The sequence below is a fragment of the Kitasatospora sp. NPDC127060 genome (assembly GCF_042724935.1).
Lineage (GTDB): Bacteria > Actinomycetota > Actinomycetes > Streptomycetales > Streptomycetaceae > Kitasatospora.
On sequence record NZ_JBHXEG010000032.1, the window covers coordinates 14,692 to 69,710 of the forward strand.

Sequence of the window (55,019 nt, forward strand, 5' to 3'; positions counted from 1 at the left end):
CCCCGCTGGGCACCGTGCGGACCGGCCGCCTCCGCGGCATCTCCGCCGACATCCTCGTCGCCGTCCGCCCCCGCGTGCTGCCGCCGCCCCCGGCCCCACCGCGCCACCCACCCCGATCCTCTTCCGCTCTCCTCCCGAGCACTTCCTTCCGAAAGGCACCACGATGACCACGACGTCCCGGACCGTCGGCCCGGCCGGCGCCACCCAGCACTCCCAGACCCTGTTCGACCGTGCCAACGCGGTGACCCCCGGCGGCGTCAACTCCCCGGTGCGGGCCTTCGGATCGGTGGGCGGCAACCCGGTGTTCATGGCCTCCGCCAACGGCCCGTACCTCACCGACGTGGACGGCAACGAGTACGTCGACCTGATCTGCTCCTGGGGCCCGATGATCCTGGGCCACCGCCACCCCGCGGTCCTGGAGGCCGTCCAGCAGGCCCTGGCCCACGGCACCTCCTTCGGCACCGCCACCGAGGGGGAGATCGCCCTCGCCGAGGAGATCACCGGCCGGGTGGCGCCGGTGGAGAGCGTGCGCCTGGTCACCTCCGGCACCGAGGCGACCATGTCCGCGATCCGGCTGGCCCGCGGCTTCACCGGCCGCTCCAAGATCGTCAAGTTCGCCGGCTGCTACCACGGCCACGTCGACGCCCTGCTGGTGGCCGCCGGCTCCGGCCTGGCCACCCTCGGCCTGCCCGACACCCCGGGCGTCACCGGCGCCCAGGCCGGCGACACCATCGTGCTGCCGTACAACGACCTGGCCGCAGTCGAGAAGCTCTTCGCCGAGCGCGGCCAGGAGATCGCCTGCGTCATCACCGAGGCCGCCCCCGGCAACATGGGCGCCGTGCCCCCGCTGCCCGGCTTCAACGCCGGCCTGAAGGACCTGTGCCACCGCCACGGCGCCCTCTACATCTCCGACGAGGTGATGACCGGCTTCCGCGCCAGCCGCGCCGGCTGGTACGGCCGCGACGGCGTCGCCCCGGACCTGCTGACCTTCGGCAAGGTCATGGGCGGCGGCTTCCCGGCCGCGGCCTTCGGCGGGCGCGCCGACGTGATGGCCCACCTGGCCCCGGCCGGCCCGGTCTACCAGGCCGGCACACTGGCCGGGAACCCGGTCGCCACCGCCGCCGGCCTGGCCACCCTGCGCAACTGCACCGACGAGGTCTACGCCCGGCTGACCCACGTCGCCGACACCATCGGCGCCGCGGTCTCCGCCGCCCTGGACACCGAGGGCGTGGCCCACCAGCTCCAGTACTCCGGCACCATGTTCTCGGTCTTCTTCGCCGACCGGCCGGTCACCGACTACGACGAGGTCAAGGCCAGCCAGGCGTACCGCTACCGCGCCTTCTTCCACGAGATGCTGCGCCGGGGCGTCTACCTGCCGCCGTCGCCGTTCGAGGCCTGGTTCGTCTCCGCCTCCCACGACGACCGGGCGATCGAGCGGGTGATCGAGGCGCTGCCGTACGCGGCCCGGGCCGCGGCCGCCGCCACCGCCTGAGCCCGCTTGAACCCGCTCGAACCCGCTTGAGCCGGGCCGTCCGGGCCGGTGCCGTCTGAGCCGGCGCCGGCCGGGCCGGCGCCTCCCGGGCCACAACGGCGTGGCCCGGTGGCCGGGCGGGGGTCCTCGGACCCCCGCCCGGCGCCCTCAGGCCCCCGGCACCAGGTCGATCTCCACCCGCACGTTCCCGGTGATCGCCCGCGAGTACGGGCACCGGGCGTGGGCCTGGTCCAGCAACTCCCGTGCGGCGTCCGGCTCCAGGCCGGGCAGTGCCACCAGCAGCCGGACACCGATCCGGTACCCCGACTCGTCCCGCTCCAGGTCCACCCGGGCGGTCACGGTGTCCCCGTCCAGCCGTACCCGGGCCTCGCGCGCGGCCATCCGCATCGCGCTGTGGAAGCACGCCGAGTAGCCGGCCGCGAACAGCTGCTCCGGATTGGTGGCGGTGCCCGGCCCGCCGACCTCCTTCGGCGCGGCGAGCGCGAGGTCCACGATCCCGTCCGACGAACGGACGGTGCCGTTGCGACCGTCTCCGGACGACGTCACCTCGGCGGTGTAAATGACAGCCATCACCCAACTCCCTTTCATATCGGCGTAAATCTCCGGCGGAAAAGCCTCGACGACCATAGGCCCGCCGGAAAAGCACCAGGAATACGGAAACCCGAATACCGGAGCCGGAATTCGGAACCCGGCCGGGAAGCACCGGCCGGAAAGCTCGAAAACCGCCGTCCGCAGCAGAAGGAGAAAACCACCGTGGGACCCTTGGCCGGAATCCGCGTCATCGAACTCGCCAGCACCGCCCCGTGCGCCTTCGCCGCCACCCTGCTCGCCGACCTGGGCGCGGACGTCGTGCGCGTCGAGCGCCCGGCCCGCCCCGGCGCCGCACCCGCACCCGACAGCGACCCGCTGGGCCGCAGCCGCCGCTCCCTGACCGCCGACCTGAAGAACCCGGCCGACCTCGCCACCGTGCGCGCCCTGGCCACCGGGGCCGACGTCCTGCTGGAGGGCTTCCGCCCCGGCGTCTGCGAGCGCCTGGGCCTGGACCCGCAGGGCCTGCTCGCCGACAACCCCCGCCTGGTCATCGGCCGGATCTCCGGCTGGGGGCAGATCGGCCCCTGGGCGCAGCGCCCCGCCCACGACATCGCGCTGCTGGCCGCCTCCGGCGCCCTGGACGCCGACCGCGCCGAGGGGGCCGCGCCCGCCCCGCCGTCCACCTACCTGTCCAGCTTCGCCGGCGGGGGCATGCTCCAGGCCCTGGGCGTGCTGGCCGCGCTGCACGAGCGGGCCGGCTCCGGGCGCGGCCAGGTCGTCGACGCGGCCATGCTGGACGGCGCCGCCGTACTGGACGTGATGATCCGCCAGTGGCGCCAGGTTCCCGGCCAGGTGACCGTCACCGACGCCCCGCACTACACCACCTACCGCTGCCAGGACGGCCAGTACCTGGCGGTCGGCGCCATCGAGGACCGTTACTACGCCGTCCTGCTGGAGCAGCTGGGCCTGGAGGACACCCTGGACCGCCAGGACCAGGCCAACTGGCCGGCCCTGCGCGAGCGCATCGCCGAGCGCTTCGCCACCCAGCCGCGCCACTGGTGGACCAAGGTCTTCGAGGAGCACGAGGCCTGCGTGGTGCCCGTCCTCACCCCCCAGGAGGCCGCCGAACAGCCGGCCCTGCGCGAGCGCGGCACCTACGCGCCCGTCGGCAGCGGCCACCAGCCCGCCCCCGCGCCGCGGTTCAGCCGCACCCCCGCCGCAGCCCCCCGGCCGGCGCCGCAGCCCGGCGAGCACACCGCAGCCGTCCTGCGCGACTGGAGCACCACCCCGAGCGCCTGATCCCCACCGCCCCGGCCGACCCGGCCCCCACCGCCCCCACGGAGGACCCCATGCTGAACCCGGCGACCGCCTTCCACCGCCCCGACCCCGCGATCGGCGCCCACCTCACCGAGCAGCTGCTCACCGCCCAGGACGTCCGCGAGCTCAACGACACCTTCCCCGCCGACGACCGGTTCCAGAAGGTCGTCGTCGCCACCGAGGTCAAGCGCTTCCAGCTCGGCTCGCTCTGGCTGCACCGCGACGGCGAGCACCTGCCCGCCCTCAAGGAGTTGGACCCGGCCTGGACCAGACTGCTCGACCAGCTCGCCGGCCCGCAGTTCCTGGCCCGGCTGAGCGCCGAGGTCGACATGGACCTCGCCGCCCTGCCGCGCGACATCGGCCTGTTCACCCACGCCGAGGGGGAGTTCATCTCCCCGCACCACGACGAGCCGGAGAAGGCCATCACCGCGGTCCTCTACTTCAACGAGGACTGGCCCGCCGACGGCGGCGGCCACTTCGAGGTCCGCGGCTCCCACCACACCGGCCGCCCGCCGGTGCGCTCGCTGCCGCCCACGGCCGGCTCCCTGATCGCCTTCGACTCCTCGGTGTGGCACGCCACCTCCACCGTCACCGCCCCGCGCACGCTGCGGGCGGCCGTCCTGGAGTTCTGGCGGGTGCGCCCGCGCCGCGCCGAGTGACCTCCGCCCACCTCCCGCCCCGCCGTCCCCTTCGCCCCGCTGACGAGACGAATCGAGAACCCCCGTGCCCCTGGTCGACATCACCGCCCCCGCCGGCTCCATCGCCCCCGACCGCCTGGAAGGCCTCCAGCAGCAGGTCGCCGACACGGTGCTCCGGTGGATGGAGCTGCCGCTGACCGCCTTCTTCCGCTCCGCCACCTGGGTCTACGTCCACGAGGCGCCGGAGAAGACCTCGGCCACCGGCGCCGCCGGAACCGCCCCCGGCTTCATCGTCAAGGTCACCGCCCTGGAGGACTTCCTGACCCCCGAGCGCACCGAGCAGCTCTCCGTCGAGCTCACCCGCCTGATCCAGTCGACGGCCACCCCGGCCACCGAGGCCGAGTCCACGGTCTGGGTCATCGTCCAGGAGGTCCCCGAGGGCTACTGGAGCGTCAACGGCGGCCTCACCCGCCGCGCCAAGATCGACGAGTTCATCGCCCAGGGCACCGCCACCTCCTGACCCGCCCACCCGTCCCGCCCCTCCCGTCCCCTCGTGAGCCCCCGGCCGGGCCCTCGGCGCCACCCCCACGCCGAGGGCCCGGCCGGACCCGTTCACACCGGGGCCCGGCCACCGCCCGCCCCGCCGCGTCGACCGGATTCCCGACCCCGACGGATTGTCAGTGCCCGCCCCTAGAGTGGAAACCACGCTGAAGGGAACGCCGAAAGGCCCCGATCAACGCACCGCGAAAAGCATCGCGAAATCAGCGTGTCAACACCGCGAAAAGACGCCGGAACCAGGGGAGAGCCATGTCCGTGAACAGGATCAAGCACAAGGTCAACCACGTCTCGCTGGTGGTCGACAAGTCCGGTTCGATGCGTCCGCACCAGGCTCAGCTCATCCGCGTCGTCGACGAATTCGTGAAGGGCCTGCAGGAGGAATCCGACCGCCTCGGCCACGAGACCCGCATCAGCCTCTACGCCTTCGACCACGAGGTGCAGAACCTCGTCTGGGACATGGACGTCAAGCACCTGCCCTCCCTGCGCGGCCTCTACCAGGTCGACAACGGCGCCACCGCCCTGATCGAGGCCGCCGTGAAGTCCGTCGACGACCTCAAGAACATCTGGGAGGGCTACGGCGAGCACTCCTTCCTCCAGGTCGTCGTCACCGACGGCGAGGAGAACGCCTCCGGCTGCTCCCAGAACGGCCGGATGCACACCCGCATGGGCGGCGGCAAGGGAACCGCCGTCCTGCGCAGCTGGATCGAGCGCATCCACGGCGCCATGGACGACCTCCCCGAGCACTGGACCTCGGCGATCCTGGTCCCCAACTCCCTGGCCAAGCGCACCGCCCAGGAGTACGGCTTCCCGGCCGGCAACATCGCGATCTGGGACGCCGACTCCAGCCAGGGCGTCGAGGAGGCCATCGGCACCGTCAAGTCCGCCGCCACCAGTTTCCTGCGCGGCCGCGAACAGGGCGTCCGCGGCACCAAGAACCTCTTCGCCATGGGCCAGGACCTCAACACCGCCGACGTCAACGCCACGTTGGACGCCCTGGACACCGGCAAGTACATCCTGGTCCCGGTCGACGAGCAGAGCCCCATCCGCGACTTCGTCACCAGCGCCGGCCACCCCTACAAGACCGGCTGCGCCTTCTACGAGCTCTCCAAGCGCGAGAAGATCCAGGGCAGCAAGCAACTCGCCGTCGCCGAGAAGGACCCGGCCACCGGCCGGATGACCGGCCGGGTCTTCTCCGGCCCCGCCGCCCGCCGACTCCTCGGCCTGCCCACGACCGAGGCCACCGTCAAGCCCGGCGAGAACCCGGCCTACACCGTCTTCGTCCAGTCCACCTCCGTCAACCGCAAGCTCGTCCCCGGCACCAAGCTGCTGGTCATGCTCTGACCGGGCGCCGGCCCCGCCGCGACGGCCGACTGCTGAACTCCCGTCAACTCCCGGGATCCCGACGACCGTTACGCAACGGTGACGTTCCGCACACAACCAGTGGCACCCGGTGGGTCGTCCTCAGGAAAGACAGCACCCGAACGGCACCGACCGTGCCGTCGGGCGAAACGACCACCTCCCCCTGAAAGGGGTGCACCCGTGATCGTCTCCAAGCGGAACTCCCTGCGCCTGGCCGCCGTCGCCACCCTCAGCGCGCTGCTCATCGGAACGGCCGGCACCGCCATGGCGGCCGCCCCGGCCGCCGCGCCGGTGGCCGCCGCCGCGCCCGCCGCCGCCTCCTCCTCCATCACCGCCAAGTCCTCGGTCGACTCCGTCGGGGCCTGGCAGCTGTTCCGGGTCACCGGCACCACCACCGGCCTCAAGGCCGGCAGCACGGTGACCCTCCAGCAGAAGCAGCACGGCACGTGGGTCACCCTGCCCGCCTCCGTGCACACCACCCGCACCGGCTCCTACTCCCTCGGCGTCAAGCTCGGCATCAAGGGCCTGAACGAGCTGCGCATCGTCAGCGGCAACGCCGCCTCGCCCGTCTTCACCGTCACCGTGCGCTGACGCCCACGCCCCGGCAGCCCGTCCCGTCCCCGACGGTGACGGGCTGCCGCACGACCACCCCCGGCAACCGCCGGCCCCCTCGACGGACCGTCCCCGTACGCAGCGCCCGGTGGCCACCGTCCGGTCGCCCGAACGCCGACCGGACGGTCACGCGCATCGGCTAGCCTGCCCCCGGCACCGCAGCACGCGGTGCGGAAGGGGGAGTTGATGTCCGGCATCCGTTCGGGGGCGACGCGTCGGGCCGCCACCGCCCACCTCGGCCGCGCCCGCCCGTCACACCACCCGGCCACGCCGTAACCCTGGACAGCCGTACGGGAGTCGGCCAGTCTTCACCACCATGGACCACCCGCTCCCCGCGTCCCGGCCCGCCCCCGCGCGCACCGCGCTCCTCGAAGCGGTGAGCGCGGTCGGCGACGAGGCCCCCGCCCACCTGGCGATGGCCAACGAGCTGATGGCCGCCCTGGCCGCCGGCGAGCGGCGCCCGTACGGGGACGGCACCCCCGCCTCGCTGGCCGCCGCCAACGCCGACACCCGGCCCTGACACCCGGCCCTGACCCGAGCACCCCAGCCGGCACGCCATCGCAGCCGGCGCCGCCCGCCCCCGGTGACCGCCCGACAGAACCGGTGCGGGCTCTGTCGGGTGCCCGCCACCGCCAAGGCCGCACGATGGAGGCATGGACGACACGACCCTGGTATCCCGGTTCCTGCGCGACGGCTTCGTGAAGCTGGAGGGCGCCGTCGCCCCGCGCGTGGCCGCGGACTGCGCGCGGCTGCTGTGGCAGGAGACGGGCTGCGACCCCGACGACCCGTCGACCTGGACGCAGCCCGTGCACTGGGTCGCCGGCATGGCCCAGGGCCCGTTCGCCGCCGCCCCCAACTCCCCGGCCCTGCACCACGCGTACGACCTCCTGGCCGGCGAGGGGCGCTGGGAGCCGCGCTACTCGCTGGGCACCTTCCCGCTGCGCTTCCCGCACGAGCAGGAGCCGGACGACGCGGGCTGGCACATCGAGGGGAGCTACCTGCCGGCGGGCGAGAGCTGGTACTTCGCGAACCTGTACTCCCGGGGCCGGGCCCTGCTGATGCTGTTCCTGTTCAGCGAGGTCGGCGAGCAGGACGCCCCGACCCGGATCCGGGTCGGCTCCCACCTGGACGTGCCGAAGGTGCTGGAGAAGTACGGGCCGGGCGGGGCGAGCGGGCTGACCCTGGCGCCCGACCTGGTGGCGGCCTCCGACCACCGGCCGATCGCCCTCGCCACCGGCTCCCCGGGCGACGTCTTCCTGTGCCACCCGTTCCTGGTGCACGCGGCGCAGCCGCACCACGGCACGCGCCCGCGCTTCCTGGCCCAGCCGCCGCTGATGCCGGCCGCCCCGTACGAGCTGGAGCGGGCCGACGGCGCGTACTCACCCGTGGAGATCGCGATCCGCCGGGGCCTGGGACACCCCACCCCCGGCCCGGACGGCGACGGCCCCGGCCCCGGCCCCGGAACCGGCCACAGCACCGGCCACAGCACCGGGACGGACCCGATGCCGGGCGACCAGGCCCCCTGACCGCACGGCGGCGGGCAGGCGCCCTGTTGGCGGCCCCCACGCGGGGAAGCGAAAATCGAGGTGAAGCCGCTCCGGCGGCCGGCCGGTGCCGCCGTGCGCCCCGGGCCGAAGGCCGCGGACACCGGGGCCGTCCGAGCCCCGCGCACCGGGCGATGAGGAGCAGGAGCCCGATCATGGCAACTGTCGACGTTCTCGTGGTGGGGGCGGGCCCGGTGGGCCTGACCGCGGCGGCCGAACTGCGACGCCACGGCGTCCAGTGCCGGATCGTCGACGCGCTGCCCGCACCGTTGCGGTACGCCAAGGCCGTCGGCGTCCAGCCGCGCACGCTGGAGGTCTGGGACACCATGGGCCTGGTCCGCGAGGCGCTGGACGAAGCCGGGCCGCTGTACGGCCAGTTGGTGTTCGCCGACGGCAGGCCCGTGTCGCGGCTCGAGATGCGGCTGCCGGCCGACATCCCGTACGGCTTCGCCGCGCTCCCGCAGTACACCACCGAGCGCCTGCTCACCGAGCACCTGGCGCGCTTCGGCTCGGTGGTGGAGCGCGGGACCAGACTCGAGAAGGTGGAGCAGCACCCGGACTCGGTCGAGGCCACGCTCACGGGCCGGGGCGGGGCCGAGCAGGTGCACGCCCGGTACCTGGTGGGCTGCGACGGCGCGCACAGCCTGGTCCGCAAGGCCGCCGGGTGCACCTTCGAGGGCGATGCCTTCCCCGAGCAGTACATGCTCGGGGACGTCGAGGTCGACTGGGGGCTGCCGCCCGGCTACGCCGTGCGCTCGACCCACCTGGACGGGAGCGGCGCGGTGGACGACCTGCTCGTGTGCATCCCGCTGCCGGGGGAGCGCCGCTACCGGATGTCCATGCTGGTGCCGGAGACACTCCCCGGCCAGGACGCCGGCGCGCACTCCGCGGACGCGGTGGCGCACGGGCTGACGGGCGGGCGCGGACCGGACCTGGCGCAGATCCAGGCCGTGCTCGACCGCCTGTCCCCGGAGCCCGTGACCGCCTCCGCCCTGCGCTGGTCGTCCGTCTTCCGGATCGGCCACCGGCTGGTGGACCGGTACCGCAACGGCCGCCTGTTCGTCGCCGGGGACGCCGCGCACATCCACCCGCCCACCGGCGCGCAGGGCATGAACACCGGGATCCAGGACGCCTACAACCTCGCCTGGAAGCTGGCCCTGACGGTCCGCGGCCTCGCCGCCGACGACCTGCTGGACAGCTACCACGCCGAACGCCACCCGGTGGGCGAGGAGGTCGTCGGCCGCACCGTCCGCCACGCCCGCGCCGGATACGAGGACGACAGCACGGACACCCTCCTCCTGCGGGAGGCCCAACTGCTCGTGGGCTACCCGGCCGGCCCGCTGACCGGCCCGCCGACCGACCCGCGGACACCCCGGAGCCCGGCAGCCCCGGGGGAGCGGGCACCGGACTGCCGGGGCCTGGTCCGCGACCTCGCCCGGTACCCCCAGCGGCTCTTCGACCTGCTCCGCAGCCCCCGGCACACGCTCCTGCTCTACGCCGGGCCCGACCACGCCGACGGCCCCGGGGCCCAACGGCTCCAGGACTGCGTCACGGCGGCCGACCGCGCCGCCCACGGCCTCCTCGACGCCTACCTGCTGCTCGCCGCCGACGTCCCCGACGACGCCCGCCCACCGGGACCGCGCCCGCCCCGGGTCCGGGACCACGCCGGCGACTTCGCGCGCGCCTACGCCCCGCGCGACGGCGAGGCCATCCTCATCCGCCCCGACGGCTACCTCTCCGGCCGGTTCCACCCGGCCGATCCGCACCGGCTCGCCGCCCACCTGCGGCGCACCTTCGCCTGAGCGGAGGCGACCGCCGGGGACCAGACGGCCCAGCCCAGCCCAGTCGCACCGTCACGCGAAGCGCGAGCTCCGCACCGGCCCGGCGGAGCGGACGCCGTCCCGAGGGCCCTCGGCGGGCCAGCCGGCCGCGCGGACGGCGAAGGCCGTGAGGGCGTCGTCCGGGTCGGGCGGGGTCCGGCCGTCGCCCTCCGGAGCGGCCGGGTCGGCGGCCAGGATCGCGTCGGCGAGTTCCTCGGCCGAGCGCCGGTCGGGCTCGTCCTCCTGCGGCTCGCCGTCCTCGCCGAACCGCAGCCCGGGCTCCCAGGGGGCGTTCACGATCTGCCCCAGCAGCGTGGAGACGTCCGCCGTCACGGCGGGCGGGTCGGTCCAGCAGGTGGCGTGCTCGAAGAGCAGCTCGCCCCGCGCCCGCTCACGCAGCTGCGCCACCACGGCGGGATCGCACTCGTTCAGGTCGTACGCGACCACCAGCACACCCGCCGTACCCGGCCGGTACGGCGCCGCCGGCACGTCGAGCAGCCGCGCCGCCGCCAGTCCGAGCGCCCGGCTGCCCCGGTCGGCCAGCAGGGCGACCGAGTCGGGCCGGCGGCCGGTGGCGGCCAGCACGGCGCGCAGCCGCTCCAGGCCGTGGCGGCAGTTCCCGAAGTCGTCCTGCAGGTAGGCCCAGCGGCCGGTCATGCCCTGGTCGAACCCGTGCGGGGAGAGGGTGGTGAGCAGGCCGCCGGTGAGCACGTAGTGCCAGCCGCGCAGGTCCCGGTCGTCGGCCGGCGGCAGGGCCGTGGCCCGCTCCAGCATCCGCCCGACCCGCTGCCCCGGGCCCACCCAGACCCCCTCGGGAGCCGACAGCGCCCCGTACACCTGCCGGGCCAGCGGGATCTGGCCGCTCATCAGCGCGTTGTAGACCGTCAGGTACCGGTCCGGCCAGTCGCCGAGCCGGGCGTCGTGCTCACGCAGCACCGCCAGTGCCTCGGCGTGCCGCTCGCAGCCCTCCAGGGCCGACACCAGCTCCAGCAGCACCTTGCGCGGGCCGGGCTGCGGGCCGGGCTGCGGGCCGGGCTGTCGGACGGCCTGCGGCTTGGGCTTGCGGCGGAACAGTCCGGTGCGCGCCGTGGCGGGGGCCGGCGTCCGGACGACCAGCCGCAGCGCCTCCCGCAGCGCGGGGACGGCCACCGCGTCGATGCCGCGCTCGACGCAGGCGTAGCCGTAGGTGTAGAGCCGGCCGGCCTCCCCGGGCCCGGCCGCCAGCGCTGTCGAAGCCTCTGCCAGGTCATCGAAACCGGCACCCTTGGCCAACTCGGCCACCAGCGGCGCGATTTCGGCGGGCGGTAGCCGGTCGGCGGCGGAGCGCAGCATCCGCATCGCTCCCTGCGAGTCGCCGGACTCGAAGAGCTCCCAGGCTTCGGACAGTTCGGTGGCCATGTGTCTCCGGGGGTCGGGGGGTGTCAGGATCCCAGGATGATCCTCGACCGCCCGCCGTCCGGGCAACCCGGTTTCCACCGGCGGCCCGGCCCACCGCGACCGCGACGACCCGCCGGGACGTCCCCGGCGGGTCGACCTCGCCGGAATGACCGACGCCCCGCCCGTCAGTCGAGCGCCTGGGCCGGAAAGCCCCGCAGCCTGCGGACGTCGCCGGCCACGATCAGCGGCAGACAGGACAGGAGCCCGATGCCCGCGATCGCCCACAGCGTAGGACGGGTCCCGAGAACGGACCCGAGGAAGCCGCCGGCCAGCGCCCCGACCGGCCGCGCACCCCAGACGGCGAACCGGATCGAGGCGTTCATCCGGCCCTGCATCCCGGTGGGCGTGATCGTCTGCCGCAAACTCACCTGACCGATGTTGTAGACCGTGATGCCACAGGCCATGATGCCGGTGGCGACGACCAGCGTGGGAACGGCGCGAGCCGGGGCCGCCGTCGCCAGGACGATCACCGCGATCCCCGACATGGACTTGGCCGCGATCAGGACCGGGCCCAGCCCCACCAGCCTGATCACCCGGTTGCTGAGCGCGGCACCCAGCAGCGCACCACCGTTCCCCACGGTCAACGCCAGCCCCAGCCCGCCCGGCGACAACCCCAGCTCACGCAACGCGTACGCGGTCAGCACGGCCCCCAGCGCGCCACCCAGCCCGACCAGGTTGCTGACACCCGTCGCCAGGACCAGGGACCGCAGGGTCCGGTGACGGAAGACGAACCGCAGCCCCTCCGCGATCCGCGCCCCCATCCCGACCCCGGCCCCGCGCTGCACCGCCCGCGCCCGGGGCGTCCGGATGAGCCCGAGCAGCACCGCGGACACCAGATAGCTCACCGAGTTCAGCACGAGGGCCAGCGGCGCCACGACCGTCTGCAGCAGCAGCCCGCCGATACTGGGGCCCGCCAGCTCCGCCGCCGACCGGGAGAACTCCAGACGGCTGTTGCCCTCCGGAGTCTGCTCCCGCGCCACGACGGTCGGCAGGAACGCCTGGTCGGCGATGTCGAAGAACACCGTGAACAGCCCCACCGCGAACCCGACCCCACCGAGCAGTGGCACGCTCAACAGCCCGGCGAGATACCCGACGGGCAGCAGGGCGATCGCCACGGCCCGCCCGACGTCCGCCACGACCATCACACGCCTGCGGTCCCACCGGTCGAGCAACGCACCCGCCGGCAGCCCGACCAACAGGAACGGCAGCGTCTCCAACGCCGAGATGACGCCGAGCTGACCGGTCGACACCGACAGGGTCGTCAGCGCGAACACCGGGATGACGAAGAACGTCACCTGGGTCCCGAACTCACTGACGGTGTGCGCCGACCACAGCACCCGGAAGTTCCGCTGCCGCCACACGCTGACCGGCCCGGCGGCCGGGGCCGCCAGGCCGGGATCGGAGCAGACGCTCGCCAACTCCACCCTCCCTCGCTCCGCGTTCCCCGAACCTCGGACAGTAACAACGGCACGACGGGAGAGGGCGCCGCCGACCCGGAGCGGGCGGCCGGGTACGGCCGTACGGGCGAAGGCCGCCGCCAGGCCCTACCCGGGCGACGGGCGGGCGGGGCGCCGGCCCGGCCGCCTCACAGGTACAACGGGTGCGGCCGCCCGGAGCCCGCGACATTGTGGCGCTCCCCGTGACTGGCCCGGGCGAAGGCGGAGACCAGCCGCCCGTCCACCGCACCGAGCGCCACGTCGTGCCGGGGCGCCGGGCCGGCCACCACACCGCGCAGATGAGGACTGGTCACGTACTCCTGCACCAGCCACCCCTCGGCCGCCGCCAGCTCCACGGCCGCCTCCCAGGCAGGCCCGTCGGCCACCTCCCTGCCGATCACCACCCCGTGGCCGCGCGTGTCCAACGGCCGCTTCAGGACGTACCGCTCACGATCGCGGACCACGGCGCGCAGCGTCGCGCCGTCACAGCGCGCGAGGTTGCGCGACCACGGGATCGCCGGCCGCACCCGACGGTAGTCCGCCGCGTCGAAGAGGTGGGCGAAACGCGGGTCCGACAGCACGGCCAGACACAGCTTGTTGTCGCCGATCAAACGCCCGCGCAACCCGTTCTGCACGAACAACCCGCCCTCGCGCACGGCCTCCAGGTACGGCGCCGCATCATCGCCCATCCGCAGCAGATCCTGGATGCCGACCTTCGCGAACCCGTGCCGCACCCGCTCCCCACGCACGGTGACACCATGACGCCCGTCGACCGAGACCTCGCGCGGATCCGCGTGCAGAACACGCACCCCCAAGGCCGTCAGAGCGGTGTCGTAGTCACGCGTATCGGCCCGGTACTTGCCGTCCGGGCAGAACAGCGCGACGACCTCCGGACGACTACCGGTCTGCTGCTCCGCCAGGCGCAGCAGCCAACTCCCCGGCCAGAGCGCGTCATCGGCCGGCAGCGGAGCCGGAAGACCGATACCGTGCCCGGCCAGCAGCGGCCGCCAGGCCGAACGGCCCCGCCCCGCCCCCGGCAGCCCCCCAGGACAGTTGGCATTGGTCTCCAACACCCGCAACGTGCCATCGGGTTGCGGCAGCAGATCGATCCGCAGCAGATGCACCCGGGTGTCGCGGGCACCGGCCACCAGCTCACCCAGCACCCGGGGGAGCGTCAACACCTCACGCAGTCCACGATCATGCTCCCAGGCAGCCACGACCGTCTCGATCACCCGGTGGTACGAGGCGACGAACGCGTCCAACTCGCCCCGCAGGTGCGGGCGCACCCGCAACGGCAGCCCCTGCGCCTGCGGCTGCGCCCGGACGATCTCGAAGACCTGGGACTCGGCCACCTCCCGTCCCTCGGCCTTGCGCGCGATCGCGGCGACCGCCCGGGTGAAGTCCTCGTCCAGCCCGGCCCACGTGTACCCGGGCCCGTCGGCCACCTCCTCCTCCGAAGGGGGAGCGACGGGGTGGGACGGCATGACGGTGGTCGTGCTGGTCGCCCTGGCAGCGGAAGCCCGCTCGCTGCCGGGGCCACCGGGGCCGGGAACCGGGTGCATGGTCGAAGTCCTTCCGGGAACGGGAGGCGTGCGGCAGCCCTGGAACGCCCTCGGCGGACCCGCACGTGATCCTGGAGTATCCAGCCACCCGCCAGCGACTCGACGCACGCAACGCGCGGTTCGCCGGAACGGGTGAGCCTGCCGAACACACGCGGCAATCGCACCCACCCGACCGTCCCCGCCCCCGCCCCGCGCGCGGAAGTACGCAGCTGCCGTGAACGACCCGCGCAACGCCCGGATCCGGGGCATGGAGATCGTCACCGACGACCCCGACCTCCTGCGGCCCGCTCCTCGATCGTTCTTCTCCTCCCGCCCTACCGTCGACGCGGCACGAGTCCGGCCTCGAAGGCGGTGATCGCCAGGTGGACGCGGTCCCGAGCTTCGAGCTTGGCGAACAGACGCGCGACATGGGTCTTCGCCGTCGCCGCGCTGATCACCAGCCGCTCGGCGATCTCGGCGTTCGACAGTCCCTGTCCGACCAGTGCCAGCACCTCGCGCTCCCGGTCGGTGATCCCCGCGATGAGACGTGGGTCCGCGGCGGGCCCGGCGTCCGGTTCGGGGGCGGCGGGGCCGGACGTTCCGGCGAAGTCCGCTATCAGCCGTCGGGTCACGCTCGGCGCGATCAACGCGTCGCCCGCCGCCACCACGCGGATCGCGTCCAGGATCGCGTCCAGGGCCATGCTCTTGAGCAGGAATCCGCTGGCCCCGGCGCGCAGTGCGCCGTAGACGTACTCGTCGTCGTCGAAGGTCGTCAGCACCAGCACCTTGGGCGGGTCCGGCTCGGCGGTCGCCTGCCGGGTAGCCTCGATCCCGTCCATGCCCGGCATCCGGATGTCCATCACCACGACGTCCGGCCGCAGCTCACGCACCAGGCGCACCGCCTCGCGGCCGTCGCCGGCCTGGCCGACCACCTCCAGGTCGTCGGTGTCGCCGATCAGGATCGCGAACCCGACCAGCATCAGCGGCTGGTCGTCGACCAGCAGCACCCGCACGCTCATGCCGGGAGCCTCGCAGCCACCCGGAATCCGCCCTCCGGACGCCGGCCCGCGCTGAACTGGCCGGACAGCAGCGTCACCCGCTCGCGCATGCCGAGCAGGCCGAAGCCGCTCCCGCCGGCCACTGCCGAGAGCTTCGGACGGCCGGGCCCGCCGGGACCGTCGTCCCCGTCGTCGACCACCTCGATCGTCACTCCGGTCGGCTCGTAGCCGACCGCGACCCGGCAGCTCCGCGCACCGGAATGCCGCACCACGTTCGTCACCGACTCCTGGACGATCCGGAACGCCGACAGCTCGATCTCCGGCGGCAGCGGACGCTGCTCGCCCCGCCAGGTCAGGTGGACCCGCACCCCGGCGTCGGCCGTGCGTTCGGCGAGCTGCGGGACGTCGGCCAGGCTGCCGGCCGGCGCCAGCGGAGCGGCCAGCGGCATGGCGTCGTCGGGCTCGGCGCGGCGCAGTGCTCCGAGCATGCGCTGCAGCCCGAGCAGCGTCTCCCGGCTGGTGGTCTCGATGCCGGTCAGCGCCTGCCGCGTCTGCTCGGGCTTGGTCGCCACGACCCGCGCCGCCGCTCCCGACAGCACCGTGATGATCCCGATGCTGTGCGCGACGCTGTCGTGCAGTTCGCGGGCGATCCGCAGCCGCTCGGCCATGACGGCGCGGGCCTCGGTCTGCTCGTGCAGGGCTCCGAGGTACTCACGGCGTTTGCGGTACACCCCGCCGAAGACCCAGGCGACCGCGAACAAGAACGCGAGCTGCCCGGCCCCCTGGGCCGAGTGGCCGACGGATATCGCGGGGGAGACGAGGGCGTCCTCGACGAACGCGGTCGCGACGGCCGCGACGGAGCCGACGGCGGCAGCCGCCGGCCGCCGGGCGGCGAGGTGCCCGGCCAAGGCCGGGAGCAGGAGGAGCAGGATCCAGGGCCGCGCGCCGAAGAAGTCGCCGAGGGCTGCTTCGCCCAGGACCGCCGCGAAGACCGCCGCAGGCAGCCGGCGCACCAGCAGGATCGGCAGGGCGAGCACGAGGCAGAGGCCGATCATCTGCTCGGGCCCGAGGTCGGGGAACCGGAACGGGCCGCCGTAGTGCCGGACCTGACCGAGCGGCATCGTCCAGAAGAGCATCAGCGCGTAGAAGCAGGCGGTGGCCAGCACCACGGCCTGTGCCGTCAGCCAGGTCACGGGTGCCGATGTCGAGAAACGCCGGAGCAGCTCTTCCATGCGGAGATCGTATGGACCGGCGTCGGCTCCGCGCGTCGCCCCGGGGATGTACGCGGAGTACGCCACCGGGCCGATGCCCCGGGGGAGAGGTGACATCCGCCGGCTGCTGCTGGAGCTGAACGCCGAGGGTCGGACCATCCTGCTGGTGACCCACGACATCCACCTGGCCGCGAACACCGCGCGACGCACGATCGAGCTGGTGGACGTTCCGTGGTCCGGGAAGTGCAGTTCCTCGTCATGGCCCTGACGACGTTCGCGGCCGTCACCTCCACGGTGCTCTCGCTCGGCCGGGGTGGTCTGTCTGCCGCTACAGGCAGCTTCTCCGGCTTGGAGGCCGGGGGCCGGGGCTCACTGCGCCGCGAGGCGGGCCGCGACCTCCTCGGCGGGACGGCCGGCGTGCAGGCCGAGCACGTCGGCGATCAGCGCGTCGAGCGGCGGCCAGGGCAGCTCGCCGTGGTCGTTGTAGAGCACGACCAGGCCGTGCAGTGCCGTCCAGAGCAGCAACCCGTCCTGCCACTGCCGGGCAGGGGCGGACCGCTCGCCGCCGTGCTGCCGGACGGCGGCGAGGGAGGCGATGACGGAGCCCAGCAGGGCCTCGCCGGCGCCGTGGTCCTGGAGGAGGGCGGGGTCGGCGGGCATCCGGCCACCGAAGAGCGTGCGGTACTCGCCGGGGTGCTCGACACCCCAGCGCACGTAGGCGGCGCAGCGGCCGGCCAGGTCGTCGAGGGGGTCGGCGGCCGGTGCCGCGGCCTCGTCCATCAGGCGGGCGAGTTCGGCGTAGCGCAGGCGCAGTACGTGCTGGACCAGCGAGCCGAGGTCGGGGAAGTGGCTGTAGATGCTGGCGGGCGCGACCCCGACCTCGCGGGCGACCTGCCGCAGGGTCAGCGTCTCCGGCTGGTCGAGGGTGGCCAGCAGGTGGGCGGCGGCCGCGACGAGCTCGGCCCTGAGCACCTGCCCCTGCCCACGGGGGTTGCGTCGGCGGCGCGGGGCCTCCTCACCGCCCATTCCCGGATCCTCCCTGTCGGCGACGGAAGATCACTTTACCTTTCGGCGTCGCGCGGCCGTCCCGGTCCGGCGCGGCCGCCCCGCTCCGGCGCGGCGGACCGCGGTCGAGCGCGGCGCAGTGCCGTGGAGCGCCCGGGCCGGCCTTGACAACCCTTAACCAACACCTGTTCACTCAAGTAACCAACACCTGTTCAGTTACGGAGTCGTCATGCGCATCGCAGTCCTCGGCGCGACCGGGCGGGTCGGCCGCCTGGTGGTGGAACAAGCACTCGACCGGGGCCACCAGGTCGTCGCCCTCGTCCGCAGTCCGCAGCAGTACGACCCGCCCGCGCGCGGCGGGGTCGAGGTCCGGCGGGCGGACGTGACCAGGCCGCAGGAGTTCCCGGAGCTCGGCGACGTGGACGTGCTCGTCTCCGCGCTCGGCATCAGCAAGGGCGACGGCCCGGGCACCCTGCTCGCCGGCGCGCGGCTGCTGGCGGGCCTGCCGGTCCGCACGCTCTGGCTCGGGGCGCTCGGCTCGGGCGCCTCGACCGGTGCCGGCGGCGGGATCTACCAGGGCGTGATGAGGATGTTCGTCGGTAAGGAGCTGGCGGAGAAGGGCGAGGCCGACACGATCGTGCTGGCCGGCGGCGCCACCGTCTTCCACGCGCCCGACCTGTGGGTCGGCGAGCTCAGCGCGACCCGCCGCAACGTTCCCCTGGCGCAGTACCCCAAGCCGCTGCTGCCGCCGCACGCCTCCCGCGCCACCGTCGCCGCGCTCATGCTGGACGAGGCCGAGCTGCCCACCGCCGGAGCCGGCATCCTCGTCCCGACGGCGGGCGCGTGATGGCGGGCTACATCGCGATCGAGGAGGCCATCGCGATCCCGGGCCTCGCCGAGCGCCGCCCCCCGTTCCCGGTGCCGGACGGCGTGGACCCCGCCTTCGTCGCCGACGTGACCCGGCGGCTGCCCGACGTCACCGAACTGCGGCTGCCCGACATGGACGCCAACGGCATCGCCGTGCAGGTCCTGTCGCTGACCGTCCCCGGAATCGAGGCGGACCCGGACCCGGCGCGCGCGGTGGCCAACGCCCGCTACGTCAACGACTCCTTGGCCGCGATCGTCGCGGCGCACCCCGACCGGTTCGCCGCCTTCGCGGCCCTCCCGCTGCAGGACCCGGCCGCCGCGGTCGCCGAACTCCGGCGCGCGGTCGGGGAACTCGGCTTCAAGGGCGCCCTGGTCAACGACCACGTCCAGGGCAGGTACCTCGACGACCCCGCCTTCGACGCCCTCTGGACCGCCCTGGTCGAACTCGGCGTCCCGCTCTACCTGCACCCGGGCATGCCACCCGCCGACTCCTGGCACGTGCTGTCCGGGCACCCCGAGATGAACGGCGCGCTGTGGAGCTGGCAGGCGACGACAGGCGGGCACGCCATGCGGATCGTGCTCTCCGGGGTCTTCGACCGCCACCCGGAGGCCCGGATGATCCTCGGCCACGCGGGGGAGTTCCTGCCGTTCCAGCTGTCCCGGTTCGACTCCCGGTACGCCACGCTGAGCGTCCCGACGCCGCTGCTGCGCAGCCCGTCCCAGTACTTCGGCAGCAACGTGCTGGCCACCACCAGCGGCGTGCTCTCGCCGGCCGCGGTCGAGGCCCTGGTGCACGTACTCGGCCCGGAGGCAGTGCTCTTCGCCGTCGACTACCCCTACGAGAAGACCGGGGCCGCAGTAGCCGCCCTGGAACGGACCACCCTCCCGCCGGAGGTCAGGCACCGCATCGGATCGGCGAACGCCCGCGCCCTGCTGCGCCTCTGACCCACGGGGCCGGCGGGTCGTGGCGCATCGCCTCGCGGGTGCGGGTGCGGGTGCGCCAGGCGTCGACGGCCTCGGTGACCCTGGCGGGAACGGGCCCGTTCCAGTGGAGGTCGAGGTAGTGCTCATCGCCGTGGAACACGACCGAGGCGAAGCCGCCGCCGTCGACCTGCCCGGTGTCGACGAGCCCGGTGTCGACGAGAAGCCCGCGACAGTCGGACCCGCGTGCTGGGACCGGCAGGGGGACACCCCCTGACACCGCCCGTACCAACCCGGACGGCACCGCGGTGCCCGCCCGCACACAGTGGACGGGCCGGTCCGCGCCCGGACCCCGAGCGGGCAGCGGACCGGCCCGAGGTGTCGGTGCCAGGTCACTTCGATGTGCTGCGCCAGGAACAGCGAGGGCGGCGACGAACACTCCTGGACTTCGTCCGCGGCCTCCCGCAGCGGTCGTATCCCGCGCACCGGTACGCGTAGGCCTCCCACCGCCGGCACGGCCACCCGGCGATCCCGGCGACCGCGAACCGTGCCCCAGGGGGCAGGGGAACCCCACGGAATCGACGTCGGCCCGCCGTCGCGCCGGTCAGCCGGTCAGCCCTGGGCGACTCGAAGCGCCCACAGGATCAGCGGTGCCTGCAACGGTAGGCGGGCGAGGGCGGCGGCGCGCTGCGGTGCGGGCCGGGTGCGCCAGTCGCAAGCCATCTTCACGTTGGCGGGGAAGACCGCGGCGAACAGCGTCGCTGCACCGAGCGCGCCGGCGCGCCGGGTGCGCGGGCAGGCCACGGCCGCGCCGACCGCCAGCTCCGCCAGCCCGCTGAGGTGCGTCCAGGTCCGCGGATCGCCGGGAAGGGCGCGCGGGACGATGGCGTCGAACGAACGGGGCGCCGCGAAGTGCGCCGCTCCCGCTCCCAGCAGCAGCGCGCTGAGCAGGCGGGCGGATCGGTCGGCGGACAAGGCTTCTCCTCGGGCTGTCGTCGGCCGCCGGCTCGCGGCCCGGCCATGGGCTACCGCAGGGTATCTCCCGGGACGTCACAACCCGGCGCCCCCGCGGATGACGGAAACGGCTCAGTACGAACCGCGTTGTCCCGGCCGGCGGGGGGCCCGGCCGGGACAACGGCTGGGATCAGGTGAAGTGCAGCAGCATGACCGGCGCCGTGGTGGGGTGCGCTGAGCCGCCCGCCGGTTCGACGGTCACCCCGATACCGCTCGCGCCGTCCAGCGCTCCGGTGAGCAGCAGGACGCCGTCACCCGTGGGCAGCAACCCGGCCGGGCGCATCGTTCCGGCATCGTTGAACCACAGTTCGTAGGTGGTGCCGGCGGCGGGTGCGGGCATTCCGGAGGCGAGGAACCCGGCCTGGCCACGGCTGTGTGACCACACCACCGTGCCCACGCCGCCCCCGCCGACGGCGGCCGCACTGGCAGTGCGGGCGTCGGGTGCGGTCAGCAGCCCGGCGAAGCGGCCCTGCTGCTGCTGGAGCGCAGCGACACGGGCCCGGGCCTGCTCCGCCTCCCGTCGCTGCTGCACGGCCACACCGCCGGCGCCGACCGCCAGTGCCAGGCAGGCCGCGAGGGCGAGTTTCGCCCAGCCCTTGGCGAGCCGACCGCTACGGCGCCCCTGAGCGGGTGCGGTGCGCGGCGGGTCCTGGCGCAGAGCGGGCAGCGCCGCCATCACCCGGGCCTTGAGAGCCGGCGGCGGAAGCACGGCCTCGGTCCCGCCGAGCCGTGCCAGGGTCGCGGCGAACTCCGTGACCTCCTGGGCGCAGGCCGCACAACTGGCCAGGTGCCGTTCGAACTCGGCGCTCTCGTCCGGATCGAGGGCGTGCGCGGCGTAGGCACCGGTCAGGGTGTGCAGATCGGCGGCGCTCATGCTCCCACCCCCAGGCAGTCGCGCAGACGGATCAGTGCGTCGCGCATACGGGTCTTGATCGTGCCCAGCGGTGCGCCGAGGACATCGGCGACCTGCGGGTAGGTGTAACCGCGGTAGTAGGCCAGTGTCAACGCCTCGCGCTGTAGCTCGGTGAGCGTCTTCATGCACCTGCGGACCTGTTCGCGCTCGAGCCGGCCTTCCACCTGTTCGGCGACCTCGTCGAACGCCGGAGTGTGGGACGCCGCGGCCGCGCGCTGGTCGCGGTCGGCGGCGGCCTGAGCGGAGCGCACGCGGTCCACCGCTCGACGGTGGGCGATGGTCAGCACCCAGGGCATCACCTCACCGCGATCAGCCCGGTAGCGGGCGGCGGTGCGCCACACCTCCAGCAGCACCTCCTGCGCGACTTCCTCGGACTGCGCCGGGTCGCGCAGGACCCGGCGCACCAAGCCGAGCACCGGCGCGGCGACGGAGTCGTAGAGCCGGGAGAAGGCCTCCCGGTCGCCGCGGGCCACCTGGGTGAGGAGTTCCTTCAAGTCAGGGCCCGGCCGCCCGGGACCGGACAGGCGGACGACGGCGCTCATCCCGCCACGCCGGCGATACGGCGGGCGGGCGAGGAACCCAGCGGGCGGACGGCGGACATCACATGCCTCCATGGCCATGACCGGAGCGGCGCCCCAGCGAAGTGGACGAAGCTGGCTGACACGTCTTGTTCGGAGCGCGCGGGGGGCCGGATTGGTCCCGCCCGCTGCCCGGTCCCGCCGGGCCCGGCGCCCGTCGTGCCGAACAGTGACGACCCCGCCCGGATCACCGTGAACCCCGGCGGGCTGCTCAACGGTGTTCCGCACGTCACGCACATTCACATCAAGGGCAGCGGCGAGTGCCCCGCCGCCGACGCCGCCACCTTCCACCACGGCGATCGGGCCGTCAGCACCGCCGACGGCCTGCCCGCCCACGGTCCGATCGGCACCTCCCTGACCACCGGAGGAGACACCGGCCCGGCCCTGTGCGGTCCTCCCGACCGACCGTCAGAACCGGTGCCCGTCCGCACCGGCGGCGCACGGGCACCGGCACGCGGTGCCGCCGGGCCGTACGGCGGCACCGCTCGACCTCCGGCGCCACCCGGCCGGGGTTCGTGACACCCGAGCGCAGGCGGGTTGCCGCCCGGGCGGAGAGCCCGTCGAATTCGTGCGGCACCCGGCCCGAGGGGAACGACCATGACGGCGTCGAACCCTCACTCCCCACGTCTTCGGACCGGTCGGCCACGGTCGGCCGGAGGGTGGCGGCCTGCCGGGTGCAGTCCGGCCCGGCGCTTTTGTGCGGCACATCGACATCCGCCGAACCGCCACCCATCCGGGACCGCAGGTGTGCCGAATGCGGGGTGTGAGCAACGATGCAACCCAGCCCCCCGGACGTTCCGGCGCCGGCCCGGACCGGCTGATGCGGGCCGGCGCGGCCGCCGCGACCGGGTGGGCGGCAGCCGCAGCCGCGCTGGGCGCCGGGGAACTGGTCGCCGTCTTCACCGGTCCGGACACCGCGCCGGTCATCGCGGTCGGCTCCGCGGCCATCGACCTGACGCCTACTCCGCTCAAGGAGTACGCCGTCCGCACGTTCGGCACCGATGACAAACCGGTGCTGCTCGGCGGGATCTACCTGACGATGGTCCTGCTCGCCGCGCTCGCCGGCCTGCTGGCAGGACGCCGCCCGCTCCTCGGCGCGGGCGTTTTCCCAGCCTTCGGCCTCCTCGGTGCCTGGGCCGCCCTCTCCCGTCCCGCCTCCGGCCCCGCGGACGCCGCGCCCGCCCTGGTCGCAGGCCTGGCAGGCGCCTTCGCCGTGCACACCCTCGCGCACCTGCTGCGATCCGCCCACACGGCGGCGACGCATCCGGCCGCAGCCGGTGAGGCACCGGAGCAGGACCCCGGGGCTGGAGAGCAGGCCGCCGAGCCGAGGGGCACGAGCCGACGAGCCGTCTTGGTCGCCACCGGCGGGACGATCGCCTTCGGAGCCCTCGCCGGTGTCGTCGGCCGCAGGCTGTCCGATGACCGGTACGACATCGGCGCCACCCGGGCCGCCGTCCGCATCCCCCCGGCCGTCCAGCCACTGCCACCGCTGCCCACCGCGGTCCACCCGCACGCGCCGGGCCTGTCCCCGTTCGTCACCCCCAACGCGGACTTCTACCGCGTCGACACCGCCCTCACCCTGCCCCGTATCGACCCCCGGCGCTGGACCCTGCGCATCCGGGGCCTGGTCGACCACCCCCTTCTGATCACCTTCGACGACCTGCTGCGCGAACCGCTGGAGGAGCTGGACCACACACTGTCCTGCGTGTCCAACGAGGTGGGCGGCCCCTACGTCGGCACCACCCGCTGGCTCGGCGCCTCCCTGCCCGCCCTGCTGCGCCGAGCCGGCGTGCGCCCCGGCGCGGACCAGCTCGTCGGACGCTCCCAGGACGGCATGACCATCGGCACTCCACTGGAATCCGTGCTCGACGGACGCCGCGCACTGCTCGCCGTCGCGATGAACGGCGAAGCGCTTCCCGTCGCCCACGGCTTCCCCTGCCGCAGCGTCATCCCCGGCTTCTACGGCTACACCTCCGCCACCAAGTGGCTCGTCGACCTGGACGTCACCACATTCGCCGCCTACGACCCGTACTGGGTCCGCCGCGGCTGGGACCGCACCGGCACCGTGCGCACCGCCTCACGCATCGAGATTCCGGCGCCGTTCGCCCGCGTCGCGGCCGGGGATGTCACCCTGGCCGGCACCGCGTGGGCGACCCACCGCGGTATCGCCGCTGTCGAGGTCCGCGTCGACGGCGGCCCCTGGCAGGAGACGTTGCTCGCCGCCGACGCCGGACCCGATCTGTGGCGGCAGTGGTCCCACACCTGGACCGGGGCCGCCCCCGGCACCCACCGCATCGAGGTCCGCGCCACCGACGCCACCGGCGCCGCCCAGACCGAGAACCGCGCCGCCCCCTACCCGGCGGGCGCCACCGGCTGGCACAGCACCGTCGTCACCGTCACCTGAACCCCTCATCCACCCCCAACGCCGGGCAAAGCGCCCGGCGCGGCCCGCCCACGAGGGCGGCCGGCTCACCTCACAAGGAGATCCCTTCCCATGTCCGTCACCACCCGCCGCCGCAACACCGTCGCCGCGCTCCTCACCGCCACCGCGCTCGCGGTCAGCCTGGCCGCCTGCAGCAGCAGCGGCTCCACGACGTCCTCCGCTTCCAAGGCCCCCGCCACCACCGCCACCCCCGCGACCTCCGCGACCTCCGCGTCCGCCGGCGACGGCGCGGCTTCCGGCGCCGCCGTGAGCGACCAGCCGTTCGGCACCGCCTGCGCCGCCGTGCCCAAGGACGGCGCGGGCTCCTTCGCGGGCATGGCCAAGGACCCTGTCGCCACCGCCGCCTCCAACAACCCGCTGCTGTCCACCCTGGTGACCGCCGTCAAGCAGGCAGGCCTCGTCGACACCCTCAACTCCGCGCAGAACATCACCGTCTTCGCGCCCACCAACGACGCCTTCGCCAAGATCCCGAAGAAGGACCTCGACGCCGTCCTCGCCGACAAGGACAAGCTCACCAAGATCCTCACCTACCACGTCGTTCCCCAGCGCCTGGCCCCCACCGCCCTCACCGGCGCCCACAGGACACTTGAGACCAGCGACCTCACCGTCACCGGCACCGCCCCCGACTTCACCGTCAACTCCAACGCCAAGGTGCTGTGCGGCAACGTCCAGACCGCCAACGCCACCGTGTACATCGTCGACACCGTCCTGATGCCCACCAGCTGACCCGCACCGCCCCGCGCGAGCGACCGGGGCCCGCCCCTGGGCGAGCCCCGGTCGCTCGCGCGACCCCTGACCGGGGAGCAGGCCGCCGCTCCGGCCCCAGCGCAGGACGAGGACGAGGTACGGCGGATGATCGGCGAGGCGCTCGCCGACCACTTCAACGGGCGGCCCCTACGGCGGCTTTGGACCGACCGGACGACTTCGAGTGGGACGAGAACGACTTCGACGTCAGCTGAACAAGGGGGTTGCGGTCGGGTAGCCGGATCACGTTGCCGTGACCCGGCCACCCGACCGCAGGGAGTCCCGTGTCGGCTGAACGCCTGCGCACCGCCGCCCGCTGCTCCTGCCCGCGCCGTGCAGCCCCGCCGGCGGCCACCACGAACTCGCCCTGTTTACGGGTGGTACTTCTCGGCGACGGTCTGGGCGACGCCCAACGAGGAGTCCAAGGTGACGCGGACGGTGACGGCGCCGGTCTTCGCGGCCGTCTCCAACTGGTCGGCGGTGCACCTCGTGGTGCCGTAGCCCTGGCCGTCCATGGTCACGGTGCTGCCGTCGCGGGAGCAGATCGCGGCCGCGCCGAGGACCTTGGTGGCGTTGCTGACCATGAACGCCTGATCGGTGCCGCCGCTGTCGGGCTTGACCATCAGCTTGCCGGGCGCGAGGTAGCTCAACTTGCCCACGAGCGTCTTCTGGTGGCCGTCGTCGGACCCGCCGCTCCCACCGGAAGCCGAGGAGGAACCCTGACCGCTCGTCACGGACGCGGTGGCGGTGGGCTTGCCGCTGGCGTGCGCGGAACTCGTGGCAACCGGCGCGCTGGTGGCGGAGGGTGTGTCCGAGGAGGTCACGTCTTCGGGTCCGCACGCCGTCAGCGCCAGCCCCGCGACGACGAGCACCGCAGCAGAAAGTCCCCAACGAGCGTTCTTGATAAGCATGTTGTTCCTCTTTCACTCGCGACGCCGTCTCACCGGAACGGTGGCGGCGCGGGCGGCCCCGCCCCTTCCCGAGGCGGCCTCCCGCTGACACGGCGATCCTCGCACCGGCCGTCCGCACACGTCAGCGCCTGTTACAGGCCCGTGGCGCAACCCGCACACGCCATGACAATCCATACAGGGGCGTCGCCGCCGAGCCGACCCGCACCGGCCCGGCAGCCCCAGGGCGGTCGCGCGCATCGCCACGGCACGTGGGCTTCCGCATCAGCAGCCCTACGGGTCAGCGGAGCATCGGCTGCCGACTCAGATGGGACGGGACAGCGTCCCCGGGATGCAGGTGGGCGTCCCGGGACGGGCGGGGACGTGCAGCCGGTGACACGGACGGGCCCCGGACGCGACACTCTGCGTCGCGGATCCCGCACGACGTTTCCCCGAAGGAGTCCCTCCATGCGCCTGACGACCCGCCGTATCGCGAGCACCGGTGCCGCCATGGCCATAGCCGTGACCGGCCTGCTGCTGGGCGCGGGCGCCTCGCCCGCGTTCGCCGCGACGAGCTGCTACGCCAGCAGCTGCAGCGGGCTCAACCCCGCCGCCACGACCTGCGCCGACGACGCCCGGACGATCCAGACCTCGTCGTTCGGCGTCGAACTGCGCTACAGCCCCTCCTGCCGGGCCGCCTGGGCCCGCCGTGCGTCCGGCATGAACGGGGTGGGCGACACCATCTCGATCTGGAACGACTCCTCTTCCGCTCCCGACTTCAACGCTCTGCACGTTCCGGCCAATGGCTCCGGGCCGTACTACACGCGCATGGTGAACGACGCCGACATCAAGTCCCGGGCATGCGACGTCGTGGACAGCTACGGCGGCGTCTCCTGCACGGACTGGTTCTGACCCCGCCCCGCCCGCGGGCGCCAGGTCGAGCGGGCCCGCGGCCGGGCGATCGGCATGTCAGTCCCGGCGGCCCGTGCCGGGCACGCGGTCTAGTTCACGCCCGCGGTGAACTCGTCGTACAGCCGCTTGGCCGTCGGCGAGTCGAGCAGGCGCTCCAGGTCCGCCCGGGCGATCCGTCGGCGGAACTCGCCCTCGTACGAGGTGTCCCCGGCGTTGTGCATCATCTCGGTGAGCCAGACCGCGAAGGCCTGGTAGTTCCAGACGTGGCGCAGGCAGGTCCGCGAGTAGTCGGCGAGCGCGGCCGGGTCGCCGTCCCGGTAGCGGCGGATGACGGCGCGGGCGAACACCTCGGTGTCGTGGAGGGGCCAGGTTGATGCCCTTCGCGCTCATCGGCGGGACGATGTGCACCGCGTCCCCGAGCAGGTGCAGCCGGCCGTACTGCATGGGGCTGTACACCACGCTCCGCAGCGGCAGGAGCCGCTTGTCGCGGCCGTAGGCCGAGTGACCGAGAGGTTCCGGTGGCCGACGGCAGCCGGGAACCGCGATGCCCACCGACCCGGCCCGCCGGCTGAGCCCGTTCGAGCGGTGGGAGGTGTCGACACCCTCCTGGACAGCGCGATCTGACGGTCCGTCCGCTCACTCTGCTGTGTGGCATCGGCGACACTACGTGGAGGTAGCGCATGAGGAGAAACCGTCGGATCAGCAGGCGGCTCACCGCCGTGGCCGTCAGCGCGGCCGCGGCGGCGGTCGTCGTCTCTCCGGCCGGGGCGGGTGACGCCCTGGCGGCGGCCCGGGCCTGCTTCGACCGGGCCAAGTCGCCCTACACCTCGGTGGTCGACAGCCACCTGCACTTCCGTCCGTTCGGAGGTCGGGCGATCCCCTTCGAGGAGGTCACCGACTACCTGCACAAGAGTGGCGTCCACTACGCGAACATCTTCGGCATCGGGCAGGTCCTGCCGGCCGACTCCGACTGCGCGTACTACCTCGACTGCCCCGGCACGCCCGTACGGCCACGGCTGCGCAACGACTTCGTCAACGCCGAGAGCCTCCGGGAGAACCGGCCCGAGGATCCGAATCTCACCCTCTCCATGACCTTCATGGACCTGCACCACCCGGAGACCGTGCCCGACGGGGTCGCGCTCCTTGACCACGAGTTCCCGGGGATGTTCCGGTGGGCCGGCGAGGTCAACGTCGTCAAGCAGGCCCTGTTCCCGAACCTGGCCGAGCCCGCCACCAGTGAGGACATCCCGAACTGGGCCCCGTTCATGAACGTGTACCGTGAGCGCGGGCTCCCGATCACCTTCCACTCGGACCTCGGCAACGACGCGGAGCCGACCAAGTACCTCCACCTGATGGAGGAGATCCTCGCGCAGTACCCCGACAACAAGATCGTATGGGCGCACATGGGGCTCTCGAAGGAACTGGCCCACATGGACCCCGACGAGCACATCCGCATCCTGGAGCGGCTGCTCGACGCCCACCCCAACCTGACCGTGGACCTGAGCTGGCGCGTCCTGGAGGACCTGTACTTCAGCCAGCCCGGCTACCGGGAGAAGTACGCGGCCTTCCTCGACCGGCACCCGACCCGGGCGATCACCGGGACGGACTTCGTGGCGTCGCGGGCCAAGGACTACTCGGTGTACGAGCAGGAGTTGGAGGTCACCAGCCGGATCAACCGGTCGCTTGGTGACGAGGCCTTCCGGGACATCGCGCTGGGACAGAACTACTTCAGGCTGCTGGGGATGAAGGACGCGGCCCCCCGGGTCTGCCGCTCCCGGGCGCACCCGCACGTCGCGGTGGAGCAGGCCTCCGCCGGGGCGGTTCCGGCGGCGATCGGCACGGACGTCGACGAGGACTGAGCGGACGCGTCCCTCGGGCACCGGGCACCTCTCCCCGCCGGGCAACGGCTCGGGGGGAGAAGCCAAGGAGCTCGCCTCCCCGCAGGGGGACGAGCTCATCGGTCGGACTATCCGTTGTGTCCTTCGAGCTCGGACCTCAGCGTCGGTCGGGGGACCGCCCACAATGCCAGGAGCGCCAGATTGTCAGCGGTCGGCGTGCCCGCCGCTGCGGTGTAGACGGTGAGGTGCAGGCCGGGTTCGGCGGGTAGTTCCAGGGACTCGACGTCCAGGTCGAGCCGGCCCACGACCGGGTGGTTCACCCGCTTGCGTCCGGACCGGTGCAGCCGCACGTCCTGAGACGCCCACCGCTGCCGGAACAGCTCACTGCGCGTTGACAGTTCGCCGACGAGGGCGATCAGCTCCTCGTCGTGCGGATTGCGGCCGGCTTCCATGCGTAGCTTCGCGGCCGCGTCACCGGCAACTTGGTTGTAGTCGACGAAGAAGTCCCTGGCCGCCGCGGAGTCCAGATAGACGAACCGCGCCGTGTTCGCCGGCCGTCGCGGGTCGGCGAGCACCGGCGAGAACAGCGCGCGGGCTAGTTGATTCGCGGCGAGCACGTCATAACGGCCGTTACAGATCCAGGCCGGCGCATTTGAGATCGCATCGAGAACCTGCTGCAGTGTCGAGCGCACCGTCAAGGCCGACCTGCGTCGGCGTGGGCCGCTGGGCGCCCCGGATCGGCGCGCGAGGTGGAACAGGTGGTCGTGCTCGGCCTCGTCGAGTTGCAAGGCAGAGGCCAATGCGTCGAGCACGCCGTCGGAGGCACCGGCGAGGCTGCCGCGCTCCATGCGCACGTAGTAGTCGACCGACACCCCCGCCAGTAGCGCCACCTCCTCGCGGCGCAGACCTTTCACCCGACGGTTGCCGCCGTAAGCGGGCAGGCCCGCCTGCTCGGGTGCGATGCGGGCGCGACGCGAGCTGAGAAACTCCCGAATCTCGGTGCGTAGATCCATCGTGGCCATTCCCTCACCGTAAGCCCGTCCCGCAGCTCAGGGGGTACCCGTCGCGGTCGTCGCGATGCCGCCGTCCACCGGGATGACGGTGCCCGTGAGGTAGGACCCGGCCCGGCTGGCGAGGAACACGGCGATACCCGCCATGTCGTCGTCGCGGCCGAGCCGGCGCAGAGGGGCCGCCGCCGCGATCGTGTCGCCGATGGCATCGAGCGTGGACGCCGTCATCCGTGAGGGGAACACTCCCGGTGCTACCGCGTTCACCGTGACGTGCTGGGGGCCCAGCTCCCTGGCAAGCACCCGGGTGAGTTGATGGAGTGCCGCTTTGCTGCTTGCGTACGAGTAGTTGGGCGACTCGGCGACGTGGATGGCGGCGATACTGCCGATGTTGATGATCCGCGCGGGATCATCGGCGGTGCCCGCCCTGCGAAGTGCGGGAAGCAGCGCCTGCACCAGCCAGAACGGCGACTTGAGGTTGAGGTCGATCACTGTGTCCCAGGCCTCGTCCGGGAACGTCGCCAGCGGCTCGCGCCACATCGCCCCCGCGTTGTTGACAAGGATGTCCAGGCGTTTCGAGTCGACCTTGACGAGATCAGCGAGGCGCTGACATTCGTCGTGCCTGGACAGGTCGGCGGGAATTGCCTGAACGTCGCCGAATCCGGACAGTAGATGCTGTGCCTCCGCGCACGCGTCTGCCTTGCGTGAGCTGATGACGACGCGGGCGCCCGCCTGGAGAAGGCCGCGCGCGATCATCATCCCGATGCCCTTGGTGCCGCCAGTGACAAGGGCACACTTCCCACTCAGATCGAAAAGTCCTGCGCGAGTGGTGAATTGGGCGTTCGCCATTGATCTCCGTCCCTTCCGCCGTGCAACCGTGCGCCGACACGGCCGCACTCCGGCGCAGCTGATGAGACTGATGGGGTAGAGCCGCAGTGCGTGTCCAGGGAGTTTCGTCGGCGCTTTCGACTCAACTCGACCAGGTTGACAGGCGTTTTCGACGTCTGGGAGACCCTGGTGATACAGGCACCGGCAGAACCCCCCTGCCTGTGCGCTGAGTCGGGATCCACCGGCTTGATGCCCGTGGATGGCGCGTTGCGGACCGCCTTCCTCGCACTGCTGCCCGGCCCGTACATCCCCCACGGTTCCGGGCGGCCCAGGCACCGCCCCCTTCGGGTCGGCCGGCACGGACAGCCGCCCGGCCGACCCGCCCCAGGGCTTGCCCCACCTGCCCGAGGGCTTGCCCATCCCTTGCCGGGACCACCGGGCACGGCCCCGGCCACGGCACCGCTGCGCCTTCGCGCGGCAAGGCGGGTTGTCGCGGGTCCCCGTGTCGTGGCGCGCATGGCCGTGGCGTGCGGGGGGGCAAGCTGTCGCCCATGGCGACACGAGGTGTCCGCCCGTAGCCGGAGGCTGTCCCCGGTCCTCCCGGGTGCGGTCCCTGACAGTCCCAGCCCGGGAGGACCCGGCTCCGTTGCCGCATCAGCGCAGTAGGGTCTGTGCATGCTCTTGTGGATCAACGGCCCTTTCGGCGGTGGCAAGACGCAGACCGCGCACGAGATCCAACGGCGGCTTGCTGGCAGTGTCATCTGCGACCCCGAGCACGTAGGTTTCGGTCTTCATCGGATGACGCCCCCGCCACTGCGCGGGGACTTCCAGGACCTTCCCGCTTGGCGGCAGGGTGTTTACGAGGTGCTGGACCGTGCTCTCGCCGAGCACGACGGTGTGGTGATCGCGCCGATGACGGTCGTGGAGCCGGCGTACTTCCGCGAGACCGTCGGTCGGCTGCGGGAGCGTGGCCATGACGTCCGGCACTTCGCGTTGCTGGCCGAGCGCGGGACGGTGCTGCAACGGCTGCGCGAGCGTGGCTTCGGGCATGCCGTGCAGTTCGTCGCCGGGAAAGACGCTCCTTTGCGCCGGGAAAGCTTCGCCCTGTCGAAACTCGACGTGTGTCTGGAGCGCCTGCGCGAGGCCGAGTTCGCCGAGCACCTGTGGACCGACCGCCTCACGATTCCGCAGGTCGCCGACCGCATCGCCGCCTCTTCGGGACTGACGCTCACCCCGAACACCGAAAGCGCACTACGAGGGCGCCTCCGCCGGGCCTGGACAGGGGTCAAGCACATCCGGTTCGACTGAGCCACCGCCTTCCGCGCCGTCGGTCTCGGCGGGACGGTCTTGTAGACCTGGGAGACGGCCGGTCAAAGGGGGCGGGGACTGTCCTTCGCCGCCGGCACCGGCCTGGTACAGGTTCGGGGGATGCGGACGGCCGCCGCCCTGGGATCTTGGGGCGGCGGCCGCGGCTCGGCGTCGGCGGCCCACTGGTCTGGCGGGAAGCCGCCGGGTGGGCCGACCACCGGGACCCCGGTGACTTCGAGCGGCCGGCGGTGAAATGGGCGGGGGCGTCGCTCAGGAGCGCATCGCGCGCCGCCCCCAGTAGTGCCAGCCGGCCTCGATCTGGCTGGACGGCCAGGCGAGCGCGTCCTTCTCCAGCCTACGATCGTTCGATGAGTGTCTTCTCCCCGGGGTTCCTGCGTCACGTCCGGGTCGAGCCGGGCCCTGAGGCCGGCGGCTACCCGTTCGACCTGCCCGTGGTTGCCCGCCTCGCCGGGTCGGGGCGGATCGAGTTCGCGCCCGGGGTGACGTTCCTGGTCGGCGACAACGGCTCGGGCAAGTCCACCCTCATCGAGGCGATCGCCACGGCCGCCGGGTTCAACGCCGAGGGTGGGTCGAAGTCGTTCCGCTTCGCCACCCGCTCCAGCGAGTCCGTCCTGGGGGAGCACCTGGTGCTGAGCTGGAACCGGCGCCCGCGCACCGGGTACTTCCTGCGGGCGGAGAGCTTCTACAACGTCGCCACCGAGATCGAACGCCTGGACCGCGAAGGTCCGACCCCGCTGCTGCCCGCCTACGGAGGCCGCTCCCCGCACGAACGCTCCCACGGCCAGTCGTTCCTGGACCTCGCGCTCCACCGTTTCGGGCCGAACGGTCTCTACGTCCTCGACGAGCCGGAGGCGGCGCTCTCCGTGCAGGGCTGCCTGGCCCTGATGGTCAGGATGCGCGAACTCCTGACCCAGGGAAGCCAGTTCGTGATCGCGACGCACTCGCCGATCTTGCTTGCCCTCCCCGGCGCCCGGATCCTGCAGCTCGAAGCCGACGGCACCATCGAGCAGGTGGGATACGACCAAGCCGAACCCGTCGCGCTGACCCGCGCCTTCGTGAACCGGCCCGAGCGCTTCCTGCGCGACCTGTTCGGCGAGGACGAACCGCGCCCCAGCCGGCCCTGACCCGGAAACGGGCCGAGAACACCGGCACGGCCTGGTCCGGGGGCGTTGCTCACCCTTGACGTACGGTCGTCGGTCCCGAGCCGACGGGCTCGGTCCAGGTGGCCACGCATGCGCGGTTTTCGGCCCTGCCCGGTCCGGCCGCGCCGGGATCCGCGGAGTGGGCCGTGGTTCCGGGTTCCTGCCGGGGCGGCGGCGGTTGTCGGGGCCGGCCCTCCCGGCGCTCTCGTCCTGGTGGCGGTTCCGGGTGTGTCAGCGCGGTGGGCGTTCGTGCCGGTGGTGGGTGAGGCGTTCCCGGAGTCGGTTCACACCCGTCAGGATGGGGTGGAGGAACGGGACGGCCGCGGCCAGCAGCAGTTGGGCGGTCGCCGCGATCGGTAGGTGCAGGAGAAACAGCCCGTAGGCGCAGGCCAAGGGCAGCACCAGGGACGCCACTGACACGGCGCGGACGGTCAGTTTCAGCCCCGGTGTGATCCCGTGGCCTCCCTTGTCGGCGGCCCACTGTTTGATTCCGAGGGCGAAGGCGGTGATGACCAGTGCCGTCGCCTCCACGGTGGTCAGGACGACGGCCACGAGAACGTCGACTATCCACGTTGGCATCCGGCCATCCTCGCGCTGATCCCCGGCTTCGTCTTGAGTACGGGTACTCAAGTCCTGGTCGGCCGCCGATCTTCGCCACGGGCATGGCTGGGCGGACAGCAGCACCATCCGGGCCCGCCGTCAGGTCACCACCGACCCGGTGCCCCGACGGTCACCGGGGCTGGCCGGTCTGTGGCTTCAGTCGTTTCGAAGGTCAAGCACAGATGTTGTCTCCCCAAGTCCTCGACGCTCCTCCGCCGAGGTCCTGGAAGTGGACGACCGCGCAGTGGAAGTTCTGACGGATCTCGGCGCCTACCGTGTACTCGTAGGAAGTGGGATAGCCCGCCCATCCCGCCTCGCACCCCTGGCTGCACCACCAGTCGCCGATGGCTCCCCACACCGGCCAAGCACCAGTGTTCGGCGACCAGTAGATCGTCCCGTGTTCGAACTGCGTTCGTCGGCCGAACCCGTCGGGGTTGACCAACTCGTCCGTGAGGGGGCATCCGAGCGGCCCGCCCGAGCCGCCCATCTGGATGTACCTCTGCTCGATGGCCCCCAGGACCGCGTGCCCGCAGTAGAAGCCGTCGGCCCGCGCGGGAGTTGCAGCCGACACGACGAGCACGCTTGCCAGCAGGGCCAGCAGACCCAACATCGCGACGATCCGGCCGTGAAGCCCTGGCCGGACAACTGCACCGGTGTTCACCTCGCACCCGCCTTCCGTTGAAAGACTGATGGGCAGTGGGCACCTGAAGTCCCCCTGCGGAGTCGAGCACGAGCACTATCGCGAAACCGATCGGTCCTTGCAAGAGCAAGCTCACCTCAGCGGGCGACCCGCCGCCGTCATCCTGAGAGGTGTGCTTCGGGCTTGATTCTGCTGGGCGTGCTCGGCGTGCTGGGCAGCAGCGACGCAATTCGGCCCAGAGTTCGCTCGACTACCCGCCGCGCGCCCAGTCGTCGTTCCAGCCGGTACCCCGGCGCTCCTTCTCAAGCTTCTTGTGGGCGGCCCTTACGCCTGGCGACACGCCGCGGTACTTCGTCTTGTCCTCGTGGTATTCGCGTGCGGCGGCCACCTCCATCTCAGGGGTGGCGTTGGGGTGCGCGCGTCGGTAGGCCGCGAGCCAGGTATTGGACTCGGAGTACGAATGCTCGCCCGTGGGCGTGGGCGTGGGCGTGGGCGTGGGCGTGGGCGTCGGCGGTGCTGTCCCGCCAGCGCTCAAGTCGCCGACGGACGCGCTCGTCTCGGCCGGCCGTCCAGGCGCGGTGCTGAACGGGCTCTTCGGTCGGTGGAGCGTCGCGACGATCAGCACCAGGAGGAATAGGACAGCCGGCGCCAGCAACAGGCCCAGCACGATCCACCCGACCACAGAGCCACCTCACTTTTCCCGGCCCAGTCATACCCGCTCAGCGCGCGCTCAGTCCGTGGAGCCGAGGCGGCGCAGGGTCTCGCGGGCAGGCGGTCGGCATGTCGCCGCGCGGCCCGCGTTGGGCAGATCCATCCCCGGTGGGTAGACGACCAGGGGCAGAGCGTCCGGGTAGACGGCGTGCTGGTGGTCCTCGCCACCTCGGGTCCGCTGGGTGTGGCGGGTGAGGTCGAGATCGTCGAGCCTGAGCCGTGCGACTTCCAGGAGCATCGACGGGGCACCGGAACACCTGCAGCCGGGAAGACGGCGCAGTGGCGCTGTTCGCGACCGCCGACCAGCTCCAGTGCCCGCTGCACCTGGCGGTGGACGCTGCCTGGGGGAGGTGTCCGCGGTGCTGCTGCAGTACGGCGACACCCGCCCGGTGAAGGTGGACTGGGAGTTGGGCGGTCGGCGGTTGGCGACTGTCTGCGGCCTGCTCACGCCGCACGGACGCGAGCTCAACACGGGGAAGGACGCGGTGCGGCCGCTGGCCGGCCGGGCGCTGGGCTGCTTCGTCGACCCGGACGGTCACTCGATGGTGGTTTGCCTGGGCGCCGACGGCAACGATGTCGCGGCCCCCGTGTACGGCGTCCTTTGACCGTGCGCGCCCCGCTGGTCGCCCGCCGCGCCGGTGGCCGCGCTGGCCTCCGCCGCAGGGACGCAGACGCGCCCGACGTGCATTGCGCGGCGCGGGCACGGGACCCGTCTCATGATGACGACCGTCCACCTCCCGCCCGGCCCCGGCTCATGGGGCTGACACCGCGTCCGCTCCTCGGCACCGGTGGGGGCTCCGGGCACCGGTCTGGGCGGCTGTCGCGCGGTAACGGCCGGCGGGCCGACGGCGGCCGGGGGTCGACCGCCGAATCCGGTCGGGGGTTTCCCCCCGGTGAAGACGGCGGTCCGCCCCAGCGCGCGGCAGGCCCCGCCCACGTGAAGATCAACTCACCGAACGCCGCAGGCAGCGGCAGTCCGTCGAGTCGAGGAGTGATCACAAGGATGGCAGGCACCAAGGGGATCGGGCGGCGTGGACTGCTGACGGCGGTGGTGGCCGCTGCGGCCGCACTGGTCCCGGTAGCGGCGGTCGCCTCGCCGGTGACGCCCGGGGCGACCGCCGCGGCCGCGGACCCGGTCGCGTCGCAGCGTTCCGCCGTGGTGCGCGCACTGGATGGCGTCGCCCAGCCGTTGCGGACGACCGAACCGGGCGGCCGCACCACCGACCTGCGCGCCATGGGTTCGATGATCGGCGATGCCAAGGTGGTCGGCCTGGGCGAGGCCACCCACGGTTCGCACGAGTTCTTCGCGATGAAGCAGCGGCTGTTCCGCTACCTCGTCGAGGAGAAGGGCTTCACCGCCTTCGCCCTGGAGACGAGCTGGAGCAGCGGCCTGCAGATCGACGAGTACGTCCAGGGCGGTCCGGGCGACGCGCGGCAACTCGTCAAGGAGGCCCTGGGCGGCAGTCCGTGGGACCGCGAGGAGTTCGCCGACCTGATCGCCTGGATGCGGGAGTACAACCGGAGCCACCCGCAGAACCCGGTCCACTTCGTGGGCGACGACCTCGGCCTGCCGAGACTCGGCGACCGGATGTTCGAACGGGTCACCTCGTACGTGCGCGGGGCCCGCCCCGACATCCTCCCTCAGCTCGACGGCCTCTACGCGGGCCTGCGGCCGCTCGACGACGTCCTCGCCTACCTGAAGAAGCCGCTCGCCGAACGCCGGGAGAACGCCGCCAAGGCGCAGCAGGCGCTCGACCTGGTCACCGCGAGCGGCGCCGGCGCCTCCGACGACGCCCACGCGTGGGCGGTGCAGCACGCCCGGAACATCGCCGAGACCTTCGCCTTCGCGACCCTGGACATGTCCGACCGGGCCTCGGTCTCCGCCGCCGAGCAGCTGCGCGACCGGGCGATGGCGGACAACACCGCATGGTGGCAGCGCCACACGGGCGGCAAGGTGCTGCTGTCCGCGCACAACGGGCACGTCGGCTACCTGGCCACCGACACGTTCCTGTACCCCGAGCCGCAGGGCTCGCGGCTGCGCGCCACCTACGGCCGCGACTACGCGGCGATCGGCTTCACCTTCGACAGCGGCTCCTTCCTCACCAACGACGCCGTCCTGACAGACGACTGGAAGACCGTCACGGTGCCGGCGGCCACGCCGGACATGAACGAGTACACCCTCGACCGGGTCCGCTACCGGGACTACTACGTCGACCTGCGCACCGCGCCCCGGGCGGCCCGCGACTGGCTGGACACCTCCCGCCCCACCTACGAGGCGGGCTCGATCTACGTCAGCGACCCGAAGCCGCAACTCGCGCTCGGCCGGGCCTACGACGTCCTGGTTCACCTGCACCAGGTCAGCCAGGCAAGGAAGTTCTGAGCCCGCGGTCCACCGGGGCGTGTCCGTCCGGTGCTGCCGGAGCCCCCGCCGGGGCGCGCACCGGACGGGCTGCCGCCCCATCAGGCACCGACCGGGCCGATGACTTCACATCCACGGGCCCCGCGCCTCGCGCCGCCTACGCCTGCCGCCGCTCCCACTGCTCCTTCGTGATCTCGTACCGCACGCCCCCGTGCTCGGAACCCTCGACCGCCATCATGTCGTCGGGCGTGGGGATGTTCTCCGCGAGCGTCATCCCGAGCTTCTCCATGACGTTGCGCGAAGGGCGGTTCACGGTCATCGTCTCGGCCCAGACCATGCGGATGCCGAGCTCGGCGAACCCCTTCGCCAGCAGCGCCCGCGAGACCTCGGTGGCGTAGCCCCTGCCCCAGGCCGCCTGGCGCAGGCGGTAGCCGAGTTCGGCCTCCTCACGCGGGCCGCTGCGCAGCGGACGCAGGCAGAACCAGCCGACGAACGCGCCGCCGTCCTTCTCATGCGCGGCGAACAGGCCGAGGTCGTGATCCCAGCGCTCGTAGCCGGCGAGGATGCTGGGGATGGCGCGGTCGCGGACCTCCTCCGGCGGGGTCGGAGCGCCGCCGGTCAGGTAGCGCATCACCGCCGGGTCGCTGTCCAGCTCGATCAGCAGGTCCGCGTCGGCGGCGGCGAAGTGGCGCAGGGTCAGGCGCTCGGACTCGAGGTAGGTGGTCACGTGAGGATCATGGCCGAGACGGGTCTGACGGTCCAAGACGTTTTCCGGGCCGCGTCGACCTCCTGGTGGTGCCGGAGAGAGGCCGCCGCGGTGAACCACCGGACCTGCAGCGGGCCGTACCGGTCCTTCAGCTCCCGCATGGCCTTCGCGCCGTCCTCGAAGCACTGCTGCTGCTCGGGCCCGGGGGTGGAGCGGCCCGCGGCGCCGCCGGCGGGGGGTCGGGCGGATGGTTCGGACGGCGTCGGCAGGTGGCGGCCGGGAAAATCGCTTTCGGCCGCCGGGAGTGCGGTGGTAGACAGCCGTAGTGCAGAAGAATCTTGAACTCCCTGACCTGCTGCGACTGATCGACGATCGGGCGACGGCCTTCCGGGCCGCGATCGCCGCCGCGCCCAGCCTGGATGTTCAGGTGCCGACCTGTCCCGAGTGGACGCTGTTCGATCTGGCGCGGCACCTGGGCTCGGGTCGCCCGTTCTGGGCCGCCGTCGTCGAGGCCGGCCCGGCCGACGCCCCGCCGGCCGACGCCGTGGCGGCGCGCGCCGAGGCGCAGGCGCCCCGGGAACGCGAGGCGTTGGTGGCCTGGCTGGCCGCGTCGACGCAGGAGCTGCTGGACACCCTGCGGGAGGTCGGCCCGGACGCCGAGTGCTGGACGTGGTGGGGCGCCTCGCAGTCGCCGCGGACCAGCGGTGCCGTCGCCCGGCACCAGCTTCAGGAGATCGCGATGCACACCTATGACGCCCAGCTCACCGTGGGCGCCGCGGAGCCGCTGCCGGCGGAGGTGGCGCTGGACGGCGTCGAGGACTTCCTGTTCACCTGCTGCGCGTGGTCGGGCGTCTGGCCGCACGAGCCGGCCGTCGTCGACTACCACGCCACGGAGGGCCGTTCCTGGCGCTTCACGGTCGAGGCGGACGGCGCCCGCGCCGTCCGCCTCCCGGCTGCCGGCGAGGGCGAGGCCCTGGCCCCGGCCGACGCCTCCGCCCGGGGCACGGCCGGTGAGCTGGTCCTGTGGTTCTACGGACGCACCCCGCTGGACTCGGTGAAGATCGACGGCGACCGGGTCGTCTTCGAGCGACTCTTCGCCTGGGACCCGAACGCGTAACGGGTGGCCGACGACGCGGCGCCCGGTCGCGTCGTCGGCTCATCCGACCATGCCCTGGGCGGAGCGTCGGCGTGCCGTTGCCGTCCCGGCATGGTTGAGAGCAGGCGTTTCGCGTCCTTCGAGGAGTTCTGGCCCTGCTACGTGGCGATGCACTCCAAGGCCGCCACCGGGCCGGTGCACCTGGTGGGCACCCTCACCGGGCTCGCGGTGGGCGCCCGCGCGTGGCTCGCGGAGCACGGCGGATCGGCCGACGACTGACGGCCCGCGCGGACCCGAGGGGCGAAGAACAACCAGGGGCTCACCGCGGTGTTCGGTGGTGACGGCACGGTCGGCGGCGAGGACCTGTTCGGGGCGCTCCGCGAGCCGGGGCAGCTGGGTGACGGGGCATCCGCAGGTGACGGTGCGCGGCATGGCGAGCGCGATCGCCCGACGGCCGCCAGGACGAGGCCCTCCTGGACGCCGAGCCCGTCGTCGAGCAGAACGAATCCGTCAAGCGCCTGGGTGACCTCCGCGGGCCCGCCGCCACACTCGCCGTCCCCGGGATCCAGGTCCCGGCCACAGGCGAGGACGGCCGCGGCGAACTCGCCCAGCGACCGGTCACCGGTGCGTGTGGCCAGCCCGGCCGCCCACGCGGCGGCCCTGGCGCTCGCGTGGGCGGCCGCCCGCAGCGCAGCGGCCGTCTCGGCCCGCTGCCGCTCCTCCCACCGCTCGTCCTGGGCCTCCTGCTCCAGGTCCCGCTGCGCCTGGGCGCGTGGCGGGCGGCGAAGGCCGCCCGTTCCGGACCGAGTACCGCTCGCGTGGGACGGCGCGGTCCCGCACGGCCTCGAACGCGGCGGCCACGAGCGGCGTCCGCGGGGCCCGGCGGTCAGGTCCGTCACCCCGCCGGCGCGCGCAGCGGGCGGATGCGCCCTTCGGCAGCCGTTCACCGCGCCGGAGCGGTAAGTTGACGGCCGCCAACTGTGGGGAGAACCATCGACATGACCATCGATCAGGCCGCCCTCGGCAACGCGGTGAAGACGGTCGCCGCCGCCGCGCACGCCGACGACCCGGCCGCGCTGTACCGGGCCGTGATGCCGCCGGCGGGCACGGACACACCTCCGGCCGAGGCCGCGGCCTGGTTCGGGACGCTCCTGATCCGCCTGGCGCTCGCCGCCGCGGCCTCCTCGGGGCTGGAACGGGGCTGCCCCCGGGAGACCGTCTCGGGGTGGATCAAGGAGGTGCTGGGCCCGCCGCCCAGCCCGGCGCTGCTGCGCGCCGCGGATCCCGGCCGCATCGACCACGTCGAGGCCGTGAGCGCCGCGGCGGACTACTCCCGGTGCCACGAGTACGCCGTCGACCTGATCCGGCTGGGCCTGGCCGAGCCGGACGAGGCACCGGACGAGCGAGGCGTCGATGCCCACTGCGCGGTGACGAACGACAAGAGGACCAGGATCACCGTGATGGCGATGCTCGGCCGCCTCATCGGCGTTCCGGGCGAGCGAGGTTGACGACGCTCCGCTCCGCCGGGACCACCCCGGAAGCCGGGCAGTCGCACCCGGCCCAGCGGACGTTCGGATCGCCGTCCGGCGGTGTCAGCGGACGAAGATCCGGTGCGGGGGTGTCCGGGGTGGCGGGCTGGTTGCGGTCCAGGTGGACGCCCGGGTACGTCTTGCCGGCGCTGCGTACGCCGAAGCCGGTGGCCACGGCCAGCAGGCCGGTCACGCCCGACAGGCCGGGAACGGCGCCGCCGCCGCCGATGAGGCAGGCGAGGACGACGGACCCCGACTCCGGGCGCCGGCTCGCGCCGAGCGGGAACAGGTGCCACTGCGACCGGTAGGCCGTGCTGCGCACCCCCTCGGTGCGGGTCACGCTCGTCCGGTGGCCCAGGCGGAACCGTGAGACTTCGGTGGGCACGCTCATGGATCTCGCTCCGTTCGCACGACACCGTCACCGGCCGGCCGCCCTACCGGCTCACGGTCTCCATCTGCGACCCGGCGATCGGCGCACTGCGGCGCACTGCGGGCTCGCCGGTGCCGGCGACGTGCCGGCAGCCGACAACCGCACGCCCCGTGGCGGGGAGGACCGGGCCGCCACGACGACCTGACCGGCGGGGTCCGGTCAGAACCGGGACCGCTGCGGGAAGTGGAGCGGCCCGGGCGGACGTCACGCGCTGCCGCGGCCGGGCACCCCGTCAGGCCACGCGGCAGGCGGACACGGGGCAGCACGGCAGGGCCGCACCGGCGCCGGTCGGGAGCGGGCGAACGCCCTTGAGCGGACGTGGTGTTGGTGCTTCACTGTGCGGATGATCAGCGAAGTGAGCCGGGCGACCGTCGAACTCCCGGCCAGCACAAGGGCGTTCCTCGCCCGCCCGGACACGGCCACCCTCACCACACTCCGCCCCGACGGCACCCCGCACGTCGCCCCCGTCCGCTTCACCTTCGACCCGGCCACCGGACTGGCCCGGGTGACCACCCGGGCCAGGGCCCGCAAGGCACGGAACGTGGCGTCCACGGGAGCGGAGGCCCGGGTCGCGCTCTGCCAGGCGGACGGCTTCCGCTGGGCCACCCTCGAAGGCCGGGCCACCGTCACCGACGACCCCGAGCGCCTGGCCGAGGCCGTCCGCCGCTACACCGCCCGCTACCGCGCGGCCCCACCCGCCCCACCGGACCTGGTCGTCCTCGAGATCGCCGTCGACCGCGTCCTGAGCCTCAACCTCTGAACCCCCCCCCGTACAGAACGAATCCCCGTACCGAAAGCGAAGTGACACCGCGATGCCCACCCTCCCCGTCCTCGACTCCACCCTCCCCTACCGCGAGTCCGGCGCGCCGGCTCCCGGCGCCTCCGGGCCGCCGGGGGCTGCTGCGAGCTGCCGGAATCCACCAGAGGCGCTCACGCCAGGTCCATCTGCTGCATGCCGCATCCGACTTGATGGACCGTCCCACCATGGGCCGTGATCGTCGCCGGGATCCCGGGAAAGAGGTTGCGTGCCCGGCGAATCCCTCCCGCCGGTTTCCCTTTTCCGGTTCCACCGTCCTCGGCCGGCCGGAAATCCTCGGCGAGAACTCCGACGGAATTGCCGTTCACGCCGTGAACCGGGTTCGGAGCCACCTCCCACCGGATGACGGCCCGGAGCAGCAGCTCCGGCGCAACGCCCGGGCCGTTCCCGAACGCCCACCCGACCCGACCAGTGGGGCGGTACAGTGCAAAGATCGTCCGTGTCCTGATCGCCGGCGCACCCGCCCGTCACGCACACGCACACGCACACTTCCGGGGGAACGATGACGACACGCACCCGCACACTGTCCACCGCCACGGCCCTGGCCGGGGCCGCGGTACTCCTGCTCGCCGGATGCGGCAAGAAGGACGTGCCCGCCCTGGACTTCGGCTCCGCGCAGCCGTCGGGGAACCGGCTCACCGCCCAGCCGCCGTCGGGTCGCTCGCTGGCGCTGGCCCAATGGCCGCACGCCTGCGAGGTGCTGGGCGACGCCGAGATCAAGGCGATCCTGCCGCAGGCCGCCGGCATCAAGCGAAAGCCGGTCAAGGTCACCGTCATCAACTTCAACCCGCTGGCCGAGGCGGACCCCGGCACGACGGGCGACGCGCCCGACGCCGGCTGCAAGTTCGGCTTCGGCCTGCCCGACAAGTACGAGAGCGACAGCAACAGCAGCGTCACGCTCACCTTCACCGCCGTCGCCGACCCCGCGCTCGTCGCGAAGGGCTACGCCAAGGACCTGGCCCGCGCCCGTGAGGACGCGACCAAGTACCACAAGGAGTTCCAGGACCTCGGCACCTCACTGGGCCCGCAGGGCTGCTACACCGACGACCTCGCCAGGGGCAACCTGACCTGCCACCAGGGACCGTACGAGTACGAGCTGAGCGGCACCTCGACGGCCGGCGGCGTGGGGGAGTACCCGAAGGCGGACCGGACCTGGAGCGACAAGGTGCTGCGCCAGGTCGCCCGCACCCTCAGCGCGCGCATGCCCTGACGGCGGCGAACCGGCCCGCCCGGCATCCGGCCGACCGCCGGCGGCGGTCGGGCCGACACCGCCGGAGGAACCCTGACGACCGGTCGGCGAACGGCCGGACAACGTTCAGCGGAAGTTCATTGGTTCAATTTCGTACGTATTTCGCGTGCTTGTGATTCTCGTCGCATCCAAGCCTTCTGACGGCCTTTTAGCACCGTGACGGTCCGGTGCACCGTTGCGTGAGCGTTACTGTGGTGGAGCGGCAATGTGGCTGCTCGGACCGGGCACGTCTTGCTTGCGACTCAAGTTTCTTTCGTGGTGCGCGTGCGATGAACCGTGTTCGTGCCGCCTTTTGGGAGAGGCGACTTGGCCCTCGAATTCATCCCGGCCCGTCCAGACGACGTGGACGGTCTGTTGACGCTCTACCGCCAGGTGTACGGGCGGAGCTACGCGCTGCCGCTCGGCACCGACCCCGAGGTGATGGCCCGTGAGATCGCGGCCCCGGACACCACCTGGCTGGTGGCCCGGGAGCCCGGCGGCGACCGGCTGCTCGGATCCATCCTCGGCACGGTCGACCCGGCCGCACGGATCGGCAAGCTGCAGGGTCTGGTGATCCACCCGGACGCCCGTGGGCTCGGCGGGGCCAACCTCGCCGTCCAGCATCTCGCCGACCAGCTGCTGACGGGCGACCACCCGGTCGACTCCGTGTACGCCACCGCCCGGACCGACACCACCGCCCCGCAGCGCATCTGCCTGAAGTCCGGCTTCCGCGCACTCGGCGTGCTGCCGAACCTGCGCAAGGCCGCCTGGCACGAGACCATGGTGCTGCTGGCCAAGCACCGCGCGGGCGTACTGGAGCAGCGGCTCCCGGTGTACAAGGTCCCGTCCGAACTCGGCGGGCTGGTACGGGCGCTGGCGGACGTGCCGGGGCCCGCGCAGCGCCCGGAGCTCGTGGACGAGCCGCTGCCCAGGCCGAGGAAGGGCGGCAGCGTCGTCCGGGAGCTGGAGTTCATCGACGCGCCGGCCTTCGTGAGCCGCCGGTTCGACGGGCTGGAGGAGTGCTTCTACCCGTTCCACGAGCCGAACGTCATGCTCTCCGCCGCCGACGGCGCCTACGAGGTGTACGCGCACCTCAGCCCCGCCGACGGGTACTGCACGCTGATCGGCATCGAGCTCGCGGAGATCGGCGAGGAGCTCGACACCATCACCGACCGGCTGGCCGCGCACGGCGCCCGGTACATCGAGGCCCTGGTGCCGCTGGACAGCTACCACCTGTTGCGCCGGCTGCTCGGACACGGCTTCCTGCCGGTGGCGGCCTACCCCGCCATGCGCCGGGAGGGCGAGGGCTTCCGCGACCATGTGGTACTCGCCCGGATCCTGCAGCCGCTGGACTTCCGGGACCTGGCCATCGACTCCGCGTTCCAGCCGTTCACCGAGCAGTACATCGAGCTGTGGAAGAAGCAGCACCTCGACACCCACGGGATATTCCGATGAACACGTACCTCCAACCGGTCTCGGTACCGGACCCCGAAGCACTCGCCCACGTACAGCAGCTGGTCGACCTGGCCGAGCCGTACCGCGCCGGGGACGACGTGGACGCCCTGTTCACGGCGGCGATGAACGAGATCAACGCCTGGCACGCCGAGCGCTCGCCCTACTTCGGCAGGCTGTGGGAGGCCGAGGGGCACCTCCTGGAGTCCATCGAGGAGCTCCACCGACTGCCGTTCGTGCACGCCAACTTCTTCAAGCTGCACGAGGTGCTGTCGCTGCCGCGCGAGGAGACGCTGCTGACCCTGACCTCCTCCGGCACGACCGGCCAGAAGTCGCAGATGGCCTTCGACGACTTCACCCTGCGCAACGGCCAGCGGATGGTCGCCCGGGTCTTCGACCACTACGGCTGGATCAGGTCCGAAGGCGATGAGCCGGTCAACTACCTGCTCTCCAACTACCAGCCCCGACCGGGCCTGAACCTCGGCACCTCGTTCACCGACGAGTACCTGTGCCACTTCGCTCCCGTCCGCTCGGTCGAGTACGCGCTCAAGCACACCGGCAGCGGCCACGAGTTCGACCCGTTCGGCTGCGTCCGCGCGCTGATCCGCTTCGCCGAGGAGGGCGCGCCGGTCCGGATCCTCGGCTTCCCCGCCTTCCTCTCCTTCACGCTGGACCGGATGCGCGAACTCGGCCTGCCGCCCCTGCGGCTGAACCCGGAGTCCCTGGTGGTCTTCGGCGGCGGCTGGAAGGGCAACGCGGACAAGCAGGTCGCCAAGCCGGAGCTGTACCGGCGCATCCACGAGCAGCTCGGCATCCCGGACGGGCGGATCCGCGACGGCTACGGCGCGGTGGAGCACTCCGTCCTGCACATGGAGTGCCCCAACCACCGGCTGCACGTCCCGGTCTGGGCCCGCCAGCTGGTCCGCGACGTGCGCACGCTCCAGCCGCTGCCGTACGGCGAGAGCGGCTACCCCCAGTTCATCTCGCCGTACATCACCTCGGTGCCGGCCCAGTCCGTGCTGATGGGCGACCTCGTCACCCAGCACGCGCCGGAGGAGTGCGGCTGCGGCCTGCCCACGCCCTGGTTCGAGGTGCACGGGCGGGCTGGGCTCAGCCGCAACCGCAGCTGCGCCGTCGCCGCCGCCGAACTGCTCAAGACCGAGGGGAAAAAGTGACTCAGCACTACTGGCAGGGCGCGTGGGTGGACGACGCGGAGGCGGCGGCCCGCCTGGAGCGCCTCGACGAGTACGCCGCCGGTGCGCTGGCCGAGCGGCTCAGCCCGATCACCGTGCTCGCCGCCTGCGACCGCCTGGCCGTCGCGCTGGCCGACCCGGCGGGCGAGCACCACGTCAAGCTGGCGGGGCTGCTGCGCGAGGCGGGCGTGCCCGAGGACGAGACCTCGCGGACGATGCACGACCTGACCGAGGCGCTGTCCCGGGAGGCGTTGGAGGTCAAGCTGACCCGCGAGCTCGGCGGCATCGACCCCGGGCGGCTGGCGCGCTTCGACTTCCGCCGGGAGATCTTCGAGGGCTGGCTGCCGGTCGGCCTGCTGGTGCACATCGCTCCCGGCAACGCACCCGCCGCCGCGGCGCTCACCGTGGTCGAGGGCCTGCTCGCGGGCAACCTCAACGTCGTCAAGACCAGCGGCGAGGGTCGGTTCACCCATGAACTGCTCGCCACCCTGGCCGAGTTCGACGGCACCGGGGCGATCGCCCGGCAGGTCGTGGTGCTCGGCTTCCCGTCCTCGCGCACCGACTGGCTCCAGCGGCTGTGCGCGGCCGCCGACGCCGTCGCCGCCTGGGGCGGCGAGGAGGCCATCGCCTCGATCGCCGCGCTGATACCCGCCGGCTGCCGGCTCGTCGACTGGGGCCCGAAGCTCTCCTTCGCGTACCTGACGGCCGACGCCTGGTCCGCCCCCGAGACGCTGGACGGCATCGCCGACGACATCTGCCGCCTCGAACAGCAGGCCTGCGCCAGCCCGCAGGTGGTGTACCTGGACACCGAGGACGAGGACGAACTCTTCGCCTTCGCCGAGCGGTTCGCCGCCGTGCTCGCCGCCCGCGCACCCGCACCGCAGGACCGGGAGCAGCTGGAGAGCGCCGAGATCACCAACACCGTCCTGGTGGCCCGGCTGGAGGAGCACCTCGGGCTCACCAAGGTGCACGCCGCCCCCGACGCGAGCTGGCACGTGCTCGCCGACACCCGCAGCGCGCTGCGCGCCTCGCCCCTGCACCGCACGGTCTGGGTCAAGCCGCTGCCGCGCAAGCGGATCGCCGAGGTGCTGCGCCCGATGCGCCGCTACCTGCAGACCGCCGGGATCGGCGCGAGCCGCACCGACACCGCGGAGCTGGCCGGCGCGGTGCTGGCGGCGGGCGTCCAGCGGGTGACGGTGCCCGGCGGAATGCTCGGCAGCTACGACGGCGAGCCGCACGACGGCGTGTACGCGCTGCAGCGCTACAGCCGCCGGGTGGACGTCCAGCTGGACGGGCGGTTCACCGGCGACGCCTGCCTGGACGACCTGGTCGGTGCGCGCGCACTCACCCCTCCGGCGGTCGCGGTGACCGCCAAGACCGAGTTCGAGCAGCTGCAGACCGACCTCAGCCGTGCGGAGGTCTTCTTCCGCAGCGGCGGCAGCTCCGGCGCGCCCAAGCTCTCCGCGTTCAGCTGGGACGACTACCACGAGCACATGCGCTCCGGCGCGGAGGGCCTGCTGGCGGCCGGGTTCGACCCGCGGACCGACCGGGCGATGAACCTCTTCTTCGGCGGGCAGCTGTACGGCGGGTTCTCCAGCTTCTTCTCGGTGCTGGAGACGCTCGGGGCGGTCCAGTACCCGATGATGGCGCAGGACGACCACGCGGCGGTCGCCCGGTCGGTGGTCGAGCACCGGGTCGACACCCTGTTCGGCATGCCGAACTACCTGCTGCGGATCTTCACCGAGGGTGCGGACCTGCTGCGCGGGTACCGCGGTGTGCGCAAGCTCTTCTACGGCGGCGAGCACTTCCCGGCCGGCCAACGCGAGTGGCTGCGCGAGGAGTTCGGGGTCGAGGTGATCCGGGCCGGCGCGTACGGCAGCGTGGACGCGGGCCCGCTCGGCTACCAGTGCCCGGACGCGCCGGAGCGGGTCTACCACCTGTTCAGCGGACTCCACACGCTGGAGATCCTCGACCGCGAGGAGGACCGGCCCGCGTCGGCGGGCGAGGCCGGGCGGCTGGTGTTCACCGCGCACACCCGGCGCGGGCAGCGGCTGGACCGGTACGAGATCGGCGACCTCGGGCGCTGGCTGACCGAGGACTGCCCGTGCGGTCGGCGCACCCCGCGTTTCGAACTGCTGGGGCGCTTCGGCGACATCTTCCGCAGCGGCAGCCACTTCCTCAACTACCGGCGGTTCGTCCAGGTCGCGGAGGAACGGCTGGAGCACCACGGCGCGCTGCAGATCCTGCTGGACGAGGACGACGCCGCCAACGAGACGCTGACCGTCCGGCTGGAGGGCCGGCCGCAGGACGGGCCGGGCGTCCGGGAGTTCCTGGACGGGTACCCGGACCTCGCGGCGGCGGTGGAGCGGGACCGGCTGGTGGACCTGCGCGTGGAGTGCGTCCCGGCCGCGGACTTCGCGCAGACGGCGGCGAGCGGGAAGCTGCTGGCCGTGGTGGACCGGCGGTCCAGGAACCGCTGACGTTCCCAAGGGCGCGGGGCCACCGCGCGAGCGGCCGTGCATCGTGGGAAGATGCACGGCCGCTCGCGCGATTCTCCCAGCGCGCGGACGTCAGTTCGCGCGCTGGTCGACGAGGCGGATCAGTTTGCCCGTGCGCGGGTTGATGTCCAGTCCGTCCGGTCCGACCCACTCGAAGGCGAGTGGGTGGATGTTCTCCTTCCGGACTTCCGCGCCGAACATCGGCCGGGCCTCGTCCAGCACGGCGAGCAGCTCCCGCTCGAAGTCGGCCGAGCGGGCCGGGCCGGCCAGCCGCAGGAGCAGTTCGTCCTTGGCCTCGCGGTGCCGGAGCACGACCTGCAGGTCGGCGACCGCGCCCTGCCGGTCGGCCCGGGCGGCCATGGCGCGCAGGTCCTCCAGGTAGACGGTGACCACGCCGACCCGGGCGCCCTCCTCGGAACGGCCGAGCAGCCGGAAGCGGCGTCGCGGGTAGTCGACCCACTCGGCCATGTCGCCGACCGGGTAGCGGATCACCGGCATCAGACGACGCACCAGGTCGGTGGCGACGACCCGGCCCGCACAGCCCTCCTCGGTGATCGGCTCGCCGGTCTCGGGGTCGAGCAGCTCGATCACCTTGTCGGTGGTGAACACCTCGTGCACCCGGGTGTCCGGCTCGTCCGCCACCGGCCCGGCCAGGATGCCCGCGTCCACACTGGCGTAGCCGATCGAGCGGACCCGCGCGTTCGGGAATGCGGTGGCCATGAGCGCCAACTGGTCGCCGTAGAAGGCTTCTCCGGCGAAAAGTGCCAGCCGGACCTGCGGCAGCGTCCCCACGGTCTCGGTCACCTCGCGGGCCAGCCGGCACAGTGAGGTCGGCGGTGCGGCGATCACCGTGGCGCGGAAGTCCCGCAGGGTCTCGACGGTGTAGTCCAGTGGCGCCGCACCGCCGATCGGCAGTTGCACCAGCGGTACCGGCGCCTCCTGGAAGGCGTTGAGGGTGAAGACGAAGCTGGAGTACAGCTCCCCGGCGTAGAACAGATTGGCCGCCCGGTCGCCCGCCCGCACCCCGGCGGCGGGCAGCCCGCCGGCGAAGCGCCGGGCCATCGCACGCCACTCGTCGCGGGTGTAGACCGAGACGCGCGGTGCGCCGGTGGTGCCGCCGGTCTTGAAGACGATGCCGTCCTGGTGCGGGCCGGTGAGCAGACCGCTGTGCTCGATGCCGTGGGCGCCCCAGTAGGCGGTGTGGTCGATCAGCGGCAGGGCAGACAGGTCGGCGACGTCGCCGGGTAGTCCGGCGTAGAGGTCGCGGTAGAAGGGCGAGTGCCCGCGTACATGGGCCAGGAGATCAGCCAGCTGATGATCAGTCATGTCATCCAAACCTGCGATGTGATTGCCTGTTGATCGTAACCGCATCGCCGCGGGCCGGACGCCGTGCCACCCGGCCGGGCACGGCCGGAAGCGGACCGGTGAGCGGCGACTGAGCGGTGCTTGCGGCCCTTGCCCTCGCAGCGGACGGACGAGCCCTCGCCGAGCGTGACGTCGTCGCGGTCCAGGCTGGTGACTTCGGACACGCGCAAGCCGGTCTGAACGGCCAGGGCCAGCACCGCCTTGTCCCGTCGTCCCTCCCAGCGCCGCGGGTCCGGTGCCGCGAGCAAGGCGTCGACTTCTGCTGCCGTCAGAAAGGTCACGTTCCGCTTGTCGTAGCGTTTGGGCGGGATGTCCAGGACGCGCTGGATCAGGAGGGCGTGTTCGGGGTGCTGCAGGGCGGCGTAGGAGAACTGCGAACGCCGCGCTGCGCGGCACCGAGGGGCGCCGAGCATGCGGCGCTGCAGGGCGCGGGAGCCGGGTCCGAAGCAGGCGGTGACGGGGTGACCGGTGGTGAGGGCGAGGGTGCGGGCCTGGAGGGCGGCGTCGAAGGGGTGCCGGGAGGGCATCAGGGCGACGCCGGTGCCGCAGGGCGTGCGGAAGCCGTGGGCCGCGGCGACGGCGAACACCTGGTACGGGTCGCCGCCGCTGCCCTGTCCCTGCCACAGGCGGTGCGCGGTGCTCCACTGGGTGAGGGCGGCGAAGGGCAGGATCTGATCGCCGCGCTGGGGGTCGAAGGGGACGAAGACGGAGTATTCGGTCATGGCGGCGGTCACCGCTCCCCGGCCGGGGAGGACGGCAGCGCGGGGGAGGGCAGCGCGAGGGAGGGCAGCAGCCAGGGCGCCGGGGTGCCGTAGCGGTGGCGCAGCAGGTGGGCGAGGAGGCCCGGCACGCCCGCGGCGAAGTCGTGCTTGTCTCCGAGGGTCAGGGCTCCCCGCTCGTCGAGTCCGGCGTGTGACCCGATCAGCGCAGTGCACAGGTCGGCCGCGCGGTCCGCGCCCGCGTCGAGCAGGAACTGGCCGTCCCCAGCCAGGCCCCAGAAGGCGCCGAGGGGGCCTCGGACGGCGGAGCGCGCGACCGCGACGGCTGCGGCGCGGGCGGTGTCGGCGTGGCTCCGTTCGCCGGTGCGTCGGCCGAGTTCCAGGAGGAAGGCGCGCCGATTCCGGCCGGGCCGGCCCACCAGCCGTGGCGCCGGGGGCCTCTGTCCGGTCCTTCGGGCCACCAGGCGGCGAGGGCAGGGGCGTCGGGTCCGGACGGCGGTTCCGGGGATCCCCCCATCGTCCGCCGGATACCGGCCACGAATGAGGAGTGCGTCATGCTGCTCGGGCTCCTGCGCACCCGTGTGCGCCCGCACCTACGGCCGGTCGGACTCCTGCTGCTGCTCCAGCTCGTCCAGACCGCAGCGGCTGTGGCGCTGCCCCGGCTGAGCGCCGTTCAGGCCGCCTGCACCGGCGGCGTCCTGCTGATCGGCAGCAGGGTCGCGGCCGTCCCTGGGGCACCGACTTGACCCGGGTATCGGTGGCTTCGGCGCCCAGCACGCGATGGCGGTCAACGAGACGATCGCCGCGTTCGTCCTGGGCGTCAGCGCGCCCGAGGCCGCGGGCGGGGCCGGCACGGTGCGCTCCTGGTCGACCGAGGCCGCGCGGTGGTGTGGGAAGGCCCCGGCCGGCAAGCGGCTCTGACGGAACAGGTGCTCCCTGTGATGTACCAGACGGCTTCCCCGCCAGGCGCAGCAGCGTGTCCCATGTTCGAATCCCAGGGGGCCGCCAATTTGGTCTCCGTCAGGACGTTCCGTCAGGAGCAGAACCATGTCAGTGCACCGCTGCATCGCAAGAGCCGTCACCACCGTCACCACCGTCATCATCGGCGCGGCTCTGCTCACCGTCGTGCCGGCAAACGCGGCGTCGCCTGAAACCACCCGAAGCACCCGCCTCTGCGACGAGGCCATCCGTATCGTCATCACGGAAACCGTTCATGCGTTTGGGGTGGAGACCATCACTGACCAGGCCCTCCAGATCGTCTGCGGCAACGACTGACGCGTCACGATCGCGGCGAGTGCCAGGCCGGTGCGGTGCGTCCCTGAGGATTCCGGGGGGCCTTGTTGCGGTGCGCAGGGCTCTGTGGACTGGGGTTTTGTTGACCAGGTGAGATCAGGTTTCGGGGCGATGGCCGGTCAGTCCGGTGGGTGTGGGCTGGGGCGGTGATCTTCTCGGTCCCGTCGACGATGGCGGCTTCGCGGCTTCGCGGCTTCGCGGATGAGCCGGGAGAGGCTGCCGATCCGGCCCCGTGCGGACAGCGACGCGTTCCCACCCCAGCACGGTGAGCTCGTCGGACTTGGCCTGTTCCCCGCTCGGCGAGCGTGCGCGAGAGCGGGTCGTACTGCGGCCGCGGCACCCCCGCCGCGCCCTCCCCGCGGACGAGCCCGAACTCCACTTCCTGGACGTGCCGCTGCCCAGGCAGGGAGATGCCTTGACCGGCATCGCCGGGGAAGGCGACGTCAACGCGGGCGGCCACGCCGTCGCCGCTGGCGGTTGCGCTGTCGATGGTGATGCTGGCGTCTGGGCTTCGTCCAGCAGACCGATCAGCAGAGCGGGAGTGTCCTCGGCCGACCCGAGCTCCGCCCATGGCGTGTCGAGCAGCACGGTCCTGAACGGGCCGCCGAACGTGATTGCTCGTATCGGTGACTGCCCTGCGCGAAGAGGGCCTTCGCCTGATCATCTGCTCCTGCCAGGCAACACGTGATTCGGCGTACTGCCTGTCACCGTCCGTCGGAGCGCGTGCCGGTGCCCTGGGAGACAGGGCACCGGCAGCGTGCTGTCAGGTGGGGGTGTCGGTGGCGACGGCTTGCTGTTCACGGAGGGAAGCGGAGGGGGTGTGCCGCTCCGGGGCTGACCCTTGCGGTGGGTGTCCGGGCCGGGTGACACGCCGTGGGGAGAACCCGCTCGACGCGCCGCTGATCAGGGCTTGGGCGGCGGTCCGCCTCCGGTGGTCGTGAGGGTGAAGTCGTCCTGGTCGACGACCCGTTGGGTGCGGTAGAACGCGCCGAGCAGGCTGCCGCTCCTCTTGTTCTGCGCGTCGTCGATCATGCAGACGCTGTAGCCGGCCGGGCCGGTGGCGATCGGCAGGTCCGGTACGTGGCAGTACTCGTGGACGGTCCGGCCCGGGCCGTTCGACAGGGCCGAGCCCTGGTACGTCGAGGCGAACGGGTACTCGTCGCAGGAGCGGTTCGGGAGCTGCCGGGCGGCGTAGACCGGGCCGGAACGGGGGCAGGACATCTGCCGGTTGATGTCCCGCTTCACCTGGTCGGTCAGGCGGCGCAGCGGACGGCCCGCGCCGCCGGGAAGGCCGGAGCGGATGGCCTCCTGGACGTGCCAGGTCTGCTCCGGCACGAGGGCGGTCAGCTCGAACGTGGGGGTGGAGCCGGGTACCACGCAGCCCTGGCGGTACTTACGGGCCATCTTGAAGGTGGAGTCGCAGCGGAAGCCGCTGTACCGGTACGTCCCGCTGTTGGAGGCGGTGACGTCGGGCGCGAGGTTGCCGAGGTTCCAGGTGATCTGGAAGCCGGGGCTCCACTGGGTGTTGTCCGGTTCGCTCTGCTGTTTCCAGGTGACCACGAAGGTCTTGACGCTGTTGGGGCTGACGGGCGATCCGCTGGTGGGGCCGTCCACGCTGTACGCGCCGGAGCCGTAGCCGAGGTACGTCGGCTGGTACACGAAGGTGGGCTTGCCGACCTTGCCCGTGAAGTTCCCGAACTCGACCCGGAACTCCTGCTGGAGCGCGCCGGACTTGTGCGAGCTCAGGATCCCCGACTTCACGGCGTACTCCATCCTCCCGATCTCGGCGCCCTTGGTGTCGCGGACCCTGACCGCGAGGTTGGACCAGGTCGCGCAGGCGTGCTTGCGCTGCACCTTCCAGCGGCTGTCGAACGGCTCCCTGGTGCACCACTCGGGGATGAACCGGCCCTGGGTGTCGGGGCCGTCCGCGATCGGCAGGTCCCGTACGGTGCGGGACGCGGTGGTGACCGGGCCCTCCTCCGTGCAGGACTCGCCGGCCCGGCAGGGCTCCAGGCTGCCCGCCTTGTCCTGGGTGGTCGTCGTGCTCACACCGAGGCCCGCGTCGTCGGCGAAGTCCTGCCAGGTCACTGGTTCGGGCTCGTCCGCCTCGGTGTCACCGCCCTCGTCGTCGGGGACGTCCGCGGCGACGGGGTCGGTGGGGAAGCCCATGGTGCCGAACTGGAAGTCCTGGTCCCAGGAGGAGCCGCGGGGGCGCTGGTCGGCGACCGGGTAGCCGTAGGGCCCGCGTTCGTAGCCGGAGAGGGTCCACTTGTCGAGCAGCCCGCCGCTGACGGGGTGCGCGCCGTAGGCGGCGGTCCAGTAGATCATCCCGTGCTCGAAGCGGGCGCCCCGTCCGATGCCGTCCGGGGTGCCGAACTCGTCGCCGACCGGGTAGCCGAGGTAGCCGGTCTCCCAGCCCGCCTCGCCCCACTTGTCGCGGATGGCGCCGCGGACGGCGTAGGCCTCGTTGAGCTTCCAGTAGATGGTGGCGTTCTCGAAGTACTGGCGGCGCCCGATGTTGTCCGGGTTCACGATCTCGTCGGAGGTAGGGTAGCCGAGCGGGCCCGCCTCGTAGCCGTTGCGGGCCCAGGCGGCGAAGAAGTGGTTGACCACCGGGTGGGCGCCGCCCTGCGGGGACCAGTAGATGGGGCCGTTGACGAACTCGGTGCGCTTGCCGTACCCGTCCGGGTTGGTCAGCTCGTTTGACTTGGGGAACGACAGGAAGCTGTTCGGGCCGCCGAGTTCGTTGTACTTGTCGCGGATCGCCCCGCACACTTCGTACGGTGCCGGCCAGTACACCTGGCAGCCCGGGGCGGCGTCCCGGCGGGCCTCCAGGATCTCGGCCCGGTCCGCGTCGGCCTTGCTGAACCCACCCGGCACGTCCTCGTGGTCCGAGCGCATCTGCCCGGGCGCCACCTGGCCCCTCGGGGCGGCGGTGGGATGCCAACCAGACTCCGCGGGCGCCGCGTTGGCGACCGCGGTGCTGCCCGCCATCGCGATCGCCATGACCACGGGCAGCAGCAGACGCCGCATCAACATCACAGATCCCCTTCCTCGGGTCCGCCGAATGACGGCTTTGCCGCTCGAGGACAGTAGACCTCTTGTGCACTGTCCATGACAGTCCCTCGCCCGGGTGAATCTCGGGCCTCCCGGGCTTGCTTCGCCCCCCGTTCAGGACGACGGACCGTCGTGGTGGGCGCTACGTTAGGTGCTCGGTGGTGGGGTGGTCAGGACGAGGCCAGGACGATCGGGCCGGCCGTCAGGGCCGACCAGCAGGGGTGGTCGGTGACCCGGCCCCAGGCGTCGAGAACCGCTCCGGCGATGATCTTCACGTAACACTGCCGGTTCCTCCGGCGGCACGCTGACAGCGAATCGCCGAAACAGGCACCTGTCCAGATCCCGCGCAGCCGGCCGCCGCCTGGCCGACGTCGACCCACCCCGCACCCCGGCCGCTGCCGCCC

At 72.7% G+C, this 55,019-nt stretch carries 54 protein-coding genes and 2 pseudogenes; 32 read left to right on the forward strand and 24 right to left on the reverse strand.

The features are described 5' to 3' along the window. Nucleotides 1-163 precede the first annotated feature (163 nt). The gene (gene hemL / locus ACFWIS_RS19265) at nt 164-1,492 is read left to right on the forward strand and encodes a glutamate-1-semialdehyde 2,1-aminomutase (protein WP_380462365.1); all 1,329 of its coding nucleotides are present in this window, start codon (nt 164-166) and stop codon (nt 1,490-1,492) included. 147 nt (nt 1,493-1,639) lie between these two features. Here the strand turns inward: hemL and ACFWIS_RS19270 are convergent, their stop codons facing one another. Then, a complete protein-coding gene (locus tag ACFWIS_RS19270) occupies nt 1,640-2,062 on the reverse strand; it encodes an organic hydroperoxide resistance protein (protein WP_380462364.1) in 423 nt (140 codons plus the stop codon). 183 nt (nt 2,063-2,245) lie between these two features. Between ACFWIS_RS19270 and ACFWIS_RS19275 the strand changes: the two genes are divergently transcribed. The 8 genes and pseudogenes from ACFWIS_RS19275 (at nt 2,246) to ACFWIS_RS19310 (ending at nt 9,853) form a co-directional block, all read left to right on the forward strand. Next, nucleotides 2,246-3,322, forward strand: coding sequence for a CaiB/BaiF CoA transferase family protein (locus ACFWIS_RS19275; RefSeq protein WP_380462363.1), 1,077 nt, complete (start codon nt 2,246-2,248; stop codon nt 3,320-3,322). Between the two features lie 50 nt (nt 3,323-3,372). Further along, on the forward strand, nt 3,373-3,999 hold the full coding sequence (locus ACFWIS_RS19280; protein WP_380462362.1) for a 2OG-Fe(II) oxygenase: 627 nt from the start codon (nt 3,373-3,375) through the stop codon (nt 3,997-3,999). Between the two features lie 64 nt (nt 4,000-4,063). After that, nucleotides 4,064-4,498, forward strand: a complete 435-nt coding sequence (locus tag ACFWIS_RS19285) for a hypothetical protein (RefSeq protein ID WP_380462361.1) — start codon at nt 4,064-4,066, stop codon at nt 4,496-4,498. Between the two features lie 287 nt (nt 4,499-4,785). Further along, nucleotides 4,786-5,877 carry a vWA domain-containing protein gene (locus ACFWIS_RS19290; protein WP_380458117.1) on the forward strand — a complete coding sequence of 364 codons (1,092 nt, stop codon included), beginning with the start codon at nt 4,786-4,788 and terminating at the stop codon, nt 5,875-5,877. Between the two features lie 201 nt (nt 5,878-6,078). Further along, complete coding sequence (locus ACFWIS_RS19295; RefSeq protein WP_380458121.1) at nt 6,079-6,486, forward strand: hypothetical protein; 408 nt, start codon at nt 6,079-6,081, stop codon at nt 6,484-6,486. 415 nt (nt 6,487-6,901) lie between these two features. Continuing rightward, nucleotides 6,902-7,012, forward strand: a pseudogene (locus ACFWIS_RS19300) (sterol-binding protein); the annotation flags it as partial. A gap of 148 nt (nt 7,013-7,160) precedes the next feature. Beyond that, on the forward strand, nt 7,161-8,033 hold the full coding sequence (locus ACFWIS_RS19305) for a phytanoyl-CoA dioxygenase family protein (RefSeq protein WP_380458115.1): 873 nt from the start codon (nt 7,161-7,163) through the stop codon (nt 8,031-8,033). Nucleotides 8,034-8,206: 173 nt separating this feature from the next. After that, nucleotides 8,207-9,853: an FAD-dependent monooxygenase gene (locus ACFWIS_RS19310; protein ID WP_380458113.1), complete on the forward strand. Its 1,647-nt coding sequence runs from the start codon at nt 8,207-8,209 to the stop codon at nt 9,851-9,853. Nucleotides 9,854-9,904: 51 nt separating this feature from the next. Here ACFWIS_RS19310 and ACFWIS_RS19315 read toward each other — a convergent pair whose 3' ends face one another. From ACFWIS_RS19315 to ACFWIS_RS19335, 5 genes are all read right to left on the reverse strand, one after another. After that, complete coding sequence (locus tag ACFWIS_RS19315; protein ID WP_380458111.1) at nt 9,905-11,269, reverse strand: hypothetical protein; 1,365 nt, start codon at nt 11,267-11,269, stop codon at nt 9,905-9,907. A 164-nt stretch (nt 11,270-11,433) separates the two neighbouring features. Beyond that, nucleotides 11,434-12,732, reverse strand: coding sequence for an MFS transporter (locus ACFWIS_RS19320; protein ID WP_380458109.1), 1,299 nt, complete (start codon nt 12,730-12,732; stop codon nt 11,434-11,436). Nucleotides 12,733-12,893: 161 nt separating this feature from the next. Further along, on the reverse strand, nt 12,894-14,189 hold the full coding sequence (locus tag ACFWIS_RS19325; RefSeq protein ID WP_380458107.1) for a hypothetical protein: 1,296 nt from the start codon (nt 14,187-14,189) through the stop codon (nt 12,894-12,896). Nucleotides 14,190-14,620: 431 nt separating this feature from the next. Next, nucleotides 14,621-15,304: a response regulator gene (locus ACFWIS_RS19330; protein WP_380458105.1), complete on the reverse strand. Its 684-nt coding sequence runs from the start codon at nt 15,302-15,304 to the stop codon at nt 14,621-14,623. After that, on the reverse strand, nt 15,301-16,515 hold the full coding sequence (locus ACFWIS_RS19335) for a sensor histidine kinase (protein ID WP_380458104.1): 1,215 nt from the start codon (nt 16,513-16,515) through the stop codon (nt 15,301-15,303). Before ACFWIS_RS19335 ends, ACFWIS_RS19330 begins: the two co-directional genes overlap by 4 nt. Here ACFWIS_RS19335 and ACFWIS_RS19340 point away from each other — a divergent pair. Next, entirely contained in the window at nt 16,514-16,762 is a 249-nt protein-coding gene (locus tag ACFWIS_RS19340) for a hypothetical protein (protein ID WP_380458102.1), read from the forward strand. The two genes, ACFWIS_RS19335 and ACFWIS_RS19340, sit on opposite strands and share 2 nt — an antisense overlap. 101 nt (nt 16,763-16,863) lie before the next feature. Here ACFWIS_RS19340 and ACFWIS_RS19345 read toward each other — a convergent pair whose 3' ends face one another. Continuing rightward, on the reverse strand, nt 16,864-17,520 hold the full coding sequence (locus tag ACFWIS_RS19345) for a WHG domain-containing protein (RefSeq protein ID WP_380458100.1): 657 nt from the start codon (nt 17,518-17,520) through the stop codon (nt 16,864-16,866). Between the two features lie 208 nt (nt 17,521-17,728). Between ACFWIS_RS19345 and ACFWIS_RS19350 the strand changes: the two genes are divergently transcribed. Continuing rightward, on the forward strand, nt 17,729-18,346 hold the full coding sequence (locus ACFWIS_RS19350; protein ID WP_380458098.1) for an NAD(P)-dependent oxidoreductase: 618 nt from the start codon (nt 17,729-17,731) through the stop codon (nt 18,344-18,346). Beyond that, the gene (locus ACFWIS_RS19355; protein WP_380458097.1) at nt 18,346-19,311 is read left to right on the forward strand and encodes an amidohydrolase family protein; all 966 of its coding nucleotides are present in this window, start codon (nt 18,346-18,348) and stop codon (nt 19,309-19,311) included. Before ACFWIS_RS19350 ends, ACFWIS_RS19355 begins: the two co-directional genes overlap by 1 nt. Before the next feature lie 588 nt (nt 19,312-19,899). Here the strand turns inward: ACFWIS_RS19355 and ACFWIS_RS19360 are convergent. The 3 genes from ACFWIS_RS19360 to sigK all read right to left on the reverse strand — a co-directional run bounded on the left by ACFWIS_RS19360 (nt 19,900) and on the right by sigK (nt 21,756). Further along, nucleotides 19,900-20,262 carry a hypothetical protein gene (locus ACFWIS_RS19360; RefSeq protein ID WP_380458096.1) on the reverse strand — a complete coding sequence of 121 codons (363 nt, stop codon included), beginning with the start codon at nt 20,260-20,262 and terminating at the stop codon, nt 19,900-19,902. A 169-nt stretch (nt 20,263-20,431) separates the two neighbouring features. Next, on the reverse strand, nt 20,432-21,175 hold the full coding sequence (locus ACFWIS_RS19365) for an anti-sigma factor domain-containing protein (RefSeq protein ID WP_380458095.1): 744 nt from the start codon (nt 21,173-21,175) through the stop codon (nt 20,432-20,434). After that, nucleotides 21,172-21,756, reverse strand: a complete 585-nt coding sequence (sigK, locus tag ACFWIS_RS19370; RefSeq protein WP_380458094.1) for an ECF RNA polymerase sigma factor SigK — start codon at nt 21,754-21,756, stop codon at nt 21,172-21,174. Before sigK ends, ACFWIS_RS19365 begins: the two co-directional genes overlap by 4 nt. A 195-nt stretch (nt 21,757-21,951) precedes the next feature. Here sigK and ACFWIS_RS19375 point away from each other — a divergent pair, with 195 nt between their 5' ends. From ACFWIS_RS19375 to ACFWIS_RS19385, 3 genes are all read left to right on the forward strand, one after another. Further along, nucleotides 21,952-22,311 carry a hypothetical protein gene (locus ACFWIS_RS19375; protein WP_380458093.1) on the forward strand — a complete coding sequence of 120 codons (360 nt, stop codon included), beginning with the start codon at nt 21,952-21,954 and terminating at the stop codon, nt 22,309-22,311. A 301-nt stretch (nt 22,312-22,612) separates the two neighbouring features. Then, complete coding sequence (locus tag ACFWIS_RS19380; protein WP_380458119.1) at nt 22,613-24,196, forward strand: molybdopterin-dependent oxidoreductase; 1,584 nt, start codon at nt 22,613-22,615, stop codon at nt 24,194-24,196. A gap of 90 nt (nt 24,197-24,286) precedes the next feature. Next, nucleotides 24,287-24,961, forward strand: coding sequence for a fasciclin domain-containing protein (locus ACFWIS_RS19385; protein ID WP_380458092.1), 675 nt, complete (start codon nt 24,287-24,289; stop codon nt 24,959-24,961). Nucleotides 24,962-25,350: 389 nt separating this feature from the next. Here the strand turns inward: ACFWIS_RS19385 and ACFWIS_RS19390 are convergent, their stop codons facing one another. Next, nucleotides 25,351-25,638 (reverse strand): hypothetical protein, encoded by a 288-nt coding sequence (locus ACFWIS_RS19390; RefSeq protein WP_380458090.1) that lies wholly within the window; start codon nt 25,636-25,638, stop codon nt 25,351-25,353. Nucleotides 25,639-26,334: 696 nt separating this feature from the next. On the opposite strand from ACFWIS_RS19390, the gene ACFWIS_RS19395 reads away from it, so the two are divergent. Further along, nucleotides 26,335-26,778, forward strand: a complete 444-nt coding sequence (locus ACFWIS_RS19395) for a DUF2690 domain-containing protein (RefSeq protein ID WP_380458088.1) — start codon at nt 26,335-26,337, stop codon at nt 26,776-26,778. 89 nt (nt 26,779-26,867) lie between these two features. On the opposite strand, the gene ACFWIS_RS19400 is transcribed toward ACFWIS_RS19395, so the two are convergent. Further along, a complete protein-coding gene (locus ACFWIS_RS19400; RefSeq protein ID WP_380458122.1) occupies nt 26,868-27,125 on the reverse strand; it encodes a hypothetical protein in 258 nt (85 codons plus the stop codon). A gap of 333 nt (nt 27,126-27,458) precedes the next feature. Between ACFWIS_RS19400 and ACFWIS_RS19405 the strand changes: the two genes are divergently transcribed. Then, nucleotides 27,459-28,637: an amidohydrolase family protein gene (locus ACFWIS_RS19405; protein WP_380458086.1), complete on the forward strand. Its 1,179-nt coding sequence runs from the start codon at nt 27,459-27,461 to the stop codon at nt 28,635-28,637. A gap of 107 nt (nt 28,638-28,744) precedes the next feature. Here the strand turns inward: ACFWIS_RS19405 and ACFWIS_RS19410 are convergent, their stop codons facing one another. Both ACFWIS_RS19410 and ACFWIS_RS19415 read right to left on the reverse strand, forming a co-directional pair. Then, nucleotides 28,745-29,638 carry a helix-turn-helix transcriptional regulator gene (locus tag ACFWIS_RS19410; RefSeq protein ID WP_380458084.1) on the reverse strand — a complete coding sequence of 298 codons (894 nt, stop codon included), beginning with the start codon at nt 29,636-29,638 and terminating at the stop codon, nt 28,745-28,747. A 27-nt stretch (nt 29,639-29,665) separates the two neighbouring features. Next, complete coding sequence (locus ACFWIS_RS19415; RefSeq protein ID WP_380458082.1) at nt 29,666-30,472, reverse strand: SDR family oxidoreductase; 807 nt, start codon at nt 30,470-30,472, stop codon at nt 29,666-29,668. Nucleotides 30,473-31,126: 654 nt separating this feature from the next. Between ACFWIS_RS19415 and ACFWIS_RS19420 the strand changes: the two genes are divergently transcribed. Together ACFWIS_RS19420 and ACFWIS_RS19425 are read left to right on the forward strand one after the other, a co-directional pair. Beyond that, entirely contained in the window at nt 31,127-31,759 is a 633-nt protein-coding gene (locus tag ACFWIS_RS19420; protein ID WP_380458080.1) for an AAA family ATPase, read from the forward strand. 368 nt (nt 31,760-32,127) lie between these two features. Next, nucleotides 32,128-32,904, forward strand: coding sequence for an AAA family ATPase (locus ACFWIS_RS19425; RefSeq protein WP_380458078.1), 777 nt, complete (start codon nt 32,128-32,130; stop codon nt 32,902-32,904). A gap of 249 nt (nt 32,905-33,153) precedes the next feature. Here the strand turns inward: ACFWIS_RS19425 and ACFWIS_RS19430 are convergent, their stop codons facing one another. From ACFWIS_RS19430 to ACFWIS_RS19445, 4 genes are all read right to left on the reverse strand, one after another. Further along, on the reverse strand, nt 33,154-33,501 hold the full coding sequence (locus ACFWIS_RS19430) for a hypothetical protein (protein WP_380458074.1): 348 nt from the start codon (nt 33,499-33,501) through the stop codon (nt 33,154-33,156). 193 nt (nt 33,502-33,694) lie between these two features. After that, the gene (locus ACFWIS_RS19435) at nt 33,695-34,183 is read right to left on the reverse strand and encodes an LGFP repeat-containing protein (RefSeq protein ID WP_380458072.1); all 489 of its coding nucleotides are present in this window, start codon (nt 34,181-34,183) and stop codon (nt 33,695-33,697) included. Nucleotides 34,184-34,412: 229 nt separating this feature from the next. Continuing rightward, a complete protein-coding gene (locus ACFWIS_RS19440; protein WP_380458070.1) occupies nt 34,413-34,844 on the reverse strand; it encodes a hypothetical protein in 432 nt (143 codons plus the stop codon). 48 nt (nt 34,845-34,892) lie between these two features. After that, nucleotides 34,893-35,111 (reverse strand): hypothetical protein, encoded by a 219-nt coding sequence (locus tag ACFWIS_RS19445; protein ID WP_380458068.1) that lies wholly within the window; start codon nt 35,109-35,111, stop codon nt 34,893-34,895. Between the two features lie 121 nt (nt 35,112-35,232). Between ACFWIS_RS19445 and ACFWIS_RS19450 the strand changes: the two genes are divergently transcribed. Together ACFWIS_RS19450 and ACFWIS_RS19455 are read left to right on the forward strand one after the other, a co-directional pair. Continuing rightward, on the forward strand, nt 35,233-35,478 hold the full coding sequence (locus ACFWIS_RS19450; protein ID WP_380458066.1) for a hypothetical protein: 246 nt from the start codon (nt 35,233-35,235) through the stop codon (nt 35,476-35,478). A 398-nt stretch (nt 35,479-35,876) separates the two neighbouring features. Then, nucleotides 35,877-37,253 (forward strand): erythromycin esterase family protein, encoded by a 1,377-nt coding sequence (locus tag ACFWIS_RS19455; RefSeq protein ID WP_380458064.1) that lies wholly within the window; start codon nt 35,877-35,879, stop codon nt 37,251-37,253. Nucleotides 37,254-37,389: 136 nt separating this feature from the next. Here the strand turns inward: ACFWIS_RS19455 and ACFWIS_RS19460 are convergent, their stop codons facing one another. Continuing rightward, nucleotides 37,390-37,959 (reverse strand): GNAT family N-acetyltransferase, encoded by a 570-nt coding sequence (locus tag ACFWIS_RS19460; RefSeq protein ID WP_380458062.1) that lies wholly within the window; start codon nt 37,957-37,959, stop codon nt 37,390-37,392. A gap of 304 nt (nt 37,960-38,263) precedes the next feature. On the opposite strand from ACFWIS_RS19460, the gene ACFWIS_RS19465 reads away from it, so the two are divergent. The 3 genes and pseudogenes from ACFWIS_RS19465 to ACFWIS_RS19475 all read left to right on the forward strand — a co-directional run bounded on the left by ACFWIS_RS19465 (nt 38,264) and on the right by ACFWIS_RS19475 (nt 40,542). Further along, entirely contained in the window at nt 38,264-39,055 is a 792-nt protein-coding gene (locus tag ACFWIS_RS19465; RefSeq protein ID WP_380458061.1) for a maleylpyruvate isomerase family mycothiol-dependent enzyme, read from the forward strand. Between the two features lie 90 nt (nt 39,056-39,145). After that, nucleotides 39,146-39,271: pseudogene (locus ACFWIS_RS19470) on the forward strand (Mpo1-like protein); the annotation flags it as partial. 761 nt (nt 39,272-40,032) lie between these two features. Further along, entirely contained in the window at nt 40,033-40,542 is a 510-nt protein-coding gene (locus tag ACFWIS_RS19475; RefSeq protein WP_380458059.1) for a hypothetical protein, read from the forward strand. Here ACFWIS_RS19475 and ACFWIS_RS19480 read toward each other — a convergent pair. Further along, nucleotides 40,514-40,954, reverse strand: a complete 441-nt coding sequence (locus ACFWIS_RS19480) for a hypothetical protein (RefSeq protein ID WP_380458057.1) — start codon at nt 40,952-40,954, stop codon at nt 40,514-40,516. The two genes, ACFWIS_RS19475 and ACFWIS_RS19480, sit on opposite strands and share 29 nt — an antisense overlap. Nucleotides 40,955-41,336: 382 nt before the next feature. On the opposite strand from ACFWIS_RS19480, the gene ACFWIS_RS19485 reads away from it, so the two are divergent. The 5 genes from ACFWIS_RS19485 (at nt 41,337) to ACFWIS_RS19505 (ending at nt 48,163) form a co-directional block, all read left to right on the forward strand. Continuing rightward, on the forward strand, nt 41,337-41,753 hold the full coding sequence (locus tag ACFWIS_RS19485) for a pyridoxamine 5'-phosphate oxidase family protein (protein ID WP_380523925.1): 417 nt from the start codon (nt 41,337-41,339) through the stop codon (nt 41,751-41,753). 559 nt (nt 41,754-42,312) lie between these two features. Further along, entirely contained in the window at nt 42,313-43,020 is a 708-nt protein-coding gene (locus ACFWIS_RS19490) for a hypothetical protein (protein WP_380458034.1), read from the forward strand. A gap of 345 nt (nt 43,021-43,365) precedes the next feature. Further along, entirely contained in the window at nt 43,366-44,493 is a 1,128-nt protein-coding gene (locus ACFWIS_RS19495; protein WP_380458032.1) for a GNAT family N-acetyltransferase, read from the forward strand. Beyond that, nucleotides 44,490-45,665, forward strand: a complete 1,176-nt coding sequence (locus tag ACFWIS_RS19500) for an acyl-protein synthase (RefSeq protein ID WP_380458030.1) — start codon at nt 44,490-44,492, stop codon at nt 45,663-45,665. Before ACFWIS_RS19495 ends, ACFWIS_RS19500 begins: the two co-directional genes overlap by 4 nt. Further along, a complete protein-coding gene (locus ACFWIS_RS19505) occupies nt 45,662-48,163 on the forward strand; it encodes an acyl-CoA reductase (RefSeq protein WP_380458029.1) in 2,502 nt (833 codons plus the stop codon). The genes ACFWIS_RS19500 and ACFWIS_RS19505 overlap by 4 nt, the downstream gene beginning before the upstream one ends. Before the next feature lie 90 nt (nt 48,164-48,253). On the opposite strand, the gene ACFWIS_RS19510 is transcribed toward ACFWIS_RS19505, so the two are convergent. Genes ACFWIS_RS19510 through ACFWIS_RS19520 form a run of 3 tightly spaced genes read right to left on the reverse strand, consistent with a single transcriptional unit; the run spans nt 48,254 to nt 50,684 of the window. Further along, nucleotides 48,254-49,507, reverse strand: coding sequence for a phenylacetate--CoA ligase family protein (locus ACFWIS_RS19510; protein ID WP_380462327.1), 1,254 nt, complete (start codon nt 49,505-49,507; stop codon nt 48,254-48,256). Continuing rightward, nucleotides 49,504-50,268: a tyrosine-type recombinase/integrase gene (locus ACFWIS_RS19515; RefSeq protein WP_380462326.1), complete on the reverse strand. Its 765-nt coding sequence runs from the start codon at nt 50,266-50,268 to the stop codon at nt 49,504-49,506. Before ACFWIS_RS19515 ends, ACFWIS_RS19510 begins: the two co-directional genes overlap by 4 nt. An 8-nt stretch (nt 50,269-50,276) precedes the next feature. Beyond that, nucleotides 50,277-50,684: a hypothetical protein gene (locus tag ACFWIS_RS19520; RefSeq protein ID WP_380462325.1), complete on the reverse strand. Its 408-nt coding sequence runs from the start codon at nt 50,682-50,684 to the stop codon at nt 50,277-50,279. 135 nt (nt 50,685-50,819) lie between these two features. Here ACFWIS_RS19520 and ACFWIS_RS19525 point away from each other — a divergent pair, with 135 nt between their 5' ends. From ACFWIS_RS19525 to ACFWIS_RS19535, 3 genes are all read left to right on the forward strand, one after another. Beyond that, entirely contained in the window at nt 50,820-51,011 is a 192-nt protein-coding gene (locus ACFWIS_RS19525) for a hypothetical protein (protein WP_380462324.1), read from the forward strand. 34 nt (nt 51,012-51,045) lie between these two features. Continuing rightward, nucleotides 51,046-51,186, forward strand: coding sequence for a hypothetical protein (locus ACFWIS_RS19530; RefSeq protein WP_380462323.1), 141 nt, complete (start codon nt 51,046-51,048; stop codon nt 51,184-51,186). A gap of 126 nt (nt 51,187-51,312) precedes the next feature. After that, nucleotides 51,313-51,540: a hypothetical protein gene (locus ACFWIS_RS19535; RefSeq protein ID WP_380462322.1), complete on the forward strand. Its 228-nt coding sequence runs from the start codon at nt 51,313-51,315 to the stop codon at nt 51,538-51,540. Nucleotides 51,541-52,461: 921 nt separating this feature from the next. On the opposite strand, the gene ACFWIS_RS19540 is transcribed toward ACFWIS_RS19535, so the two are convergent. Next, nucleotides 52,462-54,597, reverse strand: coding sequence for a hypothetical protein (locus ACFWIS_RS19540; RefSeq protein ID WP_380462321.1), 2,136 nt, complete (start codon nt 54,595-54,597; stop codon nt 52,462-52,464). Nucleotides 54,598-55,019: the final 422 nt, after the last annotated feature.

What these genes read in the sequence shown, in the direction of transcription:
- hemL (WP_380462365.1), top strand. Translation starts at nt 164, where the DNA reads ATGACCACGACGTCCCGGACCGTCGGCCCGGCCGGCGCCACCCAGCAC.
- ACFWIS_RS19270 (WP_380462364.1), bottom strand. Translation starts at nt 2,062, where the DNA reads ATGGCTGTCATTTACACCGCCGAGGTGACGTCGTCCGGAGACGGTCGC.
- ACFWIS_RS19280 (WP_380462362.1), top strand. Translation starts at nt 3,373, where the DNA reads ATGCTGAACCCGGCGACCGCCTTCCACCGCCCCGACCCCGCGATCGGC.
- ACFWIS_RS19290 (WP_380458117.1), top strand. Translation starts at nt 4,786, where the DNA reads ATGTCCGTGAACAGGATCAAGCACAAGGTCAACCACGTCTCGCTGGTG.
- ACFWIS_RS19305 (WP_380458115.1), top strand. Translation starts at nt 7,161, where the DNA reads ATGGACGACACGACCCTGGTATCCCGGTTCCTGCGCGACGGCTTCGTG.
- ACFWIS_RS19310 (WP_380458113.1), top strand. Translation starts at nt 8,207, where the DNA reads ATGGCAACTGTCGACGTTCTCGTGGTGGGGGCGGGCCCGGTGGGCCTG.
- ACFWIS_RS19315 (WP_380458111.1), bottom strand. Translation starts at nt 11,269, where the DNA reads ATGGCCACCGAACTGTCCGAAGCCTGGGAGCTCTTCGAGTCCGGCGAC.
- ACFWIS_RS19330 (WP_380458105.1), bottom strand. Translation starts at nt 15,304, where the DNA reads ATGAGCGTGCGGGTGCTGCTGGTCGACGACCAGCCGCTGATGCTGGTC.
- ACFWIS_RS19340 (WP_380458102.1), top strand. Translation starts at nt 16,514, where the DNA reads ATGCGGAGATCGTATGGACCGGCGTCGGCTCCGCGCGTCGCCCCGGGG.
- ACFWIS_RS19335 (WP_380458104.1), bottom strand. Translation starts at nt 16,515, where the DNA reads ATGGAAGAGCTGCTCCGGCGTTTCTCGACATCGGCACCCGTGACCTGG.
- ACFWIS_RS19345 (WP_380458100.1), bottom strand. Translation starts at nt 17,520, where the DNA reads ATGGGCGGTGAGGAGGCCCCGCGCCGCCGACGCAACCCCCGTGGGCAG.
- ACFWIS_RS19350 (WP_380458098.1), top strand. Translation starts at nt 17,729, where the DNA reads ATGCGCATCGCAGTCCTCGGCGCGACCGGGCGGGTCGGCCGCCTGGTG.
- ACFWIS_RS19355 (WP_380458097.1), top strand. Translation starts at nt 18,346, where the DNA reads ATGGCGGGCTACATCGCGATCGAGGAGGCCATCGCGATCCCGGGCCTC.
- ACFWIS_RS19365 (WP_380458095.1), bottom strand. Translation starts at nt 21,175, where the DNA reads ATGAGCGCCGCCGATCTGCACACCCTGACCGGTGCCTACGCCGCGCAC.
- sigK (WP_380458094.1), bottom strand. Translation starts at nt 21,756, where the DNA reads ATGAGCGCCGTCGTCCGCCTGTCCGGTCCCGGGCGGCCGGGCCCTGAC.
- ACFWIS_RS19380 (WP_380458119.1), top strand. Translation starts at nt 22,613, where the DNA reads ATGCGGGCCGGCGCGGCCGCCGCGACCGGGTGGGCGGCAGCCGCAGCC.
- ACFWIS_RS19385 (WP_380458092.1), top strand. Translation starts at nt 24,287, where the DNA reads ATGTCCGTCACCACCCGCCGCCGCAACACCGTCGCCGCGCTCCTCACC.
- ACFWIS_RS19395 (WP_380458088.1), top strand. Translation starts at nt 26,335, where the DNA reads ATGCGCCTGACGACCCGCCGTATCGCGAGCACCGGTGCCGCCATGGCC.
- ACFWIS_RS19405 (WP_380458086.1), top strand. Translation starts at nt 27,459, where the DNA reads ATGAGGAGAAACCGTCGGATCAGCAGGCGGCTCACCGCCGTGGCCGTC.
- ACFWIS_RS19410 (WP_380458084.1), bottom strand. Translation starts at nt 29,638, where the DNA reads ATGGCCACGATGGATCTACGCACCGAGATTCGGGAGTTTCTCAGCTCG.
- ACFWIS_RS19415 (WP_380458082.1), bottom strand. Translation starts at nt 30,472, where the DNA reads ATGGCGAACGCCCAATTCACCACTCGCGCAGGACTTTTCGATCTGAGT.
- ACFWIS_RS19420 (WP_380458080.1), top strand. Translation starts at nt 31,127, where the DNA reads ATGCTCTTGTGGATCAACGGCCCTTTCGGCGGTGGCAAGACGCAGACC.
- ACFWIS_RS19425 (WP_380458078.1), top strand. Translation starts at nt 32,128, where the DNA reads ATGAGTGTCTTCTCCCCGGGGTTCCTGCGTCACGTCCGGGTCGAGCCG.
- ACFWIS_RS19430 (WP_380458074.1), bottom strand. Translation starts at nt 33,501, where the DNA reads ATGCCAACGTGGATAGTCGACGTTCTCGTGGCCGTCGTCCTGACCACC.
- ACFWIS_RS19445 (WP_380458068.1), bottom strand. Translation starts at nt 35,111, where the DNA reads ATGCTCCTGGAAGTCGCACGGCTCAGGCTCGACGATCTCGACCTCACC.
- ACFWIS_RS19455 (WP_380458064.1), top strand. Translation starts at nt 35,877, where the DNA reads ATGGCAGGCACCAAGGGGATCGGGCGGCGTGGACTGCTGACGGCGGTG.
- ACFWIS_RS19475 (WP_380458059.1), top strand. Translation starts at nt 40,033, where the DNA reads ATGACCATCGATCAGGCCGCCCTCGGCAACGCGGTGAAGACGGTCGCC.
- ACFWIS_RS19480 (WP_380458057.1), bottom strand. Translation starts at nt 40,954, where the DNA reads ATGAGCGTGCCCACCGAAGTCTCACGGTTCCGCCTGGGCCACCGGACG.
- ACFWIS_RS19485 (WP_380523925.1), top strand. Translation starts at nt 41,337, where the DNA reads ATGATCAGCGAAGTGAGCCGGGCGACCGTCGAACTCCCGGCCAGCACA.
- ACFWIS_RS19490 (WP_380458034.1), top strand. Translation starts at nt 42,313, where the DNA reads ATGACGACACGCACCCGCACACTGTCCACCGCCACGGCCCTGGCCGGG.
- ACFWIS_RS19500 (WP_380458030.1), top strand. Translation starts at nt 44,490, where the DNA reads ATGAACACGTACCTCCAACCGGTCTCGGTACCGGACCCCGAAGCACTC.
- ACFWIS_RS19510 (WP_380462327.1), bottom strand. Translation starts at nt 49,507, where the DNA reads ATGACTGATCATCAGCTGGCTGATCTCCTGGCCCATGTACGCGGGCAC.
- ACFWIS_RS19515 (WP_380462326.1), bottom strand. Translation starts at nt 50,268, where the DNA reads ATGACCGAATACTCCGTCTTCGTCCCCTTCGACCCCCAGCGCGGCGAT.
- ACFWIS_RS19525 (WP_380462324.1), top strand. Translation starts at nt 50,820, where the DNA reads ATGCTGCTCGGGCTCCTGCGCACCCGTGTGCGCCCGCACCTACGGCCG.
- ACFWIS_RS19530 (WP_380462323.1), top strand. Translation starts at nt 51,046, where the DNA reads ATGGCGGTCAACGAGACGATCGCCGCGTTCGTCCTGGGCGTCAGCGCG.
- ACFWIS_RS19535 (WP_380462322.1), top strand. Translation starts at nt 51,313, where the DNA reads ATGTCAGTGCACCGCTGCATCGCAAGAGCCGTCACCACCGTCACCACC.
- ACFWIS_RS19540 (WP_380462321.1), bottom strand. Translation starts at nt 54,597, where the DNA reads ATGTTGATGCGGCGTCTGCTGCTGCCCGTGGTCATGGCGATCGCGATG.